The organism is Massilia glaciei, assembly GCF_003011895.2.
Classification (GTDB): domain Bacteria; phylum Pseudomonadota; class Gammaproteobacteria; order Burkholderiales; family Burkholderiaceae_D; genus Telluria_A; species Telluria_A glaciei.
The window spans coordinates 1-55,487 of record NZ_PXWF02000139.1 but is presented as its reverse complement, the minus strand read 5'-3'; the positions used below and the strand labels follow the sequence as shown (position 1 = coordinate 55,487).

General features: G+C 63.9%; 57 protein-coding genes and 1 tRNA gene (1 of these 58 running past the window's edge). 24 read left to right on the top strand and 34 right to left on the bottom strand.

Translation table 11 applies throughout. The features are described from left to right. The 6 genes from trmB to C7C56_RS10090 form a co-directional block, all read right to left on the bottom strand. Positions 1-382, bottom strand: the 5' portion of a protein-coding gene (gene trmB / locus C7C56_RS10105) for a tRNA (guanosine(46)-N7)-methyltransferase TrmB (protein WP_106757301.1). The gene continues 299 nt to the left of window position 1, outside the view; only the first 382 of its 681 coding nucleotides appear in the window; it begins with the start codon at positions 380-382; the stop codon falls past the left edge of the window. Between the two features lie 195 nt (positions 383-577). Beyond that, a complete protein-coding gene (locus tag C7C56_RS10100; protein WP_106757300.1) occupies positions 578-793 on the bottom strand; it encodes a DUF6500 family protein in 216 nt (71 codons plus the stop codon). Positions 794-973: 180 nt separating this feature from the next. Next, the gene (locus tag C7C56_RS28100) at positions 974-1,531 is read right to left on the bottom strand and encodes a nicotinate-nucleotide adenylyltransferase (RefSeq protein ID WP_146204389.1); all 558 of its coding nucleotides are present in this window, start codon (positions 1,529-1,531) and stop codon (positions 974-976) included. Continuing rightward, on the bottom strand, positions 1,528-2,421 hold the full coding sequence (locus C7C56_RS28095) for a DUF5919 domain-containing protein (protein ID WP_146204388.1): 894 nt from the start codon (positions 2,419-2,421) through the stop codon (positions 1,528-1,530). The genes C7C56_RS28100 and C7C56_RS28095 overlap by 4 nt, the downstream gene beginning before the upstream one ends. A 12-nt stretch (positions 2,422-2,433) precedes the next feature. Continuing rightward, on the bottom strand, positions 2,434-3,333 hold the full coding sequence (locus C7C56_RS10095) for an HTH domain-containing protein (protein ID WP_106757299.1): 900 nt from the start codon (positions 3,331-3,333) through the stop codon (positions 2,434-2,436). A gap of 3 nt (positions 3,334-3,336) precedes the next feature. Continuing rightward, positions 3,337-4,170 (bottom strand): DNA adenine methylase, encoded by an 834-nt coding sequence (locus C7C56_RS10090; RefSeq protein WP_106757298.1) that lies wholly within the window; start codon positions 4,168-4,170, stop codon positions 3,337-3,339. 1,221 nt (positions 4,171-5,391) lie between these two features. Between C7C56_RS10090 and C7C56_RS10085 the strand changes: the two genes are divergently transcribed. From C7C56_RS10085 to C7C56_RS29740, 5 genes are read left to right on the top strand one after another with little or no spacing between them, the layout of a single operon-like run. Continuing rightward, positions 5,392-5,883, top strand: a complete 492-nt coding sequence (locus tag C7C56_RS10085) for an Hcp family type VI secretion system effector (RefSeq protein WP_106757297.1) — start codon at positions 5,392-5,394, stop codon at positions 5,881-5,883. Further along, entirely contained in the window at positions 5,883-6,272 is a 390-nt protein-coding gene (locus C7C56_RS10080) for a Rap1a/Tai family immunity protein (RefSeq protein WP_106757296.1), read from the top strand. The genes C7C56_RS10085 and C7C56_RS10080 overlap by 1 nt, the downstream gene beginning before the upstream one ends. Beyond that, on the top strand, positions 6,269-6,733 hold the full coding sequence (locus C7C56_RS10075) for a T6SS effector amidase Tae4 family protein (RefSeq protein ID WP_106757295.1): 465 nt from the start codon (positions 6,269-6,271) through the stop codon (positions 6,731-6,733). The genes C7C56_RS10080 and C7C56_RS10075 overlap by 4 nt, the downstream gene beginning before the upstream one ends. Further along, entirely contained in the window at positions 6,705-7,145 is a 441-nt protein-coding gene (locus tag C7C56_RS29745; protein WP_229458548.1) for a site-specific integrase, read from the top strand. Before C7C56_RS10075 ends, C7C56_RS29745 begins: the two co-directional genes overlap by 29 nt. Positions 7,146-7,183: 38 nt before the next feature. Beyond that, positions 7,184-7,531: a site-specific integrase gene (locus C7C56_RS29740; RefSeq protein ID WP_441295171.1), complete on the top strand. Its 348-nt coding sequence runs from the start codon at positions 7,184-7,186 to the stop codon at positions 7,529-7,531. A gap of 54 nt (positions 7,532-7,585) precedes the next feature. On the opposite strand, the gene C7C56_RS10065 is transcribed toward C7C56_RS29740, so the two are convergent. Together C7C56_RS10065 and C7C56_RS28090 are read right to left on the bottom strand one after the other, a co-directional pair. Then, positions 7,586-7,659, bottom strand: a tRNA-Gly gene (locus tag C7C56_RS10065). Positions 7,660-7,682: 23 nt separating this feature from the next. Further along, complete coding sequence (locus tag C7C56_RS28090) at positions 7,683-8,018, bottom strand: hypothetical protein (protein WP_106757294.1); 336 nt, start codon at positions 8,016-8,018, stop codon at positions 7,683-7,685. A gap of 165 nt (positions 8,019-8,183) precedes the next feature. Between C7C56_RS28090 and C7C56_RS10060 the strand changes: the two genes are divergently transcribed. From C7C56_RS10060 to ahpF, 5 genes are all read left to right on the top strand, one after another. Next, positions 8,184-8,864, top strand: coding sequence for a hypothetical protein (locus C7C56_RS10060; protein ID WP_146204387.1), 681 nt, complete (start codon positions 8,184-8,186; stop codon positions 8,862-8,864). A 655-nt stretch (positions 8,865-9,519) separates the two neighbouring features. Further along, on the top strand, positions 9,520-9,993 hold the full coding sequence (locus C7C56_RS10055) for an IS1096 element passenger TnpR family protein (RefSeq protein WP_106757292.1): 474 nt from the start codon (positions 9,520-9,522) through the stop codon (positions 9,991-9,993). Positions 9,994-10,401: 408 nt separating this feature from the next. Continuing rightward, positions 10,402-11,985 carry a methyl-accepting chemotaxis protein gene (locus tag C7C56_RS10050; protein ID WP_106757291.1) on the top strand — a complete coding sequence of 528 codons (1,584 nt, stop codon included), beginning with the start codon at positions 10,402-10,404 and terminating at the stop codon, positions 11,983-11,985. Between the two features lie 126 nt (positions 11,986-12,111). Further along, positions 12,112-12,675: an alkyl hydroperoxide reductase subunit C gene (gene ahpC, locus C7C56_RS10045; protein ID WP_106757290.1), complete on the top strand. Its 564-nt coding sequence runs from the start codon at positions 12,112-12,114 to the stop codon at positions 12,673-12,675. Positions 12,676-12,778: 103 nt separating this feature from the next. Continuing rightward, positions 12,779-14,374 (top strand): alkyl hydroperoxide reductase subunit F, encoded by a 1,596-nt coding sequence (ahpF, locus tag C7C56_RS10040; RefSeq protein WP_106757289.1) that lies wholly within the window; start codon positions 12,779-12,781, stop codon positions 14,372-14,374. Positions 14,375-14,491: 117 nt separating this feature from the next. On the opposite strand, the gene C7C56_RS10035 is transcribed toward ahpF, so the two are convergent. After that, positions 14,492-14,905: a hypothetical protein gene (locus C7C56_RS10035; protein WP_106757288.1), complete on the bottom strand. Its 414-nt coding sequence runs from the start codon at positions 14,903-14,905 to the stop codon at positions 14,492-14,494. 401 nt (positions 14,906-15,306) lie between these two features. On the opposite strand from C7C56_RS10035, the gene C7C56_RS10030 reads away from it, so the two are divergent. Beyond that, the gene (locus C7C56_RS10030; protein WP_106757287.1) at positions 15,307-15,717 is read left to right on the top strand and encodes a PRC-barrel domain-containing protein; all 411 of its coding nucleotides are present in this window, start codon (positions 15,307-15,309) and stop codon (positions 15,715-15,717) included. A 324-nt stretch (positions 15,718-16,041) separates the two neighbouring features. Continuing rightward, positions 16,042-16,905 carry a hypothetical protein gene (locus C7C56_RS10025; RefSeq protein ID WP_106757286.1) on the top strand — a complete coding sequence of 288 codons (864 nt, stop codon included), beginning with the start codon at positions 16,042-16,044 and terminating at the stop codon, positions 16,903-16,905. 179 nt (positions 16,906-17,084) lie between these two features. Here C7C56_RS10025 and C7C56_RS10020 read toward each other — a convergent pair whose 3' ends face one another. The 9 genes from C7C56_RS10020 to leuS form a co-directional block, all read right to left on the bottom strand. Then, complete coding sequence (locus tag C7C56_RS10020; protein ID WP_106757285.1) at positions 17,085-19,289, bottom strand: EAL domain-containing response regulator; 2,205 nt, start codon at positions 19,287-19,289, stop codon at positions 17,085-17,087. 127 nt (positions 19,290-19,416) lie between these two features. Next, positions 19,417-20,721, bottom strand: a complete 1,305-nt coding sequence (locus tag C7C56_RS10015; protein WP_106757284.1) for a multidrug effflux MFS transporter — start codon at positions 20,719-20,721, stop codon at positions 19,417-19,419. 27 nt (positions 20,722-20,748) lie between these two features. Beyond that, on the bottom strand, positions 20,749-21,951 hold the full coding sequence (locus C7C56_RS10010) for a THUMP domain-containing class I SAM-dependent RNA methyltransferase (RefSeq protein ID WP_441295170.1): 1,203 nt from the start codon (positions 21,949-21,951) through the stop codon (positions 20,749-20,751). A gap of 274 nt (positions 21,952-22,225) precedes the next feature. Beyond that, positions 22,226-22,831 (bottom strand): 2-hydroxychromene-2-carboxylate isomerase, encoded by a 606-nt coding sequence (locus C7C56_RS10005; protein WP_106757282.1) that lies wholly within the window; start codon positions 22,829-22,831, stop codon positions 22,226-22,228. A 10-nt stretch (positions 22,832-22,841) separates the two neighbouring features. Next, positions 22,842-23,252: a CopD family protein gene (locus C7C56_RS10000; protein WP_106757281.1), complete on the bottom strand. Its 411-nt coding sequence runs from the start codon at positions 23,250-23,252 to the stop codon at positions 22,842-22,844. 33 nt (positions 23,253-23,285) lie between these two features. Continuing rightward, positions 23,286-24,548, bottom strand: coding sequence for a glutamate-5-semialdehyde dehydrogenase (locus C7C56_RS09995; RefSeq protein WP_106757280.1), 1,263 nt, complete (start codon positions 24,546-24,548; stop codon positions 23,286-23,288). 14 nt (positions 24,549-24,562) lie between these two features. Further along, entirely contained in the window at positions 24,563-25,582 is a 1,020-nt protein-coding gene (holA, locus tag C7C56_RS09990) for a DNA polymerase III subunit delta (protein ID WP_106757279.1), read from the bottom strand. A gap of 9 nt (positions 25,583-25,591) precedes the next feature. After that, on the bottom strand, positions 25,592-26,104 hold the full coding sequence (locus C7C56_RS09985; RefSeq protein WP_229458545.1) for an LPS-assembly lipoprotein LptE: 513 nt from the start codon (positions 26,102-26,104) through the stop codon (positions 25,592-25,594). Between the two features lie 8 nt (positions 26,105-26,112). Further along, positions 26,113-28,755 carry a leucine--tRNA ligase gene (leuS, locus tag C7C56_RS09980; protein WP_106757278.1) on the bottom strand — a complete coding sequence of 881 codons (2,643 nt, stop codon included), beginning with the start codon at positions 28,753-28,755 and terminating at the stop codon, positions 26,113-26,115. Between the two features lie 97 nt (positions 28,756-28,852). On the opposite strand from leuS, the gene C7C56_RS09975 reads away from it, so the two are divergent. Both C7C56_RS09975 and C7C56_RS09970 read left to right on the top strand, forming a co-directional pair. Next, positions 28,853-29,374, top strand: a complete 522-nt coding sequence (locus C7C56_RS09975) for a DUF1640 domain-containing protein (protein ID WP_106757277.1) — start codon at positions 28,853-28,855, stop codon at positions 29,372-29,374. 57 nt (positions 29,375-29,431) lie between these two features. Further along, the gene (locus tag C7C56_RS09970; RefSeq protein ID WP_106757276.1) at positions 29,432-29,797 is read left to right on the top strand and encodes a VOC family protein; all 366 of its coding nucleotides are present in this window, start codon (positions 29,432-29,434) and stop codon (positions 29,795-29,797) included. Between the two features lie 88 nt (positions 29,798-29,885). On the opposite strand, the gene C7C56_RS09965 is transcribed toward C7C56_RS09970, so the two are convergent. From C7C56_RS09965 to C7C56_RS09955, 3 genes are all read right to left on the bottom strand, one after another. After that, a complete protein-coding gene (locus C7C56_RS09965; protein WP_106757275.1) occupies positions 29,886-30,212 on the bottom strand; it encodes a barstar family protein in 327 nt (108 codons plus the stop codon). 107 nt (positions 30,213-30,319) lie between these two features. Next, positions 30,320-31,129, bottom strand: a complete 810-nt coding sequence (gene dapB, locus C7C56_RS09960; RefSeq protein ID WP_106757274.1) for a 4-hydroxy-tetrahydrodipicolinate reductase — start codon at positions 31,127-31,129, stop codon at positions 30,320-30,322. A 95-nt stretch (positions 31,130-31,224) separates the two neighbouring features. Then, positions 31,225-31,770, bottom strand: a complete 546-nt coding sequence (locus C7C56_RS09955; RefSeq protein ID WP_106757273.1) for an outer membrane protein assembly factor BamE — start codon at positions 31,768-31,770, stop codon at positions 31,225-31,227. Positions 31,771-31,861: 91 nt separating this feature from the next. On the opposite strand from C7C56_RS09955, the gene fur reads away from it, so the two are divergent. Next, positions 31,862-32,290, top strand: coding sequence for a ferric iron uptake transcriptional regulator (gene fur / locus C7C56_RS09950; protein ID WP_106757272.1), 429 nt, complete (start codon positions 31,862-31,864; stop codon positions 32,288-32,290). Between the two features lie 55 nt (positions 32,291-32,345). Here fur and hrcA read toward each other — a convergent pair whose 3' ends face one another. Continuing rightward, positions 32,346-33,362, bottom strand: a complete 1,017-nt coding sequence (gene hrcA, locus C7C56_RS09945; RefSeq protein ID WP_106757271.1) for a heat-inducible transcriptional repressor HrcA — start codon at positions 33,360-33,362, stop codon at positions 32,346-32,348. Between the two features lie 134 nt (positions 33,363-33,496). Continuing rightward, the gene (locus tag C7C56_RS09940) at positions 33,497-34,228 is read right to left on the bottom strand and encodes an HAD family hydrolase (protein ID WP_106757308.1); all 732 of its coding nucleotides are present in this window, start codon (positions 34,226-34,228) and stop codon (positions 33,497-33,499) included. A gap of 125 nt (positions 34,229-34,353) precedes the next feature. Between C7C56_RS09940 and C7C56_RS09935 the strand changes: the two genes are divergently transcribed. From C7C56_RS09935 to C7C56_RS09925, 3 genes are all read left to right on the top strand, one after another. Further along, on the top strand, positions 34,354-35,748 hold the full coding sequence (locus C7C56_RS09935) for a metallophosphoesterase (protein ID WP_181373107.1): 1,395 nt from the start codon (positions 34,354-34,356) through the stop codon (positions 35,746-35,748). A gap of 122 nt (positions 35,749-35,870) precedes the next feature. Beyond that, positions 35,871-36,476, top strand: coding sequence for a hypothetical protein (locus C7C56_RS09930; protein WP_146204386.1), 606 nt, complete (start codon positions 35,871-35,873; stop codon positions 36,474-36,476). A 43-nt stretch (positions 36,477-36,519) separates the two neighbouring features. Then, positions 36,520-37,191 carry a hypothetical protein gene (locus tag C7C56_RS09925; protein WP_106757268.1) on the top strand — a complete coding sequence of 224 codons (672 nt, stop codon included), beginning with the start codon at positions 36,520-36,522 and terminating at the stop codon, positions 37,189-37,191. Positions 37,192-37,538: 347 nt separating this feature from the next. Here the strand turns inward: C7C56_RS09925 and C7C56_RS30300 are convergent, their stop codons facing one another. The 10 genes from C7C56_RS30300 to C7C56_RS09880 form a co-directional block, all read right to left on the bottom strand. Next, on the bottom strand, positions 37,539-37,670 hold the full coding sequence (locus C7C56_RS30300) for a hypothetical protein (protein ID WP_267874681.1): 132 nt from the start codon (positions 37,668-37,670) through the stop codon (positions 37,539-37,541). Positions 37,671-37,688: 18 nt separating this feature from the next. Then, on the bottom strand, positions 37,689-37,943 hold the full coding sequence (locus tag C7C56_RS09920; protein ID WP_106757267.1) for a hypothetical protein: 255 nt from the start codon (positions 37,941-37,943) through the stop codon (positions 37,689-37,691). A gap of 424 nt (positions 37,944-38,367) precedes the next feature. Beyond that, positions 38,368-38,580: a hypothetical protein gene (locus tag C7C56_RS09915; RefSeq protein ID WP_106757266.1), complete on the bottom strand. Its 213-nt coding sequence runs from the start codon at positions 38,578-38,580 to the stop codon at positions 38,368-38,370. Positions 38,581-39,154: 574 nt separating this feature from the next. After that, a complete protein-coding gene (locus C7C56_RS09910; protein ID WP_106757265.1) occupies positions 39,155-39,361 on the bottom strand; it encodes a hypothetical protein in 207 nt (68 codons plus the stop codon). A gap of 526 nt (positions 39,362-39,887) precedes the next feature. Next, entirely contained in the window at positions 39,888-40,667 is a 780-nt protein-coding gene (gene rsmA, locus C7C56_RS09905) for a 16S rRNA (adenine(1518)-N(6)/adenine(1519)-N(6))-dimethyltransferase RsmA (RefSeq protein ID WP_106757264.1), read from the bottom strand. 21 nt (positions 40,668-40,688) lie between these two features. After that, positions 40,689-41,750, bottom strand: coding sequence for a 4-hydroxythreonine-4-phosphate dehydrogenase PdxA (gene pdxA, locus C7C56_RS09900; protein WP_106757263.1), 1,062 nt, complete (start codon positions 41,748-41,750; stop codon positions 40,689-40,691). A 24-nt stretch (positions 41,751-41,774) separates the two neighbouring features. Further along, positions 41,775-43,121 (bottom strand): peptidylprolyl isomerase, encoded by a 1,347-nt coding sequence (locus tag C7C56_RS09895; protein ID WP_229458535.1) that lies wholly within the window; start codon positions 43,119-43,121, stop codon positions 41,775-41,777. A gap of 80 nt (positions 43,122-43,201) precedes the next feature. Beyond that, on the bottom strand, positions 43,202-45,514 hold the full coding sequence (locus C7C56_RS09890; protein WP_106757261.1) for an LPS-assembly protein LptD: 2,313 nt from the start codon (positions 45,512-45,514) through the stop codon (positions 43,202-43,204). A 176-nt stretch (positions 45,515-45,690) separates the two neighbouring features. Further along, the gene (locus C7C56_RS09885; RefSeq protein ID WP_109246568.1) at positions 45,691-46,215 is read right to left on the bottom strand and encodes a lipase secretion chaperone; all 525 of its coding nucleotides are present in this window, start codon (positions 46,213-46,215) and stop codon (positions 45,691-45,693) included. A 94-nt stretch (positions 46,216-46,309) separates the two neighbouring features. Continuing rightward, the gene (locus C7C56_RS09880; protein WP_229458532.1) at positions 46,310-47,668 is read right to left on the bottom strand and encodes an esterase/lipase family protein; all 1,359 of its coding nucleotides are present in this window, start codon (positions 47,666-47,668) and stop codon (positions 46,310-46,312) included. A 163-nt stretch (positions 47,669-47,831) separates the two neighbouring features. On the opposite strand from C7C56_RS09880, the gene C7C56_RS28715 reads away from it, so the two are divergent. The 6 genes from C7C56_RS28715 to C7C56_RS30890 all read left to right on the top strand — a co-directional run bounded on the left by C7C56_RS28715 (position 47,832) and on the right by C7C56_RS30890 (position 53,248). Continuing rightward, positions 47,832-47,990, top strand: coding sequence for a hypothetical protein (locus tag C7C56_RS28715; RefSeq protein WP_181373106.1), 159 nt, complete (start codon positions 47,832-47,834; stop codon positions 47,988-47,990). A gap of 290 nt (positions 47,991-48,280) precedes the next feature. Next, entirely contained in the window at positions 48,281-49,327 is a 1,047-nt protein-coding gene (locus C7C56_RS09875; protein WP_106757258.1) for an aminoglycoside phosphotransferase family protein, read from the top strand. Between the two features lie 19 nt (positions 49,328-49,346). Continuing rightward, complete coding sequence (murU, locus tag C7C56_RS09870; protein ID WP_106757257.1) at positions 49,347-50,069, top strand: N-acetylmuramate alpha-1-phosphate uridylyltransferase MurU; 723 nt, start codon at positions 49,347-49,349, stop codon at positions 50,067-50,069. Then, positions 50,066-51,397 carry an aminopeptidase P N-terminal domain-containing protein gene (locus C7C56_RS09865; protein WP_106757256.1) on the top strand — a complete coding sequence of 444 codons (1,332 nt, stop codon included), beginning with the start codon at positions 50,066-50,068 and terminating at the stop codon, positions 51,395-51,397. Before murU ends, C7C56_RS09865 begins: the two co-directional genes overlap by 4 nt. Beyond that, on the top strand, positions 51,394-52,551 hold the full coding sequence (locus C7C56_RS09860; protein ID WP_106757255.1) for an FAD-dependent monooxygenase: 1,158 nt from the start codon (positions 51,394-51,396) through the stop codon (positions 52,549-52,551). Before C7C56_RS09865 ends, C7C56_RS09860 begins: the two co-directional genes overlap by 4 nt. 373 nt (positions 52,552-52,924) lie before the next feature. After that, positions 52,925-53,248 carry an immunity protein CdiI family protein gene (locus C7C56_RS30890; protein WP_502506470.1) on the top strand — a complete coding sequence of 108 codons (324 nt, stop codon included), beginning with the start codon at positions 52,925-52,927 and terminating at the stop codon, positions 53,246-53,248. 584 nt (positions 53,249-53,832) lie between these two features. Here the strand turns inward: C7C56_RS30890 and C7C56_RS09855 are convergent. Next, positions 53,833-55,338 (bottom strand): M48 family metallopeptidase, encoded by a 1,506-nt coding sequence (locus C7C56_RS09855; protein ID WP_106757254.1) that lies wholly within the window; start codon positions 55,336-55,338, stop codon positions 53,833-53,835. Positions 55,339-55,487: the final 149 nt, after the last annotated feature.

The window sequence follows — 55,487 nt, the reverse complement described above, 5'->3', positions numbered from 1 at the left end:
CGCCGGCCAGCGAAGCAGGCTTGATCATCTGATTGAGCACCTCGACCGCGTCGTGCTGGATCAGGCGCAGATTGGTCAGCCCCTGCTCGCCGATCTGCTTGAGCAGGCTGCCGACGCCGGGCGTGTGCACTTCGACCCCGATGAAGTCCTTGTCCGGCATGGCCGCGGCGATGTGCGAGGTGGTCGCGCCCATCCCGAAGCCGATCTCGAGGATCACCGGCGCCTTGCGTCCGAAGGCCAGCTCGACGTCGAGCGGCGCCTTCACGTAAGGCAGCAGGAACCGCGGCCCGAGCTCCTCGAGCGCGCGCGCCTGGGCGATCGACAGGCGCCCCGCGCGCGTGACGAAACTGCGGATCCGATGTTCGCTCGGGTCGTAAAGCATGGGCCGGCTGGCGCCGTTTGTGGGCGTATCTGAAGACATGTGGGCAAGTATCGGTAAGAGATGGGAAAGCAGATGGGAAAGCGGCCGGTAGGCGGCGCGGACAAGATTCGCGGACGAGATTATATCGCACCGCAGGCCGGCCCGAATCGGGCCACGCCGGCGGCCGTTGCCCGGGCCAGCCCGCGCGCAGCTTGTTTACATCGCGCTGACGAGCTTGCGGATCTTGACGGCCTTCTCGAAATGGTCGAGCCGCTCCTGCTCGATCCACCACGTCGCCACCTCCATCAGCAGCGCCGGATTGTCATTCTTGTTCGCGAAAAAGGCATAGAACGACAGGCCGACGGTTTCGCCCTTCTGCGCTATTTTTTGGTCGCAAACATCGATTATTTTTAGTCGTATGTTTTGATTCATCTGCAGCTCACAATTGTTGCCAGGGCCCGGGCAAGCCCATCTTTGGACGATACATACTGAAACGTCGTAGCGAACATCACGAATGGATCCATCACCTGGCGCGACTCGAGCAGCAACAATCCCCTATCTGCGGCGCGGACGCATCGTAGCGTCCACAAAATGAATCTTTGCCAGGTGATCTCATTTTTTATGAGTCTGCAATCGTCCAAGAATAGAGGAATCGCGAAGGAAAGTTGCTACGGCGTCAGGAACTTCCAGTACCCAAGAGTCATCCCCGTTTTTCATTTTTCGCCGAATTTCAGTACCCCGAATTCCTGGTTCATTTCTACGGTCCCACAAGACTCTCACGTCATACCCTAGCGCGCGCAATCGGTCGACCTTGACAAGATTCCATTCGTCACGAATTGTTGTAAAGCACACAACATCGGTACTAAGGGCGCGGTGCAGATCGTCCGGAACCTCGATTGGGAATCTAACAAATGAGAATTGTTGGGACAGGAGCCCGGCCGCCAATAGCATCTGCGCGATCGCTTCGCAACGTTCACTATAAGTAAGCGGGTTAGCAGAGGGCTCCGCCCTATGCGGATCTTCTGGACAATCCGTGAGGTCATCGGAGTCCGGCTGCGTAATTCCAATTATGAGGTGCTTGGTAAAGATTGAAGCTGCAAGCATGTACTCAAGGTGATCACGATGGGGGGGCTGAAAGCGTCCATGGACGGTGGCAACAGACAGTTTCACTTTACTCCTTCAGCGGGAGTGACGCTAAGGCGAGCGATTTCCTCAAAATCAACGTCCACGATCGGCACAGCCTTCGCCCACTGCTGCGAGAAGAGGCGCTCGAAAGAATGATAAATATTTGGTGTCAAATCAAACGGGATCTTCCCGACCAAATGTAGTTGAGGTAATAAACGTCCTTCCTTTGCAGCCCCAAGGACGGCTGGCGATACCAAGCATATCTCCGAGTTAAGAAACATCATGCGAAATGAAGGCAGCTCTGTTTCATCCACAGGGTTATACATGCGGATCTCAAGTGCGCCCCTGAAACGGCCGCGCAGATGCTGCAATTCGGAAAAAGAATTTTTTACGTTCGTCCTATATCGCCCCATATCGACGCCTGCTTGTCGCTCCAGTGCACCAATCGCCTCAGAACGTGGGTCACAAAGCAATATTCTGACCGTCCGTTGCTGTTGCTTCATACGACCAACCGCTTCTGCGAAGTACGGTCTCTGTTCAGTCAACTTCGATGCACCAACTCCCATGAAATCGAATCCTCCTGACACTTTAGACAGCGCGCTGCGGTAGTCTAAGCCGCTCTCAGATGATGGATCCACACTGGATATCCCCATGACCCGCAAGCGATAGACATATAAGCCACCGAAAATTCCCACCGCCACTCCCAGCGACAGCGAAATTAATAGCGTCAACTGCACGGCATCAGGGCTTATTTTTAAGGAATTTCTTACCACTTCAAAAAACAATGATATCGAAACCAAACCGAGAACTACTGCCGACGTGAACAAGGCGAGTGAAGCAACGAAATCACTAAGCCCCATTTTTCTATAGAGCCAAAAAAGAAAGCGCCCTGCTCGCCAAACAACTTTTGCCAAAAATGATGACTCGACCGCCATAAAATTGCCTCTTTATTTTTTGAGCATTTGGTCTAAATTGTGAAGTAACGTTACGGACCAATTTTCAAATTGCTCCAGTCTTGCCTCGATCTGAATAGGCGTTTCGAATTTCGAATTCATGAGAAATCCGCGCTCGCCGATTTCATATTTTTCCTTCTGTAAGTCTACTAAATATACAAGCCCTAGATGCTGCTTACTTACCTCCCGCACATCGTCGTAAATATATCCGCACGGCAATACATTAGGAACGCTTTGAATTACTAGCTCTTCACTTAACTCACGGAGAATATAGGAGCAATCAGACAAGGAATCTTCTTCAAAAAGATCTAGCGTAAGCTGAGCGAAATCCTCTATAGCCACATGTCCGCCCAACATGATTGAATATTCGCCGTGTAGACGTGACTCCGGTAGCCGCGCACTTCGCATATGCGTTAAAAATTTACCACGGTAATGTACAAGAAATACAGAAACTAGTTGAATTACAGTAAAGTCTTCCTCCGCTACCCCTCGGCTCATACTGAACGCAATTGAATTGAGTTTTCCGCGATTCACACCATAGTGGAAATAGCCTGGCTGAGGTATAAGTAGATGAAGATCGCTAGCTCGAATAACAGCAATATCTTCGTCCATCTTATTCTTCTTAAATCTCGCTGCTATATACTCTGCACTTTCACTGTCCCGTAGAGTAAATAGACCCTGAAAAGCGCGTTGGAAGCGAGAACTCTCACCGTTGTTTAGCACATCCATAGCAAGTTTTGACTTCATTGTTTGCCACGGTGTTTGACCGCTAGTTTTTAACCACCCTCGGCTCATGGCAATTGCAACTATCTCTCGAGCGGATAGTGGCTTTTTGACCTCTGCCAATATTATTTCAGCAAGATCAAGGAATGACTTTTGTTCAATTTGGGACATGTGTCATTTCTTTGGGCGGATTATCAATTCTGTAATTCTATTTCGGCACTCCACGAGACTACCGATGTTGCTGTTACGCGACACTCTATTAATACAAAAATCATGGGAGTACAGGTTGGCGATCGATGGGTGGTCCGCGTTGGTCAATATAAAATCAACTCCACGACCGGAAAGCTCTTGAAGGGAACTGTGCAATCTGATCTGATCGTCCCAGCTAAAAATTTTCTCGTTATACTTTAGGAATCCGTTTGTATTATGTGCGACAGTATAAGGCGGGTCGACAAAGACGAAATCACCAGGAAACGTTGCCTGCAAAATTGACTGGAAATCTGATGCAATAAGCTCCGCGGATTGAAGATGTTTTGAAACTCGCTCAAAATCATCTGTATCAAGCAAAACCGAGGATCTTGTTCCAATTGGAACATTAAACTTACCGCGCTGATTCACCCTATAGATTCCGTTAAAACATGTCCGATTCAAATAAATAAAACGAGCAGCGCGGTTAGTCAGCAAACGTGGGATTGATGCGCGTTGTGCATAATAATAATCCTCAGAATGTTTCCTCGCGTGCTTGGCTAGTTGTGACACAACACTTTGCCAGTCTTCTTTTATCGCTCGGTAAGCATCTATCAAATCGATATTAGTATCGGAAAGCACAGCACTGCTAGCTTCGATTCCGAAAAAAACCGCTCCGCTTCCCAAGAAAGGCTCTACGTATCTGTCGACCTTACTGGGAAAAAGGTCGGCGTAGTAGTATTTCAGCCAACGTTTCCCGCCAGCCCAGCGGAGAAAAGGTAGTGGCGGCGTCCAATCCGGACTTGCGATTTGAGAAAACATTCAGATATTTAACTTGTGCAATAGAATCAGCAATGCAGTCTACGCATTTGAATAACAACTGGCAAGCATGGGCGAATTTCTCAGTAGTCGGCCTGAGTTCAGAACTGGATCTTTACCGGCAGGAGGGCAAGTGTCAGTGCTACCAAACAGACACGGGCTCTGCCACGCAAACTCCAGACCCCATGCCTGCGCTTGCGCAACCGCAAGAGATGGCTCATAAAGGTAGAGTTGTCGGCCCCGCCCCACGCGAGCCGCTGCTGCCCGATCCGATGAAGGCAGGAGGGTCAGTGCTACCAAACAGACACGGGCTCTGCCGCGCAGACTCCAGACCCCATGCCTGCGCTTGCGCAACCGCAAGAGATGGCTCATAAAGGTAGAGTTGTCGGCACCGCCCCACGCGAGCCGCTGCTGCTCGATCCGATGGCCAGCAGAGAACCAGCGCCCAGCTTTTGTTGACGCGCGCCACATCGGGATTTTCGCGGGCGCCCTGCGAAAATTGATCGTTTTTGGGTATAATTGGCCCAACAACTAACCCGCGTTACCGGTGTGGCTTGACCATCTGGTGTGCGGAAAAAAAAGCCGGCGTAAGCCGGTTTTCTCGCGTCTGGGAGGAATGATGGCACTAGCGACAACCGGGCTACCACTCAAAACGCGTATGTATGTCGATGGCTATAACCTCTACTACGGCTGCCTGAAGGGCACACCATATAAGTGGCTCGACCTCCTGAAGCTATTCGGGCAACAAATCCTTCCCTCGATCTTGGTTGCTGGCACGGCACGTTCTAGCGTCCTGCTGCCATCCGGCATCAAATTTTTCACCGCTGATATCCTCGAAAAAGCAGCCAGCGCAAAGGATCGGTCTCATCCAGGCACGCTACCATACCGCGCTCCGTAAGCTTTATGGCTGCCGCATTGAGATCATCAAGGGCTACTATCCATGCGGGTCGATTTTCATTTGTGGTGCAACCGCGAGGGGTGTCGCCCCTGTGCTCGACACCCCGGCCACCAGCCGGACGAAATTCGTACGCTTGCGCACACCGCCCCCGCGCCGCCCTCGGTCATAGGAGGATGAGTCGAAATACAGCCAGCCGCGCGCCGCCCCGACCCGGCCTGTTGGCGGCCACCGTCAGCACCCACACACAGATCCTTGAGTAGTCGCAATTCCCTCCCGGCTTGCACATTCGATACTGAATTGTGCAGGCCCACAACACCGGAGGAAATATGGCAATCGACGTCTATCTGCAAATCGACGGCATCAAAGGGGAATCGACCGACTCGAAACATCAAGGTTGGATTGAGTGCGAGTCTGTGAGTTGGTCCATATCGCAACCACGATCGGCCACGTCCTCGACTGGCGGGGGCCACACGGCCGAGCGCTGCGAGCTCTCCGACATCAGTTTTGTCAAGATGGCCGACCTGACGTCACCCATCCTGGCGCAAACCTGCGCGGCCGGTAAGACAATCCCCAAAGCGAAATTCGAGTTCATGCGCGCCGATGGTGCCGGCGTGCCGGTCAAGTATTACGAGCTCGAGCTTGAAAACGTCCTAATCGGCCACGTCGCCCCGAGCATTGCAGCCGGAAGCATCATGACCGAAGCTCTCGCCCTTAAATTCTCCAAAGTGAAATGGAGGTACACACAGCAGAAGGTCGGGGGCGGCGCGGGCGGCAACACGTCCGGTGGTTGGGATACGGCCGCGAATAGGATCGCGTAATGCGCCGGGCGTTATTCGTGGCCCTGGTGATCGTCCAGACGGCCCAGGCGGCCGAAACGCCGGCCGGCCGGCCCTATCTCGGCACCGTGTCCGGGGAAACGCTCCTACGCGATTATGTGGGACCACCTGGACCGCGTGATGATCCGTTTCTCAAAGGCAGCGATGTTCTCAATTTTCAGATGGCACGGGGGTTCATGGACGGGGTCAAGGACGCGACCGAGGGCGCGGCCTGGTGCTACGTGGGCGGGAAGTCCAACGAACTGAACGAAGACATTGCAGCCGCTCTTACGAAACTCACACCAGAGGAAAGGAAAGGCCGAGCTGGCCCGCTGGTCGTTGACGCGCTGCGCCGACTCTTTCCTTGCCCAGTCCGGAGGACAACGCCATGAAGCCCAGTTTTTCGTTCTTGTTCAAAGGCTACCCGCTCCGGCATGTGATCATGCGGGAAATGCTCTATGACGAGCTCGGATGGCCTGATTTGAAGGCACACAAAGCGTTTGGAGATACGTGCGCAATCCGGATGAGTGTTGCCCTTAACTCGGCCGGCGTGCCCGTGCCGGGGTGGCTCAAAGTTAAGGCCGGCCCGCTGAAGGGAAAAAGCATCGAACCGTCTCAAGCGAAACTCTCCAGGTGGATCAAAGCGAGTTGGGGCCAGCCGGAAATTTTCAAGAGCGAGGACGCGGCAACGCGGGGGATCGGAAACAGAACCGGCGTTGTTTCTTTTTGGGGGGTCGATGGCACGGCCCAGGGGCATATTGACCTGGTGAAGCCGGACGGTAACGGGTTTCATTCCTGCGCCATGTCCTGCTTTTTCAAGTCTCGTGAAATTTGGTTCTGGCCGGTTTTGTAGGAAGCGGCGCCGGATCGCACCCCGACATCGCCGCCTCGAGCCTAACCGCGTAGAGTTTCCAAGCCGAGGCGTCGGCAAGTGCGGCTTTGGCGGGAGTTACCTCATTGACATATCGACCGACCGCGAAGGTCTGCACCGGGCGCACGGGCAGCACGCCGATGCAGCCGACCGCGACCGGGACTTTGATGATGAGCGGCGGCGGGGTCGTGCAGCCGGCCATCGCGAGGGCGGCCAGATAAAGGGCTATTCGCTCGCGAAGCGCACGGTCTACATCACGGATGAGGTGTACGGCGCCGTTTACGCGTGCGCCAGCGCGCCGCCGCGCGATGCGATGGACCTCGCGTACCTAACCGGCCAGCGCCCGGCTGACGCCCTGCGGATGCCGCATTCGACATTGATGACGGCCATCTGATCGTCACCCAGGCGAAAACGAATCAGCCGCTCCGGATCGTGATCAGCGGCCGGCTGGCCGACCTCATCAAAAGAATAGATGCACGCAAGGCAACGCACAATATCGTGACGGCTGCCCTGCTGGTCAATATGCATGGGAAGCGCCTGACGGCGCCGGTGCTGCGCAACCAGTTCGACGATGCACGCAAGAAAGCCGGTGAGAAATATCCGGTCTTGGCAGAAGCGATTAAGGGATTTTGGTTCTATGACCTTCGTGCAAACGCGGCGGATGACACGTCGGACGACTGCGGCGAGCAGGCGGCCAGCGACCTACTCGGGCACGACAACGTCAAGACGACCCAGCGGCATTATCTGCGCCGAGGCAAGATCGTGGACCCGACCAAATAGCCGTTTTGTGGAGCGGCCATCGAATTGTGGGGCGCGCAATATTGAGGTTTTCATTGGAGCGGGTGAAGGGAATCGAACCCTCGTCGTAAGCTTGGGAAGCTTCTGCTCTACCATTGAGCTACACCCGCGACATCCCCATTCTACGCGGGTTTCACGCTGTTTGACAAATTTCGAACATGGCAGGTGTGATGGAAAATGGCATGGCCGCTTCCTCCGAGGTGTGATGGGTTTCCGCTATAACTATGTGCACAATTGCCGGACTGGTGTGCTGTCGATTACTTTGCATATACACACTGAGCACTTCTTCCCAGTGGAAGCCCGTTTGCATGCGAGGCGAGCATCGGCGCATCGAGGGATCAAAATGCGCGAAGTCGACGCCATTTTTCCGCGCTTTTCCGACGCCGCTAACATTCAGCTGGTTGGCGCTGACGAAGGCGGCGAAACCGATGTGAAAAAGGTCCCACCCCGCAAAAAAAATGAGGATCACGCGGGTGCGAACTGCCGGGCGTGATGCCTACACGGATTCAGGTAGATATCAGGCAATGATTTGGGCGCGACAAGGAAGTTCCCCCCCGGTGTCATCCTCGCGATAGAATGTTTTTAATCAAATACTTGAGCAACAGAAATGACCGTGGACCGCAAGAATAGGTTGATGAGCGCGATGACTAATGGCAGCGAGGAAGATGTGCGCGCTGAAATGGGATTTCTCCCCCTTGAAATCATGCTCGACCAGTATAGGAAGTCTAGCTGCGCTCCCTCGATACAGACTGACTTGAAGACTGTGTTTGCATGGCTGGGGCAAGATATTGGCGAGCTCACCGCGCAATCGGAAGTCTTGTACAGGCGCGGCTACTTGGCGTACCTGTCTATCGGGGTGGCGCCGTCGTTTCAATTACAAAAGTCGTTTGACATGGCCTTTGCGCATCCCGAGGCCAGGGCGCGGGCCAAACACAAGCCGCCAGAAGCGGTGATGGATGCCTTTGACCGCATGTTTGCCAGCGATAGCGAGATAGCTTCCAAGCGAAAGCACGACTGGGAAGTCGAGACCGCCCAAATGAGCCAAGCGCTGAACAAGGTGCGAGTAAGTCACTCAGGGACCGGCTGGCTGGTCAATTTCGTCATCGGGACGACGGAGAAGGCCCGGCTGTTCCGAGCCGTCAGCGTGGCTTGGTGCGTGTGGGTTTTGTTGCGTACCGAGATTTATTTCGAGCTAGTTGGCTTTCAATTTCACCAATGGGACGAAGAAATGCTGGTAGCGAACCTGCTCGCGCTTCCGGTGCTCGTGTACCTATCTCACTATCTTTTCAAGGTCTACGCCAAGATGCGGAAATAAGCCTGCCAGCAGTGTGGTGAGTTAGAAATTCGCAGACAAAATTGCTCGATGCTCGCGAGGATACATCAGGAGCTATTTCGGACCAAGGTATGATGGAAAATGTGATGGCTGCTAACTCGTTGATTAGCGTGGAGCTTTTGGTGATGTGCTATCTCTGCGCGGGGAAAGCCCGCATGAACAGTGGTTGTTCTTGATGTGGCGGGGCTTGGGAATCTTCTGCTCTACCATTGAGCTACACCCGCGACACCCGCATTCTACGCGGGTTTCACGCTGTTTGACAATTATTTAAGGCGGCAGGTGTGGTGGAAAATAGGATGGCCGCTTGCTTGAGGCGCGATGGCTTCGCAGCAGCCACTGCGGGCGTGCTCACAGTCGCACCGCAGCCCTTTCCGTGACGTGGCCCGTTTTCGGCACACAACAATTGGCTGCGCTCGCCCCGGAGCGCCCCCGCTTAACGCACAAGGCACAAGGGCTATTCCGGATTGATGATCATTGCGTACAATCTGGCACCAGCGCCTGACATGCACGCTTTCGCCGCCCGCGCGAGAGTGGCTCTCGCGCGCATCGCACACGCCTGTAGACGTCCGCCTCAGATGAGGACTGTTTAAGGGCACTGTTGATGTACACGGTTTTTCCAAATTGAAGAGCAAAGGCTATGAGCGGAATTTTCACCTTGTCCATCGAATGCGTCGGCGGTATGCATCTTAAAGGGCCATATCGGTTCATGATCGAGGCGCCGGTCGAGTTGACGCTGGGCGACTTGGCGTCGCATATCCTTGGGATGGTCGATTTCGACGGCGATCACCTCGCCGTGTTCTATCTTGCAAACGGCCCGCGCGGCAGAAAAACCTGGTTCACGCCAAATGGTGAATGGGACGACGACGATGCCCACGTGATGGACATGCGGCTATCCGCAGTCTTTCCTCTGCCGAAGCACAAGAAGTTGTACTTTTTTTACGACTTCGGCGCGTCTTGGTGTTTTCAGATTACCAAGCGTGGCAAGGAAACAAAGCGGCAGCCGGAAATCGAGTATCCATGCATCGTGTCCGAAACAGGCTTGAAGCCGAAGGAGTTCGGTGATGATGAGGATTGGGACGGCGACGACAAGGAAGAATCAAGCTGCGATTGAACCAATAATTTTCGCCGAAAGTCCGCTTTTCGCAGGACGCCGCCAAGGTTCGACGCCGTGGCTCACCTGCTGGCTCTTATGAAAACATCAAAAACTTTCCAAGACCAAGTTGGGGTCGAATATGTGATGGCTATTAACTCCTTGGTTTGAGCCACACCCGCCACATCCGCATTCCGCCTTCGGGCCTGTTTGACAAATTTCCACGAACGACACAACGGGGCGCTTTTGGTCCCCGCCTCCCCGGCGTTGTCGTGGTTGACGGAAAATCGCAGCCCGCAGATTTCCGAAGGAAAATTGAGTTGTGCTCGCAACGAGCCCGCCCCGCTCTCCGGGAGCCGGACCAGACCAACTTATCCAAACAAGGCTGGGGCGCGCCACAAGCGCGGTGCCTTTATCCGGGAGCACTTCATGAAAAACCTTCACGACGCATCACAGGCAATGTCCGCGCGGGCGGCTCGGTTGATGCTGTGCGTGCTCTGGGCGCTGCAGTTGTTCTCGTTTGCACTCGCCGGCATCAACGATACTTGGATGCTGACGCTGGCGGTGGGGCTGCCCGCCGCCGTGCTGCCAAGCATTCTGTACCGCGGCGCCGCCGGCACGCCCTTGATGCGCTGCCTCGTGGCATTTTGCCTGATGGTGTTCGCGGCGCTGAACATCCACCAGGGCAAGGGTTTGACCGAACTGCACTTCGGCATTTTCGTCTATCTGGCTTTCCTGCTGGCCTACTTCGACTGGCGCCCGATCGTGGTGGCCGCCCTCACCATCGCCCTGCACCACCTGAGCTTCCATTACCTGCAGCAATGGCAGTACGCCCTGTATTGCTTCACGCGGCCGCAGTTGTCGACCGTGTTCATCCATGTCGCCTACGTGGTGGCCGAGGCGGGCGTGTTGATTTTCCTTGCCAACATACTGCGCCGCGCCGCGCGGCAGGCGGCGGAGCTGGAGGGCATCGTCTCGGCGCTGGCGGCGGTCGATGGCCGCATCGACCTGTCGGCCGCCGACGCCGAGCCGCCAAGCCGGCTCGCGCGTTCCCTGCTGGCGATGCTGGCGACGATACGCGATGCCGTCGCCGGCATGCGCGAGGGCGCCACGTCGATCGCCGGCACCTCCGCCGAGATCGCGCACGGCAACGCCGAACTGTCGCGCCGCACCGATCGCCAGGCCGGCAGCATCGAGCAGACCGTCGCCTCGATGGCACGGCTGGCGGCCACCGTCGACCAGCATAACGAGAGCGCGCGCCAGGCCAACGCGCTCGCGCACAACGCATCGGGCGTCGCGCTCAAAGGCGGCGAAGCGGTGCGCGAGGTGGTGGCGACGATGGGCAAGATCAATGCCTCGTCGCGCCAGATCGTCGACATCATCAGCGTCATCGACGGCATCGCGTTCCAGACCAATATCCTCGCGCTGAACGCGGCGGTGGAAGCGGCGCGCGCCGGCGAACAAGGCCGGGGCTTCGCCGTGGTGGCGGCCGAGGTGCGCATTTTGGCGCACCGCTCGGCGGCGGCGGCCAAGGAGATCAAGGAACTGATCGGCAATACGGTGCAGACGGTGGAAAGCGGCAGCCGCCTGGTCGACGAGGCCGGTTCGACCATGTTGCAGGTGGTCGACAGCGTGCAGCGCGTGACCGCGATCATGGCGGAGATGAGCAACGCCAGCCAGCAGCAGAACGACGGCATCGCGCGCATCAACCAGGCGATCGTCGAGTTCGACGAAAACACCCAGCACAACGCGGCGCTGGTGCAGGAGGTCGCGGCGGCGGCCGACGCCCTTGCCGACGAGGCGCAGCACCTGACCTCGCTCGTGGCGGCATTCAAGCTCGAGACCGGGCCCGCCACGCAGTCCCTGCCACAGGCGGCGCCGCTTGCGCCTGCCCGGCGTCAACTAGAAGCCTGTCGCCCGGTACCGGGCGGCATCTCCCCAAAAAACCTTGCACAAGCGTGGCGCGGAGCCGGCCCCGACCGCGTCGCGCCGTCCGCGCCAGCCCGTCAATAGCATTTTCAATCACAGCGATTGAAACAACCAATCAGGCGCCGGGACATCTCGTTGTATCATGATCCCAATGAGTTTTTCTCATTCGATAGTTTTTCTTAACCAGCACACAGCACACGAGAGCCTCCCATGTCACTGATCAATACGCAAGTTCCCGCTTTCAAGACGCAAGCTTTCCACAACGGCAAATTCGTCGAAGTTTCCAACGAAACCCTCAAAGGCAAGTGGTCCGTCATCATTTTCATGCCCGCCGCTTTCACCTTCAACTGCCCGACCGAAGTCGAAGACGCCGCCGACAACTACGCCGAGTTCCAAAAGGCCGGCGCCGAGGTGTACATCGTCACCACCGACACCCACTTCTCGCACAAGGTGTGGCACGAAACCTCGCCGGCGGTCGGCAAGGCCCAGTTCCCGCTGGTGGGCGACCCGACCCACACGCTCACGCGCGGCTTCGGCGTGCACATCGAAGAAGAAGGCCTGGCACTGCGCGGCACCTTCATCGTCAACCCCGACGGCGTCATCAAGACGCTCGAAATCCACGACAACGCCATCGCGCGCGACGTCAAGGAAACCCTGCGCAAGCTCAAGGCCGCCCAGTTCGTCGCCGCGAATCCAGGCCAGGTCTGCCCCGCCAAGTGGAACGAAGGCGCCAAGACGCTGACCCCATCGCTCGATCTGGTCGGCAAGATCTAATCGGCACCTCGCGGCGGCGCGCGCCTTGGCGCGCCGCCGCGCCCCGGGGTCCGTTCGGCGGGCCCCGCGGTGTGAATCAAGGCATTAATTTACGGACACAGACATGCTCGACGCCACCTTGAAAACGCAGTTGCAGGCCTATTTGCAAAACCTGCGCACCCCGATCACGCTCATCGCGGCGCTTGACGACAGCGCCAAGAGCGCCGAAATGCGCGCGCTGTTGGCCGATATCGCAGGCCTGTCCGACAAGGTCAGCGTCGACGAATCCGGCGCCGACCGCCGTACGCCGTCGTTCGTCGTCGCCAAACAGGGCGAAACACGCGGCGTGCGCTTCGCCGCGATTCCCCTGGGGCACGAGTTCACCTCGCTGGTGCTGGCCCTGCTCTGGACCGGCGGCCATCCGCCCAAAGTGTCCGACGAGGTGCTCGCGCAGATCAAGGGCCTCGATGGCGGCGAGTTCGAGGTCTACATGTCCCTGTCCTGCCACAACTGCCCCGACGTGGTGCAGGCGGCCGCCCTCATGGCGATCTACAACCCGAATATCAATACCGTGGTCATCGACGGCGGCATGTACCAGTCCGAAGTCGAAGCGCGCCAGGTCATGGCGGTGCCGATGGTGTTCAAGGACGACGCCCTGTTCGGTTCCGGCCGCATGACGCTCGAGGAAATCGTCGCCCGGCTGGACGTCAATTCCGCCGACCGCGAGGCGACCAGGCTCAACGAAAAAGCGCCCTTCGACGTGCTCATTGTCGGTGGCGGCCCGGCCGGCGCGGCGGCCGCCGTGTACGCGGCGCGCAAGGGCATCCGTGTCGGCGTGGCGGCCGAGCGCTTCGGCGGCCAGACCAACGACACCATGGCGATCGAAAACTACATTTCCGTGCTCGAGACCGACGGCCCCAAATTCGCGCTCGCGCTCGAGGCGCAGGTGCGCCACTACGACGTCGACATCATGAACCTGCAACGGGCCGAGCGCATCGTGCCGGCCGCGACGCCGGGCGGACTGGTCGCGGTGCACATGGAGAACGGCGGCGTGCTCCATTCGCGCAGCGTGATCGTCTCGACCGGCGCCCGGTGGCGCAACGTCAACGTCCCCGGCGAGTCCGAATACAAGAACAAGGGCGTGGCGTATTGCCCGCACTGCGACGGCCCCCTGTTCAAGGGCAAGCGCGTGGCCGTGATCGGCGGCGGCAACTCCGGCATCGAGGCCGCCATCGACCTGGCCGGCCTGGTGCGGCACGTGACGGTGATCGAATTCTCCGACGCGCTCAAGGCCGACGCGGTGCTAGTCAACAAGCTTAAAAGCCTGGGCAACGTCACTATCCATGTCAATGCCCAGACCACCGAAATCACGGGCGACGGCCAAAAGGTCGATGGCATCAGCTACCGCGACCGGCTAAGCGGGCAGGTCCACCATGCGGCGATCGAGGGCGTGTTCGTGCAGATCGGCCTGGTGCCCAATTCCGAGTTCCTCAAAGGGACGCTGGAACTGAGCAAGTTCGGGGAGATCGTGGTCGACGCCAAGTGCCACACCAGCCTGCCCGGGGTGTTCGCGGCCGGCGACGTGACTACGGTGCCGTACAAGCAGATCGTGATCGCCGCGGGAGAAGGCTCCAAGGCCGCGCTGAGCGCGTTCGACTATCTGATCCGCCAGCCCGTGGAGGCGCGCGCCGAACCGGCCGAGGAGGCCGTGGCGGCCTGAGCGTCTGAGTGGGCGCGCCGGGCGCACCTTGGCGGCGGCCACGGGGCCGGCGCCCGCCGGCCGACAGGCGGCGGCGGGCGCCGGGCAACCCGCCGCAAAGCGTCGCCGCCGGTGGCGCTAGCGCCCCACCGCCATCCGCAGGTGGCCGGCGCCGTTGCCGGCCTGGCCCAGCGCCATGCTGGGCTCACGCAGCAACACTTCTCCCTTGACCTCGCCGTCGTCGCGGCGCAGCGCCATTTTGAGGCCTTTGTCTTTCAAGACGAAGACGTTGCGCGAGATGGCGACGAGCTCTTTCTCGGGCCGGTCTCCCACGGTGGCGAACATTTGCCGGCCGTGCTGGCGCAGGCTCAGCACCTCGCCGTTCGACAAATCGTAGGCGCCCTTGTACCGGTCGAAATTGGTCAGGTACACGGGATAGGTTTTGGCGGGCGCGTCATAGCCGCGGATATAGACGGATGTGTCTTGTGCGCTCTGCGCGGTCGCCGTCAGTGACAGCCCTGCCAGCAAAGACAGTAGCAAAATTTGTTTCATATAGCCTCCTGAAGTACCTCATTAACTCAATAAAAAACCCAGTGTTAACTCATCAGCGAGATCTCTCTGTTGGATCGCGCTAGCCTTCAATATAGCCGCTCTTGCGCGATCCTGAAGAGGATATTTTTTATTTCTGATACATACGTTTTTGCGCCTCCCCATGCATACATGCATTGCGAACGGCATCAACACCGGCATGGCGCCGTTTGTTTTCACCAACCGCGCCATGGGCGTCCGCTTCCGGCCACGACGGGCGAAGTGGCCGGCCGGTCAGCACGGCGCGCGGCAAGCCAGGGCGACCGCGTTTGGCGCACCCGGCAAGCCACAACGGCTATGTTCGTCTCCGAACGGACTTTCTGTTTTGCAAGGTCTACTCTGGTGGTTTTACAGGAGAATAAAAAATGAGCTATCTGGACCGTGACACAATGGGCATCTACAAAGCGCACAAGGGCCCAGGCCCGTACCTGATGGGCGCAAACACCCTGACCGGGAATAACGTCATCAATAAAAAAGAAGAAGCGCTCGGCGAGATCAAGGAAATCATGCTCGACATGCGCACCGGCAAAGTGGCCTACGCGGTCATGTCGTTCGGCGGTTTTCTCGGCTTGGGCGACAAATTGTTCGCCGTGCCCTGGACCGCGCTGACACTCGACACCGGCAACCACGGTTTCGTGCTCGACGTCGAGAAAGAGCATCTCGCCAACGCGCCAGGCTTCGACCAGGACGCATGGCCCGACATGACCGATGCCGCATGGGTCAACCAGCTGCACGCGTACTACGGCACCAAGGCGTATCAGGATCCACCGATCTAAATACATAAGATCGGCGCGGTGCCGCGCCGCCGGCACCGCGCCATTTTTTGCAGAATCACGCGCGACTTCAAACCACCAAAAAAAGGAGTTCAATATGTATATCGGAATCGGAACCATCGTCCTCGTGATCATCCTGATCTTTATTTTCAAACGCTGACACCACCTTGTGGCGGATAGCCCCGGTTCACCACAAGGGCACCACCCGGCAGCGCCCGCCAGCCGATGCGCGCCACCAACAATTCCCTTCCGACCGAGCAAGCAATCTGGCAAACTGGACCTACACAGGACAGCAGCCGGCGCCCCACGCCGCGCGGAGGAAGCAGCATGAAAAACGTCGCACTGATCACCTTGCACGGCATGGGTGAGACACCCCCAGACTACGCCGGAGAAATCCTCAAGCCGCTGCGCAAGAAAATGGGCAGCCTGCTCGACGCGGTCGACGTGCGCCCCGTCTACTACCAAGAAGAAATGCAGGCCAACCAGCGCGAGATCTGGACCCGGATCGACGAGCACAGCAAGGTGCATTACGACGCATTGCGCAAGTTCCTGCTGTTCGGCTTTGGCGACGCGGCCGGCCTCGAGAGCCGCAAGGACGATGACGCCTCGGTCTACGAGCTCGCGCAGGTGGACATCGCGCGCGCCCTGCTCCAGGCGCGGCGGGCCAACCACAAGGACACCCAGGTCGTCTTTCTGACCCACTCGCTGGGCGGGCAGGTGCTGTCGAATTATCTGTACGACGCGCAAAAGAAACGGCGCGGCGGCACCGTCTCGGCCGGCGTGTGGAAGGACCCCGACCACACCCTGAGAAACATCTCCGGGCCGGGCGGGCTCACCCCCGATGAAAAAAACTTCCTGCGCGGCGACAATTGCATCGGCTGGATCAGCACCGGCTGCAACATCCCGATCTTCGTGGCCGCCTGCAAGGAAATGCATATCAGGCCGATCGATCCGCCGCGCAACGGTTTCAAGTGGCTCAACCTGTACGATCCCGACGACGTGCTCGGCTGGCCCTTGCAGCCGCTCTCGGCCGGCTACCGCGCGCTGGTCGAGGACCGCGCCATCAACTCGGGCAACGGCGCCATCAACTTCATCCTCAAAAGCTGGAATCCAAGCGCGCACTCGTCCTATTGGACCGATGACGACGTGGTCGATCCGCTGGCCCGCATGCTGGGGCAATTGCTCGGCTAGCAGGCCAGCACCGCGCCGGCAGGCGGGGCGTGCCGAATAAACGCATTTCACAGCCGCGAGCCGGCCTGCGCCACATGGCCGGCGCGCCGCCGGTGGCGCATTCCGAGCCACGGCGGACGAGGGGGCGTGGGTTGGGGGCGCGCGAAAAAAACCGCGCCTGGGCGCGCCGGCGTCAGTGCCTAGGCGCGCGCGGCCGCCGGCGCGGCGCCGGCATCGCGCTCGATCACGCCGATGAATTCGGCCAGCGAGACCGGATGGTGGTACAGATATCCCTGCATGGTCAGGCAGCCATTCGCCTCCAGGTAGCGCGCCTGGGCCTCGGTCTCGACGCCCTCGGCGATCAGGTTGAGCCCCAGGCCGCGCGCGATCGAAATGATCGCCAAAATGACCGGATAGTGGCCCTCGCTGTCGCTGACCTCGCGCACGAACGACTGGTCGATCTTGATCGTGTTGATCGGGAAGCGGTGCAGGTATGACAGGGACGAATACCCGGTGCCGAAATCGTCGATCGCGACCGAGACCCCGAGCTGGCACAATTTGTTGAGCTGCTCGATCGCGACCTGCGGATTGCGGATGCAGATGTTCTCGGTGATCTCGACCTCGATCTGGGCAGGCGCGATCGCGTGGAGCGCCAGCGCGGCGCGCATCTTCTCGAAAAAATCGCCGCGGTCGAGGCACTGGGGCGACAGGTTGAGCGACAGCCGCATCGCCTCGCCGCCGGCCGCGTTCCAGCGCTGCAGGTCGCGGCACAGCACGCCGAGCATCCAGTCGGTGATCGGCAGCATCAGGCCGTTGTCCTCGGCGAATGGCAGGAACTCGCCGGCGGCGAGCATGCCGCGCTGCGGATGGTTCCAGCGCATCAGGCCCTCGGCGCCCGTGACGCGCCCGGTGACGATGTCGACCTGCGGCTGGTAATACATCTCGAGCTCGTTCTGCTCGAGCGCCTTGCGCAGGCTCTGTTCGAGCGCGATCTTCTGGTGCGACACGTCGAGCATCGAGCTGTGATAGAAACCGTGGCCGTTCTTGCCGAACGACTTGACCTGGTACATCGCGATGTCGGCGTGGTGCAGCAGTTCGTCGACCGACTCGCCGTCCTCGGGATAGACCGCGATGCCGATGCTCGCGGAGACGTGCAGCTGGTGGCCCTCGAGGTCGAAAGGCTGCTGCAGGCAGGCCAGAAAGCCGTCGGCGATCGACCTGGCGGCCGCGCGGTCGGCCAGCTCGGGCAGCACGATCGCGAATTCGTCGCCGCCCTGGCGCGCCAGCGTGTCGCCCTGGCGCAGGCCGTGCCTGAGGCGCAGCGCGACCTGCTGCAGCAGCTCGTCGCCCTTGACGTGGCCGAGCGTGTCGTTGACCAGCTTGAAGCGGTCGAGGTTGATGAACATGACCGCCAGCGGCGCGGCCCGGCGCTTGGCCTGAATGATCGCCAGTCCGAGCCGGTCCTTGAACAGCACGCGGTTGGGCAGGTCGGTCAGGATGTCGTGGTAGGCCTGGTAGGAGATGACCTCCTCGGCCCGTTTGCGTTCGCTGATGTCGCGCGCCACGCCGTAGGTGCCGAAGAACGCGAGCTTGTTGAGCGCGTGGTCGGGCACGTGCATGCCGATCGCGTTGAGCGAGATCGTCACCAGGGTGGTGTTGAAGGTGCGCTCGTCGGCGCCCTCCTGCTGGCACTTGAGGCGCAGTTCGACATTGCGCGAGGCGCGTTCGTCGACGCGGCGCTCGTTGAACACATAACGCGCGCGTTCGAGGTCGGCCTCGTGCACCAGGATCGAATAGTGCTTGCCGAGCAGCTCGCCGCGCGCGAACCCGAGCAGCTGGCAGGCGCGGTCGTTGACGAAGGTGAAGCGGCCCTCGTTGTTGAGCGTGTAGATGATGTCGGGCGAGCTGTCGACCAGGTAGCGGTAAAGCTTTTCCGATTTTTCGAGCTGCGAGGCGATGCGCGCGTTGGCCTGGGCCAGGCGCCGCTTTTGCAGCGCGTTGCCGACCGTGCGCAGGATCTGCTCGCGGCTGCACGGCTTGCGCAGGAAGTCGTAGGCGCCGCGCCGCAGCGCGCCGATGGCCGCGTCGATGCCGACCCCGCCGCTCATGACGATCACGTCGGCGTCGATCCAGCGCTCGCTGATGAAGTCCATGATCTGGTGCCCGCTCATGTCGGGCAGCTCGAGTTCGAGCAGGACCAGGTCGAAGTGCAGCTTGCTCAGTTCGGCCAGCGCCTGCTCGCCGCGGGTGGCGGTGACGATCTGGTAGTTTTTTTGCCCGAGCAGGGCCAGCACGGACGACAGCAGGCTAGGCTCGCCATCGACCAGCAAAATGCGCGGCAGCGATTCGCGCTCGAACAGTGAAATCGGCTGGCCGGGCGCGGCGGCGCTGAGCGCGTGCTTCAAAGGGGGGCCCCGTGCGCGCTTGCGGTCAGCGGGCGACGGCTGGCATGGTCAGGTTGGTGCATCGTGCGGGAAAGGCGCGCCGGCATGGCGGGCGGATTCAAAAAAAAGTCATATTAGCATAAAGGCATCACAGCTCCGCCGTTTCGCGGGGGGCGTCGCCGGCCCTGCCAGTGAGCCGCCGGCGCAGGTGGCGCGAGCCGATCCAGCACAACAGCGAGGCCAGTCCGAAGCCGAGCTGGCCGGCCGCAAGCCACAACACCGAATGCGACAGGAACGGCGCGATCACGCCGGCCACGATCGCCCCCAACATGGTCACCGCGAACGACTGGCACGAGGCGACGGTGCCGCGGATGTGCGGGAACAGGTCGAGCGCGAGCAGGGTCGCGCTCGGGGCGATGATCGAACTGCCGAAGGTGAAGAAGAACATCGGCGCCACGGTCCACGGCAGCGCCGGCGGCAGGAACACGTGGTAGAGCACATTGAACAGCGCGGCGGCCAGCAGGAAGCCGAAACCGATCCCGATCTGGCGCCCGAAGCTGAGCCTGCCGGCAAGCCGGTTGGCCACCAGCGCGCCGAGGAAGATGCCGGCCACCGAGGGGATGAACAGCCATGCGAACTGGTGCGGCCCGAGGCCGAGGTGCACGGGCAGCATGACCGGCGCGGCCGCGATGAACAGGAACAGGCCGGCGAAATTGAAGGCGATGATGCCGGCCTTCAGGTGGAACAGGGGCGAGCCGAGGATCTCGCCGTAATTGCGCGCCAGGTAGCGCGGGTTGAACGGCTGGCGCTTTGAAGGCGCGATGGTCTCGGGCAGGTGCTTGTAGCAAAACACGAACAGCAGCACGGTGTAGGCCAGGATCGCCAGGAAGATCGCGCGCCAGTCGAACCAGGTCACGATCCAGCCGCCGAACACGGGCGCTATGGCGGGCGCGATCGAAAAGATCATCGTCACCATCGACAGCAGGCGCGCCGCCGGGGCGCCGGCGTACAGGTCGCGGATGATCGCGCGCCCGACCACCACCCCGGCCCCGGCCGAGACGCCCTGCATGATCCGGAAGATCCACAGGTAGTGCACCGAATGGGCCGACGCGCAGCCGAAGGTGCCGACCGCGAACACGAGCAGCGCGACCAGCACCACGTTGCGGCGCCCGAACGAATCGGACAGCGCGCCGTGCCACAGCACCATGGCCGCGAACGCGAGCATGAAGGCGGTCAGCGTCTGCTGGACCTCGATCGGGGTCGCGCCGAGCGAGGCGATGATGTTCGGGAAGGCCGGCAGGTAGGCGTCGATCGAAAACGGCCCCAGCATCGCCAGCGCGGCCAGCAGGGTCGCCAGCCCGCCCATGCTCAGCATCACCACCTTGTGCTCGGGGGGCTGCGGAATCGGAACGACCGGGTCCGGCGGCAGGTCGGGCGGCGGTGATGGGAGCATGTCGGCTGCTTCTCCTATTCTCTACTCTTATTGTGGTTTCGGCTTGGCTTCTTCGCGCCGGTTGTAGCCGGCCACCATGTCGAACCTGAACAGGCGGCACTCGAGGGCGCCGTTGAAGAACGGGGTCTTGCGCGCCTCCTTCAGGCGCAGCAGCTTGGGCAGGCTCAGGTCGGCCGTGAACAGGAACACGGTCCAGCCGGCGAAGCGCTGCTTGAGTGTGGTGCCGAGCGAGGCGTAGAAGACCACCGACATCTCGTCGGCGGCGATGGTGCTGTCGCCGCGCACGCCGATGCGCTCGCCGTACGGCGGGTTGGTCAGCAAAATGCCGGGCTGCTCGGTCGGCGGCTTGACCTCCTGCGCCTCGATCTGCTTGAGCGGGACCTCGAAGCTGATGCCGGCGATTCTCAGGTTATGGCGCGTCATGGCGACCATGTCGCCGGAGATGTCGCTGCCGAAGATGGTCGGCTCGGCCGGCAGCGGATTCGGCTTGATCGCCGCCTTGAGCTCGCGCCAGGGGGCCGGCGTGAAGTCGTTGAATTTTTCGAAGGCGAAGGCGCGGGTGGCGCCGGGCGGGATGCCCTGCACCATTTGCGCCGCCTCGATCAGGATCGTGCCCGAGCCGCACATCGGGTCGAACAGCACGGTGCCGGGCTTCCAGCCGGCCACGCGCAGCATGCCGGCGGCGAGGTTCTCGCGCAGGGGGGCGTCGCCGGTCTCCTCGCGCCAGCCGCGCTTGAACAGGGCCTCGCCCGAGGTGTCGAGGTAGACCGTGAAGTTGTGCGAGTCGAGGAAGCCGACGATGCGCATGTCGGGTTCGCGCGTGTTGACCGAGGGGCGCTTGTCGAACTGGTCGCGGAAGCGGTCGCAGATCGCGTCCTTGATCTTAAGGGTGGTGAACTCGAGGCTGCGCAAGGGCGACTTGACGGCGGTGACATCGACCCGGATCGTATGGTCGACGCCGAACCAGTCCTCCCAGGGCTGGGCCAGGGTCAGGTCGTAGATGTCGTTCTCGTTCTTGTAGCTGGCGTGGGCCATGCGCATGAGCACGCGCGAGGCGATGCGCGAATGCAGGTTGATGCGGTAGGCGTCGGTCAGGTGGCCCGAGCAGTGGACCCCGCCGGGCACCTGGTTGTGGACCTTCATGGTGGTGCTTTGCAGGGCGATCTCGCCGAGCTCTTCGGCCAAAGCCGCTTCCATGCCGCGCGGGCAAGGACAGAAATATGATGCCATGGTGTACCCTTTATCCGTTAAAAATCTTCAACACTACGACACAAAATTTCTTAACTGGGGTCAGACCCCACTTACGAAAAAGTAAAGTATTTCATAATCGGGGTCTGACCCCACTTACGAAATATTGCCTATCCAAAATTCACTTTGTCTATGCGGGCGAGGGTCGCCAACAAAGAATTCCACAACTGGGGTCTGACCCCGGTTTTAAACTGAAGAAATTGTTTCATAAGTGGGGTCAGACCCCGATTGTGAAATTTTGCGTAAAACAGCTGCGTTATTTCTGGGCCAGCGCCCGCTCCACGAAGTCGAGCCGGTCCTGGCCCCAGAACGGCTCGCCGTCGACCACGTACCACGGCGCGCCGAAAACGTTGGCCGCCATCGCCGCCTCGGTGTTGCGTTCGTACTGCTCCTGCACCCCCGCCGTCTCCGACGACTTGACCAGCATCCGCCCGTCGAAACCCGCCCCCGTCGCGATCTGCGCCAGCGCGTCCGCGTCCGCGATGTTGCGCTCGTCGGCCCACATCGCCTGCATCAGCGCGCCCGCCAGCTCCAGCGAGGCGCCCACCCCGAGGCTGGTGCGCGTGGCGATGATCAGGCGCGCCGCCGCGTCGGGCGGCACCGGGAAAAACTTGGGCTGCACGTTGAGCGGGATCGCCAGAAACTGCGCCCAGCGCGCCATCTCCCGCAGCCGGTACGCCTGGCGCTGCGGCGCGCGCTCCGACAGCGGCAGCCCGCCCGAGACGCTGAGCACCCTGCCCAGGGCGATCGGCTTCGGTTCGATGTGCGCGCCGTGCCGCTTCGCCATCTCCACCAGCCGCGCGTGCCCCAGGTAGGCCCAGGGCGAGCTCGGTGAGAAAAAATAATCGATCGTCTTGCTCATGCCGGCTCCTTTAAAAAGGTTTGACCACCACCAGGATCACGATCGCCACCAACAGCAGCACCGGCACTTCGTTGAAATAGCGGTACCAGGTGTGCGCGCGCTTGTTGACGCCATTCTCAAATTTTTTGAGCAGCGAGCCGCATGCGTGGTGGTAGCCGATCACCAAAATCACCAGCGTTAGTTTCGCGTGCATCCATTTGCCGCCAATGCCGTATCCGAGCCACAGCCACAACCCGGTCACCAGCGCCGGCACCGCCAGCAGCGTGGTGAAGCGGTACAGCTTGCGCGCCATCAGCAGCAGGCGCGCCGTGGCCACCGTCTCGGTCTCGAGCGCCAGGTTGACGAAGATGCGCGGCAGGTAGAACAGGCCAGCGAACCAGGACGCGATGAATACTATGTGAAACGCTTTAAGCCACAGCATGGATGCCTTTTCGGTGAAAATTGGTGCGCGGCCTCAGCGGATTTCGCCGTGGCCGAAGACGACGTACTTGAGCGAGGTCAGCCCCTCGAGCCCGACCGGGCCGCGCGCGTGCAGCTTGTCGTTCGAGATGCCGATCTCGGCGCCCAGCCCGTACTCGAAGCCGTCCGCGAAGCGGGTCGAGGCGTTGACCATGACCGAGGCCGAATCGACCTCGCGCAAAAAACGCAGCGCGTCGCTGTAGTCCTCGGTCACGATGGCGTCGGTGTGCTTCGACGAATACTGGTTGATGTGCCCGATCGCCTCGTCGAGGTCGCCGACGACCTTGATCGACAGCACCGGCGCCAGGTATTCGGTGCTCCAGTCCTCCTCGGTGGCTGCCACCAGGTGCGGGTAGCCGGCCAGCAGCCCAAACGCCTCCGGGTCGGCGCGCAGCTCGACCTCTTTGGTCGAATACAGCTCGGCCAATTCGGGCAGCACCCGCGGCGCGATCGCGCGCGCGACCAGTAGCGTCTCCATCGTGTTGCAGGTGCCGTAGCGGTGGCACTTGGCGTTGAAGGCGATCGGCAGCGCCTTGGCCAGATCGGCCTTGGCGTCGATGAAGACGTGGCAGATGCCGTCGAGGTGTTTGATCATCGGCACGGTCGCCTCGGCCATCAGGCGCGCGATCAGGCCCTTGCCGCCGCGCGGCACGATCACGTCGACGTACTGCGGCATGGTGATCAGCGCGCCCACCGCGGCGCGGTCGATGGTGTCGACGACCTGCACCCCGTGCGCCGGCAGGCCGGCACCGGACAGGCCCTCGGCCACGATTTTGGCCAGCACCCGGTTGCAGTTGATCGCCTCGGAGCCGCCGCGCAAAATGGTGGCGTTGCCGCTCTTGATGCACAGCGCGGCCGCGTCTACCGTCACGTTGGGGCGCGCCTCGTAGATTATGCCGATCACGCCCAGCGGCACCCGCATCTGGCCGACCTGGATCCCGCTCGGGCGGAACTTCATGTTGGAGATCTCGCCGATCGGGTCGGCCAATGCCACCACCTGGCGCAGCCCTTCGACCATGGTGTCGATCGCCGCGTCCGACAGCGTCAGGCGGTCGAGCATGGCGCTGGCCAGTCCGGCCGCGCGCGCCGCGTCGAGGTCGAGCTGGTTGGCCGCGCGCAGCAGCGCGCCGTCGCGCACGATGGCGTCGGCGATCAAGAGCAGGGCGCGGTTGCGCGTGGCGCTGTCGGCGCGCGCCATCGCGCGCGAGGCGGCGCGCGCCTGTTGGCCCAGCTGTTGCATGTACTCGTTGATATCCATGTTCACCCGTCAGTTCAGTTGTTGCGCGCCACTTTGAGCGCCAGTTGCAGCATCGCGTCCCAGGCGTCGCCCGCGAACGCCCTGGCCCGCAGGCCCTTGATCATCTTGTCGACCTGGGCCGCGTCGCGCAGCGCCGCCTCGAGCACCGGCAGCGAGATGCGCCGCAGCGCCGGTTCCATCATGCGTTCGCGCGGGCCCCAGATGCGGTATTCCTTGAGCAGCATGCCGAGCGGGCGCCCCTGCGCCATCTGCGACTTGAGCTTGAGCAGGGTGCGGATCTCCTCGGCCACGGCCCACAGCACCAGCGGCAGCGCCTCGCCCTCGCCTTTGAGCCCTTCGAGCATGCGCACCAGGCGCGCCACGTCGCCCACCAGCATCGCCTCGCTCAGCTTGAACACGTCGTAGCGCGCCACGTTGAGCACGGCGTCGTGGATCTGCTCGAAGCTCAGCTTGCCCGGCTCGTGCAGCAGCCCCAGTTTCTGGATCTCCTGGTGCGCCGCCAGCAGGTTGCCCTCGACCCGGTCGGCGATGAAGTCGAGCCCCTGGCGGTCGGCGCCCTGCCCCTGCGCGGCGAGCCGGTTGCCGATCCAGGCGGGCAGCTGCGCGCGCTCGATGGTGGGGATCTCGATGTAGACCGCCGCCTGCTGCAGGCTCGAGACCCAGGCCGCCTTGGCGGTCTGCCAGTCGAGCTTGGGCAGCGTGATCAGGGTCAGGTTGTCGGGGCTGAGGTCCTTGGTGTAGCTTTGCAGCGCGGCGCCGCCGTCCTTGCCCGGCTTGCCGGTCGGGATGCGCAGCTCGATCAGTTTTTTGTCGCCGAACAGCGACAGCGCCTGGTTGGCCGCGAGCAGTTCGCCCCACTTGAAGCTGCGTTCAACCGTGAGCACGTCGCGCTCGGAGTAGCCGTTGGCGCGGGCCGCGCGCCGGATCTTGTCGGCCGCCTCGAGCGCCAGCAGGTGCTCGTCGCTGGTGATCACGTACAGCTGCGCGAGCGACCTGCCGAGGTGCGCTTCGAGGGCGTCAGGGCGCAGTTGCATCGCGCGCTCTCAAACGGGTTTGATCGCGGCCAGGCGCCGCAGGATCTGCTGCACCAGGTCGGTCTGCATGTCGCGGTACAGCAGCGCCTCTTCGGATTCGTTGGCCAGCACCTGGCGCTCGTTGAAGGTGATGCTGCGTTTGAGGCTGATGTCGGTCGGCGGCAGCAGCTCGGCGCCGCTGCGGTCGCGCACGCGGAACACCAGCGTGTAGGTCAGCAGATATTCGCGCACCCGGCCCTGGGCGTTGAGCGAGAGGATCGATTTGCCGCGCGTCTCGCCGAGCACCTCGAACAAGGCCTCGGCCTTGGCCGGATCGTCGACCACCTCGGTGCCGACCGCGCGCAGGTTGCGCTTCAGTTCGGTGCCCAGCGGCGAAGTCAGGGCGAAGCCGAGCGCGATGCTCTTGAACGGCATGTTGAACTGGCCGTCGGAGCCGCGCAGCTTGAAGCCGCAGCCCGACACCATCGCCGCCAGCAGCAGCAGGGCGAAGGCGCGCAGCATGGTCGAACGGATCGTTGTCATCGCCTGCCTCACACCACTATGCTGATTAATTTGCCGGGAACGACGATCACCTTTTTCGGCGGCGTCTCGAGGTACTTCTGCACCGCCTCGCAGGCCAGCGCCTGCGCTTCGATGGATGCCTTGTCGGCGTCCTTGGCGACCTTGATCGAGCCGCGCAGCTTGCCGTTCACCTGGATCATCATCTCGATCTCGGCCTGCTCGAGCGCGGCCGGGTCGACCTGCGGCCACGGCGCGTTGAGGAGGTCGCCGTGCGCGCCGGCGAAGCCGAGCTCCTCCCACAGCACGTGGGTGATGTGCGGCGCGACCGGGTTGAGCACGCGCAGGAAGATCGACAGCCCTTCGGCCATCAGCGCGTCTGTGGCGGCGCCGTCCCCGAGCTTGGCCGACTCCATCATGTTGAGCATCTTCATGCAGGCCGAGACCACGGTGTTGTACTGGATGCGTTTGAGGTCGTAGTCGGCCTGCTGCAGTATCTTGTGCAGTTCGCGGCGCAGCGTCTTGTGGGCCTCGCTGCCGGCGTCGGCGGACGGCCGGGCCAGCGCGGCGGCCACGCTCGGCGACTGCGCGTAGGCGAACGCCCACACGCGGCGCAGGAAGCGGCTCGCGCCCTCGACGCCGGTGTCGGACCACTCGAGCGTCTGCTCGGGCGGCGAGGCGAACATCGTGAACAGGCGCGCGGTGTCGGCGCCGTACTGGCCGATCTGGGCGGCCGGATCGATGCCGTTGTTTTTCGACTTCGACATCTTCTCGGTGCCGCCGATGTGGACCGGCGCCTGGTCGGACTTGGCCACGGCGCCTTGCGGGCGGCCCTTGTCGTCGAGCGTGAGGTCGACGTCGGCCGGGTTGAACCAGGTTTTTTTGCCGGCCGCGTCCTCGCGGTAGTAGGTCTCGTTGAGCACCATGCCCTGGGTGAGCAGGTTGACGAACGGCTCGTCGAACTTGACCAGCCCGAAGTCGCGCATGATCTTGGTCCAGAAGCGCGCGTACAGCAGGTGCATGACGGCGTGTTCGATGCCGCCGATGTACTGGTCCATCGGCATCCAGTAGTCGTTGCGCGCGTCGACCATCGACTCGCCCGCGCCCGGCGAGGTGTAGCGCATGTAGTACCACGACGAATCGACGAAGGTGTCCATGGTGTCGGTCTCGCGGCGCGCCGGCTTGCCGCACACCGGGCAGTCGCACTTGAGGAAGGCCTCGTGTTTGTTGAGCGGGTTGCCGCTGCCGTCCGGCACGCAGTCTTCGGGCAGCACCACCGGCAGGTCCTTCTCGGGCACCGGCACCACGCCGCAGTCGGCGCAATGGATCATCGGGATCGGCGTGCCCCAGTAGCGCTGGCGCGAGATGCCCCAGTCGCGCAGGCGGAACGTGACTTTTTTGTCGCCCAGGTTTTGCGCGGCCAGGTCGCCGGCGATCGCGTTGACGGCGGCGATGTGGTCGAGCCCATCGTATTTGTCGGAGTTGACGCAGACGCCGCGCTCCTTGTCGCCGTACCATTCCTGCCAGGCCGCGGTCGAGAACTCCTTGCCTTCTACGGCGACGACCTGCCTGATCGGCAGATTGTATTTTTTGGCGAACGCGAAATCGCGCTCGTCGTGCGCGGGCACGCCCATGACGGCGCCGTCGCCGTAGGTGATCAGCACGTAATTGCCGATCCAGACCTCGACCTGCGCGCCGCTGACCGGATGGGTGACGAACAGGCCGGTCGGCATGCCCTTCTTTTCCATGGTCGCCATGTCGGCTTCGATCACGCTGCCCAGTTTGCACTCGGCGATGAAGGCGGCCAGCGCGGGGTTGGTTTGCGCCGCATGCGCGGCCAGCGCGTGCTCGGGCGCGACGGCGCAGAAGGTCACGCCCATGATGGTGTCGGCGCGGGTGGTAAAGACGAACAGCTTGCCGTCGTTGATCGGCTCACCCTTGGCGTCGGCGATGGTGTGCGGGAAGGCGAAGCGCACGCCGACCGATTTGCCGATCCAGTTCGCCTGCATCACGCGCACGCGCTCGGGCCAGCCCGGCAGCTTGTTGTCGACGTAGTCGAGCAGCTCGTCGGCGTAGTCGGTGATGCGCGCGTAGTACATCGGGATCTCGCGCTTTTCGATCAGCGCGCCCGAACGCCAGCCGCGGCCGTCGACGACCTGCTCGTTGGCCAGCACGGTCTGGTCGACCGGGTCCCAGTTCACGGTGCCGGTTTTTTTGTAGATGATGCCCTTTTCGAGCATCTTGAGGAACATCCACTGGTTCCATTTGTAGTATTCGGGCTTGCAGGCGGTCATCTCGCGCGACCAGTCGATGGCCAGGCCCATCGATTCCATCTGCTCGCGCATGTGGGCGATGTTGGAGTAGGTCCATTGCGCCGGCGGCACATTGTTTTGCATCGCCGCGTTCTCGGCCGGCATGCCGAACGCGTCCCAGCCCATCGGCATGAGCACGTTGTAGCCGCTCATGCGCAGGTAGCGGTACATCACGTCGTTGATCGTATAGTTGCGCACGTGGCCCATGTGCAGCTTGCCCGAGGGGTAGGGCAGCATCGAGCAGGCGTAGTACTTGCCTTTTGGGAAACGCGGGTCGTTTTCAACGGCCTTGTAGGCGTCGATGGCCTTCCAGTGGGCTTGGGCGGCTTGTTCGACGTCGGCGGGACTATATTTTTCTTGCATGATGTTCTGCTGCCAAAAGAGAAGTTGAACCGAACATTATACTGGTTTGGGGCAGCTTGGGCTGTGAACGATGCCGTTGCGGGATTGTCTAATTTCTATGACAAACCAATTCGATCCTCGGCAGTACGCATCCACGCTGGAGGCGGCCGGTGTACCTTCGACCCAAGCGGAAGCGCATGCAAAAGCGCTGGCATATGTGCTTGAATCGCCCGGATTTTTCCTACCGGGGTTCGACCGCCTCCGAAGCGAATTCAATGGCCATGTGGATAAGATCAACCTCAGGCTCGACAGGTTGGACAGCCGCCTCGAAAATGCGGAGGCATTGCACAAGGCGCGAAGCGAGCATATCGAAATAGTGATCAATGCCCGAATAGATAAACTCGAGAGCAGATTGGACGCCCGAATAGAAAAGCTGGATGCCCGAATCGACCAACTCGACGCCCGAATCGACAAGCTCGACGCCCGAATCGACAAACTCGACGCGCGCTTCGAACGCCTGGAAGCAACGGTGCATGCCGACATCGCCGGAATCCGCAGCGACGCCAAGCTTCACAGATGGATGACGGCCACGCTGGTCGCATTCAATGCCGCAGTCCTTGTGAAAATTTTGTTTCCCTGACCACTAAACGGCCGCCGGCGATGGCATCATGCCTGTTTCATCACACTGGAGACAAACATGATCAATGGATTGCGCACCACGGTCTACCCGGTACCCGACCTGGCCATGGCAAAAACCTGGTTCACCGAAGTGTTCGGGCGCGCGCCCTACTTCGACCAGCCGTTTTACGTGGGCTTCGAGATCGGCGGCTTCGAACTCGGTCTGGTGCCGGACGGCACCCCGGGCACCCACGGCAGCATCGCCTACTGGGGCGTCGACGACATCGAGGCGGAGACGGCCCGCATCGTCGCGCTCGGCGCGCAGGTGCACACCGCGATCCAGGAGGTGGGCGAGTCGATCAAGGTGGTCGAGCTGCTCGACCCGTTCGGCAATCTGCTCGGGCTGATCTACAACCCGCACTTCGACCCGCGCGCCGTCATCTGATACGGCTTGCTGCAACCGCCGGGTTGCTGAAACTGCCTGCTTGCCGCAACCGCCGGTTTGCTGAAACTGCCTGCTTTCCGCAACCGGCCTACTGCAGCACCAGCTTGAGGGCCGGCTTTTCGCCGTAGTCCTCGTAGCGCTCGTTGATGCCGGCGACGCAAAAGGTGATCTCCTCGAGCAGATCGGGGGCGCGCTCGCGCAGCACGGCGGCGTCCTTGATGACGATTTGCAGCACCTCGTTGGCGAACAGGCGGAAGCGCGTCATGCCGTCCTCGTCGCGCAGGTAGCTGAGGCAATCGACCCAGGCGTCCATGGTGTTGCCGTAGAACTCGGGGAAACCGAAGGCCTTGCGGCTTTCGGCGTGGAAGGTGTCCCAATCGACGATCGCGGCACCGTTAAGTTCTGCGCTGGCCATACTCATTCTCCGGTGGCGGTCCGCCCGAACGGGCGAACCTGGTTGAACCCTTGGACCGGCCAGCCGGCGCGCCGCCTGGGAGGCTGTCGTTAGCGCTTAAGAGGCTGTCATCCTCTGAGCGCGAGCACGTCCTGCATGTCGTACAGGCCGCTGGGCTTGTCGGCCAAAAAGCGCGCCGCGCGCAGGGCGCCTTGCGCGTACGTGGCGCGGCTGCTCGACTTGTGGCTGATCTCGATGCGCTCGCCTATGCCAGCGAACAGGACGGTGTGGTCGCCCACGATGTCGCCGCCGCGGATGGTGGCGAAACCGATGGTCGACGGGTCGCGCGCGCCGGTGACGCCCTCGCGCCCGTAGATGGCGCATTGCTTGAGGTCGCGCCCCAGGGCGTCGGCGATGACCTCCCCCATTTGCAGCGCGGTGCCCGACGGCGCGTCGACCTTGTGGCGGTGGTGCGCCTCGACGATTTCGATGTCATACCCTTCCGATAAGCTTTTGGCTGCCAGTTCGAGCAGCTTGAGCGTCACATTCACGCCCACGCTCATGTTGGGGGCGAACATGATCGCGGTTTTTTCGGCCGCCGCGCGGATCGCGGCCTTGCCGGCCTCGTCGAATCCGGTGGTGCCGATGATCATCTTGATGCCGTGCTCGGCGCAATAGGCCAGGTGCCTGAGGGTGCCTTCGGGGCGCGTGAAGTCGATCAAAAAGCGCGCCGTCGCAAGGCCGTCGGCCAGCTTGGAGGCGATCGTCACGCCCGTCGGCTGGCCCGAAAACGCCCCCGCATCGGTGCCCACGCCGGGCGAGCCGGCGACGTCGAGCGCGCCGGCGAGCACCGTGTCGGGCGCCTCGGCGATCGCTTCGACCAAGATCCTGCCCATGCGCCCGCTGGCGCCCGCCACTGCAATACTTAATTGGTTCATTGTCAACATCCGAACGGGGGTTTGATCGGCGGCGGGGCGACCGGCGCCCCACCGAGCCAGTGCGGCGCCGTCTGCCGCGCGCCGCCTGCTGCGCTTTACTTGTTGATCTTGATGCTGGCCGAGCCGGCTTCTTCCTTCTTCGGCTTTTCCTTGGCGGCCACCACGGTCTTGCCGGCGATGCGGTCGATGTACTCGCGCTCGGTCGGCAAGTTGCCGCCCTCGATATTCTCGAGCACGTCGCCCTTGAAGTGGACCGTCACCAGGCTCGTCGTGAGCTCGCCGTTGCCGCGCTGCAGGCGGAAAGGAAAGTCCCAGCGGTCCGCGTGGAAGATGTCGGTCAACAGGGGGGTGCCCAGGATGAACTGGACCTGCTCGCGCGTCTGGCCGACCTTGAGCTGTTCGAGCATCTCCTTGGAGATGAAGTTGCCCTGCTGGATGTCGGGACGGTAGGGCGTGAAGATCCACAGGAATTTTTCAAGCTTGGTCGCCGCCACGGTCTGCGTGCCCTCACCGGCCTGGGCCGCCTGCTTGTCCGTGCTCCACGAGGCGCAACCCGACAGGGTCAGCGCGGCGCATGCCAGGCCCGCGAGCAAGGGTGCCCGGACATTAAAACGGTGCAAGAAAACAAGATTGACGCGCATAGGTGACCCCGAAATCGTTGGACGGAAGGCTAGGCGCTTCCGCTTAAAACGCTATATGATAAAGCACTACGCCAATATACGAGTAACAAACATGAGTAACAACCCAAGCGACCTCAAGGCAAGCGGCCTGAAAGCCACGCTGCCCCGCCTGAAAATCCTCGAAATCTTCCAGAACAGCGAGGTCCGGCATCTGACGGCCGAAGACGTCTACAAGATCCTGCTGACCGAAAACATGGATGTCGGATTGGCCACCGTGTACCGCGTGTTGACCCAGTTCGAGCAGGCGGGCTTGCTACACCGCAACCATTTCGAGACCGGCAAGGCGATCTTCGAACTCAACGCCGGCTCGCACCACGACCACCTCGTGTGCCTCGATTGCGGCCGGGTCGAGGAGTTCTACGACGAGCAGATCGAATCGCGCCAGCACAAGATCGCCGACGAGCGCGGCTTCAACATCGCCGACCACGCGCTTGCCATCTACGGCAATTGCATCAAGCCGGCCTGCCCGCACCGGGCCTGACCGCGTCCGCCGCCCGCCGGGCCGCATCCGCCCGGCGGGCGGCGCGGGCGCGCTCTCAGGTGTGGCTCAGCGCGTTCGAGAGCAGCTTGGCCGTGATGTCGACGATCGGGATCACGCGCTCGTAGGCCATGCGGGTCGGCCCTATCACCCCCAGCGTGCCGACGATCTTCCCGTTGACCTCGTAGGGCGCGGTGACCACGCTCATCTCGTCCATCGGCACCAGGTTCGACTCGCCGCCGATGAAAATCTGCACGCCGGTCGCCTTGCTCGAGACGTCGAGCAATTGCATCAGCCCCGTCTTTTGCTCGAACATGTCGAACAACTGGCGCAGCGAGGACATGTTCGACGACAGGTCGGACACGCTGAGCAGGTTGCGCTCGCCCGAGATGACCATGTCGTCGGAGCTGTCGGCCATCGCCTCGCTGCCGGCCTCGACGGCCGCCTGCATCAGGCGCCCCATGTCGTCGCGCAGTTGGCGCAACTCGCCCGTCAGGCGCACGCGCACGTCGTCGAACGAGAGCCCGCCGTAGTTCTGGTTGATGTAGTTGGCCGACTGCACCAGTTGCGACGGCGTGTAGTCGACATCGGTGAGCAGCAGCCGGTTCTGCACGTCGCCGCGCGGGTCGACGATCACGAGCAGGATGCGGCGCTCGGACAGGCGCAGGAAGTCGATCTGCTGGAACACCGATTCGCGCCGCGGGCTGAGCACCACGCCGGCGAACTGCGACAGCGACGACAGCATCTGGGCCGCGTTGGCGATCATTTTTTGCGGCTGCTGCGACTGCAGGCGCATGCGGCCCTCGACCGATTGCTCGTCGATGTGCTGCACCGTGAGCAGGGTGTCGACGAAGATGCGGTAGCCGCGCGGGGTCGGGACCCGGCCGGCCGAGGTGTGCGGGCTGGCCACGTAGCCCATTTCCTCGAGGTCGGCCATGATGTTGCGGACGGTCGCCGGCGACAGCTCGAGCCCGGAGATCTTCGAGAGCGCGCGCGAGCCGACCGGCTGGCCGTCGGCGATGTAACGCTCGACCAGGGCCTTTAGCAATGTTTGTGCGCGGGTATCGAGTTGCATGGTTTATTCAGTGGGGACGGTTGCAAGTCAGGCCGGCGGCAAGGATCCCGAAGTGCGCCGGCAAGGATCCCATTATGCACGTTCGGGGAGGCGCTGTGCAGTTGCTTGGCACGGCAGCGGCAAATGCCGGCCCTTCAGGGCTTCCGAACGCCGGCGCCGTCTAGCTCGAGCCACGCCAGCAGTTGATGGAAGTCGCCGCAGATGGCGTCGGGCAGCACCCCGTGCCCGGGATGGGCGGCGCCGCCGTTGCGGTTGAGCCAGACGGCGCGCAGGCCCGCGCGCTGGGCGCCTTGCACATCGAGCAACAAATCGTCGCCGACGTAGACGGCCTCGGCGGGCGTTACGCCGAGCCCGGCGCAGGCGGCGTGGAAGATGGCCGGGTCCGGCTTGGCGCGGCCGAACTCGCTGGCCGCGACCGACACCCCGAAATGGTGCGCCAGGCCGATCGCGTGCAGGTCGGCGTTGCCGTTCGTGACCGAACCGAGCAGGTGGCGCCGCCCCATCGCCCGCAGCGCCGGCAACACATCCTCGTACAGCGCAACGGCGTTGCGCGCTGCGAAAAAATGCGACATCGCATGCTCGACCTTGGCGCCGTCCTCGCCGGCCTCGGCGAAGGCCGCATGCAGGCCGGCCCGGCGCAGGGCGCCGAGGTCGAGCCCGTAGCCGGGCTCGCGCGCGAGCATGGCCAGCCTTGCCTGGCGCAGCGCGTCGATCGAAAACGCCCGCGCCACGCGCGGCGCGTGCAGGCCCAGCCAGTCGTGCAGCGACTGCTCGGCGCGCGCGATGACGGGCCCGATCGGCCACAAGGTGTCGTCGAGGTCGAACAGGATGGCTTTCGGGCGGGCGTAGGCGGGAGGCGGGGTCATGGTCGCTGGCGCGGTGGTGGGACGGGTGACCAGCATAGCGAGGACGGGGCCGAAAATCAAATCGCCGCCGCGCGGCGCCTGCGTCCGCCATGTTAAATTGCCTGATTCGCGTAACAGGCATTCCCATGACAAAAATTACCCTGCCGCCCCTGCTGGCCGGCGCCCTGCTGGCGGGCTGCGCCGCGACCCACACGCCCGGCGCGCCGGATTTCTCATCCTTCGTCGTGCTCGGCGAGCAGGGCGCGGCCACGGCCCGCGTGATAGGCGCGCTGGCGTCCTGCCCGCAGATCAGCATCGACGGCCTGCCCCGCGCCATGGCGACGCGCGCGCGCGCCGCGACCATCGCCGCGCAGCGCCCGGTTGCCGAGCCGCGCGACGCCAAGCCGGCCGCGTTTCCCGTGCTCACCTGCGAGGCGGCGCTGCCGGCCGGCACCCGCAGCGCGGCGGTGCTGGGGCGCGCGCTGCCCGTGCCCGCGTCGCGCTTGCGCCGCATCGTCGTCATCGGCGACACCGGCTGCCGCATGGTCAGGCGCGACAACCAATTCCAGGCATGCAACGACCCGGCCGCGTTCCCGTTCGCCGCCATCGCGGCCGCCGCCGCCGCGTGGGAGCCCGAGCTGGTGGTGCACGTGGGCGACTACCATTACCGCGAACAGGCCTGCCCGGCCGGCAACGCCGGCTGCGCCGGCAGCCCGTGGGGGTATGGCTGGGACACCTGGCGCGACGATTTCTTCGGCCCGGCCCGGGCGCTGCTCGGGGCCGCGCCGTGGGTGATGGCGCGCGGCAACCACGAGAGCTGCAAACGCGCCGGCCAGGGCTATTGGCGCTTCCTCGATCCGCGCCCGCTGCTGCCCCGACGCGACTGCAACGCCCCGGCCGACGACGCGCTCGGCGACTACAGCGACGCCTACGCGGTGCCGCTCGGCGGCGACGCCCAGTTGATCGTGTTCGACACCGCCAACACGCACTGGCGCGGCTTCGACCGGCGCGACGTCCGGATGCGGAAATACGGCGCCACCTACCGCCAGGTCGAGGCCCTGACGCACGGGGCGGCCCACAACATCGGCGTCAACCACCATCCGATCCTGAGCCTGGCCAACTTCGGAACCGCCGCCGCGCCCAGGCTGAGCGGCGGCGACCAGGGTTTGATCGACGCCTTCGGCGCCGTCTCGCCGGGCCTGCTGCCCCCAAAGATGAGCGCCATCCTGTCCGGCCATATCCACCAGTGGGAACAGATCAGTTTTTCGAGCGGGCACCCGAGCCAGTTCGTTTCGGGCATTTCGGGCAGCGCCCAGGGCGGCGCGCCGTTGCCGTCGCCGCTGCCGCCGGACGCCTCGCCAGCGCCCGGCGCGCGCACCGAAAACGTCAGCTCCTGGGTCAACGGCTTCGGCTACATGACCATGGAGCGCGACGGCGCCGACAGCTGGGACGTGCGGGTCTGGGACCGCGACGGCAAGCTGCGCAATACGTGCTCGCTGAAGGGCAAAAAATCACTTTGCGAACAGGCAAAGATCGAATAATTGTTACAAGGAGATACAGGAGTTTGGGCCGCACCCCCTGCAAATGCACTAGAATGGCGGCCAAACCCAGCAATCCCGGCGCCGGCGCCAGCCCTGCCCACCTTCCCGAATTTGGAGAAATCATGAAAAAACTGTATCTGCGTTCCTGCGTCGCCTTGGCGTGCGCGCTCAGCCTGGGCGCCTGCGGCGGCGGCGACGGCAACCTCTCGATCAGCGGCAGCGTCAGCGGCCTGACCAAAACCGGCCTGGTCCTTCAAAACAACGGCGGCCAGGATTTCGTCGTGCTGGTCGGCGCGACCAGCTTCATTTTCCCGGAACGCGTGGCCGGCGACACCGGCTACAACGTCACCGTCAAGACCCAGCCGACCGGGGCGTTTTGCACACCGATCAACAACACGGGCACGACCGGTTCGTACTCGATCACCAATATCCTGATCTCGTGCGTCACCGAAAAACGGGTGCTGGGCGGGCAGATCCGCGGCCTCAAGGTGAACAGCCAGATGGTTATCGTCAACGGCGCCGACAAGCTCAACATCGCCGGCACCGAGGGCGCCACCGCGCCGGCGATCGTGCCCACGTTCGTCATGCCGATGCTGGTGCCGGACGGCGAACCCTACGGCGTGACCATCCTCACCCAGCCGGCGAACCAGACCTGCACCATTTCCGAAAACATTGGCACGATGGGCGCGGTGGACCTGCCGACCGTCGTGCGGATCAACTGCATCTGATGCCGCCGCGTCACGCTCACCCAATACATCCAGGAGAATTTTGATGACCTTATCTTTCGTACGCACCAGCATCGCCGTGGCGTTGGTGGCCTTGCTGGCCGCATGCGGCGGCAAAGCGAGTTTTGAAGTGCGCGGCACCGTCACCGGCCTGGCCTACCCGGGCCTCAAACTGGTCAACGGCGACCAGACCATCGAACCGGTACCCGCCGCCGGCAACATCGGCAGCATCAGCGACGTCACTTTCGCATTTCCAAAAAGCATAGATTACGGCACGACCTACGATGTCAAAATCGCGGAAAAGCCGTTGCAGGTCGGACAGACTGTCGCCGAGAAGTACTTCCCCCAGCACCAGACATGCGAGCTGATCAACGGCACCGACACCGCTGGCCGGCTCGCCGAGATCAACGTCATCGTGCAGTGCGTCATCAATACCTTCGCGGTCGGCGGCAAGGTCAAGGGGCTGACCAAGGAAGGCCTGGTGCTGATCAACGGCAGCAGTGGCCAGAACCCGGTCACCCCTGTCGCGCCAACGCCGCCGGCGACCGCCACGCCGGACGTGGTCTACGCCTTTGCCAATGTCAGGTACAACACGACCTATGGCGTGAGCATCTTCAAGCAGCCGACGGGCCAGATCTGCTCCATCGACAGCGGGGTAATGCCCAGCGGCACCATGGGCGACGCCGCCGTGTCGAACATCGACATCACCTGCATCTAGGAGGCTGTCGGCGAAGGGAGTCGGGGGAGATATAAGCATCAGGAATATCAGGCATTCCAAAGATAAATTGGAGTTATATTCCGCACAGCAGCATAATGCATCCGTCTCCTCCAGCTCTCCTCAGAAAAGAATTGGATTTAAGCCCGCTAAACAGCGGGCTTTTTTTTCGCCCGGAAGGCACGCCCCATAACTGTGGGCGCGGCTATCGCAATCGGCAGCCTTTTGACAAGCGGCAAAAGGCCGGGGCGATCAGTGTGGGGAGTTCGGTGGAAAATGGCGCGGGGCCGGCGAAACGGGAGGTAGTGCCTTGGACGGATTTCCGGAAGCGGCGATCAGCGCGCGGGGCGCTATCGGGCTGATGGGGCGACCGCGGTGGCGACAGCGTGCGCCGGCTTGCCGGCGGCATTTGCGAGGCCGCTGACGCCTGCCAGGACCACTGCCGCCAGAAAGATCGCTTCCATGTTTTTGAGGATGTTCATGCCGGGCTCCTGGCGGGATCAGCGGCTTGCGATCTTGATTGCGGCGGGACGCTTGGCGGTGATTCTGACGACAGCGATTTTGGCTTCGCCGGCGACCGAAACCATGTTGCTGCTCGCGTTGCTGGGATTGCTCGCGGCGCTGGCGGCGTTGAAGGCGCTGACGGCGCCCTTGGCGGCCGGGGCGGCTGCGACGGCGTCGCTGGCGATGGCGCTCAGGCCGATCACGACAACCGCTGCCAAGAAGATCGCTTCCATGTGTTTGAGGGCGTTCATGATGTTTCCTTTATTTGGTTTCGCTGGCCGGGGTGGCTTGTCGATGGTGCTACTTTAGCCCTCCACACCACCAGGTTCCAGCGCACTGCGACAGAATGCGCGAATCGCGGGACAGACCACGCATATTCAAGCATGAACGGAAGCGAGCCATATGGAATATGGCTTTGCTCGAAGAAGAACAAAGCGGAGCGGAGATATGCGTGGGCGGCGGCGCGGAAAAGAAGCGCGCGCGATGCGAAGGTGGAGGTTTGCTGCGGAAGGGGATCGGAAACAGCGGAGGGTACGGCGCGGATCGATTGAGACTGGATTTGGTGCGGTTCGGGCGAAGGTGTTGTTGCGCGCCCTAGCTGGCTTGCCGTCGGCGGACCTGTGGTCGCCTTCGGCAAGCGCGTTTGCGAACGTTCATGTGATGCTCCCGCGGCGATCAACCGGCTTTGGCAACGGCCACCGGGCGTTTGGCGCTGATCGTCACGACCGCCATCTTGCCGTCGCCGGCGACTGACACCATGCTGCTGTTGGCGCCGTTGGCATTTTTGGCCGCTGGTGCCGATGCGATGACGTCGCTGGCGATGGCGCTCATGCCGATCACCACAACTGCTGCCAAGAAGATTGCTTCCATGTGTTTGAGGGCGTTCATGATGGTTCCTTTATTTAGTTTCGCTTGCCAGGATGGCTTGTCGATGGTTGTACTTTAGTCCTTGGTGCGGCACCGGGCCAGCGCGCTGCGACAGACTGCGAAAAACGCGGGACAGACCACGATTTTTCGAGAGCGAACGGAAGAAGGCCATATGGAATAAGTCACCGTTCAGACTGCCGACACGCGCACCATGTACCTGGCGAGCTGTGAGATCGATGAGCACGCGCAATGGTACGCGGATGGATGACCGACGGACGGGAGTGGAACAAGCGACGCAGACCACGATCTTTTTTCAGATCGAACGAAAGTGGTCCATATGGAATAAGCCGCGCCTCAAATTCAACCCGCGCGCATCAAGGGCGCGGCGAGGCGACTGCGCAATCAATGCGCGGGGCAGAACAAGGATGGAAGCTAAAAGGCGGGGACGGGAAACGGCAGGTGGTGCAGCGGCTTGACTAAGACAGGTTCGACTGAAAACGATACTGGGGCGCGCCTTGGCTGGCTTGCCCGCGGCGGACCCTGGGTCGCCGCGGGCACGCGCGTTCGCGTGCTTTCATGGGGTGCTCCGTTGGCATTATCGGGCCTGCGCCTTGGCGGCGACGGAAAGACGCTTTGCGGTGATCGTCACGACCGCCATCTTGCTTTCGCCGGCGACCGACACCTGGCTGTTGTTGGCGCTGCGTGCTGCGGCCGTCGCTGCGCCGGCGTCGCTTGCGACCGCGCCCATTGCCAGGACCACTGCTGCCAAGAAGATTGCTTCCATGTGTTTGAGGGCGTTCATGATGGTTTCCTTTATTTGGTTTCGCTTGCCGGGTTGGCTTGTCGATGGTTGTACTTTAGCGATCGCACCCGGCACATGCCAGCGCGCTGCGACGGAATGCGCAAAACGCGGGACAGACGACGATTTTTCAGACACCAGCGGCACCGGCCCCGTACGTAAGGGCGCCGTTGCGATGGGGTGGAAAACCCGAATGGAAGGGTTGCCTGGGGCCGGGCGGGAACGACGCCGGCAAGGGTGTCAAAAAGAAGGCAAAACGAAGGCGGAACGAAGGCGAAACGAAGGAGAGAAAATCGCACGCAAGAGCGCGCACAAAAGAGCACACGGGAGCGCCCCCAGCCGGCGCGGTGCCGGCCGGCCAGGGCGCTCGCCTGGTGCGATGATGTGACTTTAACGCCGGCCCCGCGGCGGCGCCACCGGTGTGCGACGAACGGCGCGGATCGGGCGACAGGACGGCGGTTTTGGGAGGCAGGACGCGGGCCGGCGCGCGCGGCGCGGCCCGTTCAGGCGGCCCGCTCAGGCGGCCCGTTCAAGCGGCCGGCTTGAGCAGGTTGGCCAGCGCCACGTACTGGGCCAGCCCGACCGTTTCTGGGCGCATGGTCGGGTCGATGCCGGCCTCGACCAGCTGCGCCTCGGTGAACATGCCGGCCAGGCAGTTGCGGATCACCTTGCGGCGCTGCGAGAACGCCTTGAGCACGACCGCCTCGAGCGTGGGGCCGTCGCAGCGCAGCGGCGCCGCGATCGGCACCATGCGCACGATGGCCGACTCCACGCGCGGCGGCGGGTCGAACGCGGTTGGGGGCACGATGAACATCAGGTCCATCCGGTAGCGCCACTGCAGCATCACCGACAGGCGCCCGTAGACCTTGCTGCCGGGCGGCGCGACCATGCGCTCGACGACTTCCTTCTGCAGCATGAAATGCTGGTCCTCGACCAGATGGGCGAATTCGGCGAAATGGAACAGCAGCGGCGTCGAAATGTTGTACGGCAGGTTGCCGACAATGCGCAATTTTTGCCCTTCCGGGACCGGGATGGCCGCGAAATCGAATTTGAGCGCGTCGCCCGAGTGCACGCTGAGCTGCTCGCGCGGGAAGGTCTTTTCGAGGCGCACCACGAGGTCGCGGTCGAGCTCGACGACATGCATGTGCGGCAGGTGCTTGAGCAGCAGCGCCGTCATGGCCGCCAGCCCGGGGCCGACCTCGACCATCGTCTGCCCCGGCCGCGGCGCGATCGCCTCGATGATGTCGCTGAGGACCATTTTATCGGTCAGGAAGTTCTGGCCGAAGCGTTTGCGGGCGACGTGTTTCATGTTCTTGTTGTCAATCTAAAGTCAATGCTTGATGGTTGAGGCCCGGGCGGCGACCATGCGCGCGGCGCTGCGCAGCGCCTCCTCCATGCTGGCGCAGTCGGCCAGGCCTAGCCCTTTGGCTGCCAGGTCGAGCGCGGTGCCGTGGTCGACCGAGGTGCGGATCAGGGGCAGGCCGAGCGTGATGTTGACGCCGCGCCCGAAGGTGGCGTACTTGAGCACCGGCAGCCCCTGGTCGTGGTACATCGCCAGCACGCAGTCGGCCCCGGCCAGGTATTTTGGCTGGAACAGGGTGTCGGCCGGGTACGGCCCGCGCGCGTCGATGCCGCGCGCGCGCGCCGCCGCGATGGCCGGCGCGATGGTGTCGATCTCCTCGCGCCCCAGGTAGCCGTTCTCGCCCGCGTGCGGGTTCAGGCCGGCCACCAGGATGCGCGGCGCGGCCAGCCCGAACTTGGTGCGCAGGTCGTGCGCGATGATGTCGAGGATGGCCGCGAGGCGCTCGCCCGTGATCGCGGCGGCGACGTCCTTGAGCGGCAGGTGGGTGCTCGCCAGCGCCACCCGCAGCGGCGGCTGGCCGGCTCCCGGCTCGCCGGCGAGCATCATCACGACCTGGGCGGTGCCGGTTTTTTCGGCGAGGTATTCGGTGTGGCCCGAGAACGCGACCCCGGCGTCGTTGATGGTGCTCTTTTGCAGCGGCGCGGTGACGATGGCGTCGAACCAGCCGGCCGCCACGCCCTCGAGCGCGAGGTCGAGCGTGGCGAGCACGGCGCGCCCGTTCTCGGGGTCGAGCCGGCCCGGCACCACGTGGGCGGCCAACGGCACGTCGACCACGGCGATGCGGTCGGGGCCGAAGCGCGGCAGGCCGCCGTTGCGCAGCGCCTGGACCGACAGCGCGGCCAGCCGGATGGCGGGGTCGGCCAGGCTGGCGGTCAGCGCCAGGAAGGCGGCGTCGCCGATCAGCACGCAGTTGGCCTCGGCCCGCAGGGCCCAGGCCGCGCGCAGCGCGATCTCGGGGCCGATGCCGGCCGGTTCGCCCGTGGTCACGGCCAGCGCCGGGCGCGCGGCGGCGCGCGGCGCGTCAGTCATGGGCACAGGGGCGCCGGCGCACGCCTACCTTTCCTCGCGGAACTCGACGTAGGCGCGGTCGCGCACCTGGCGCGCCCAGTCCTCGGTCGCCTCCTGCAGCTTGCGCTCGCGCAGGGCGTTGCGCGCGACGTCGCGCGCGCGCGCGCCGGTGACGTCGTCGGTCTTGCGCTCGAGTACCTCGATCAGGTGGAAGCCAAGCGGGGATTCGACCACGCCGCTGACCTCGCCCGGCTTGAGCGCGGCCACGGCCGCCTCGAACTCGGGCACCGCGTCGCCCGGGCTGAGCCAACCGAGGTCGCCGCCCTTGGTGGCCGAGGAATCGTTCGAGTGCAGGCGCGCGAGGTCTTCGAACTTGGCGCTCTTGGCGTCGATCTGGGCCTTGAGTTCGCCCAGCTTTTTCTTGGCGTCCGCAGCCGACATGGCCGGCGTGACCCTGACCATGATGTGGCGCACGCGGCTTTGCTGCACGGTCGCCTTTTCGGGCCCGGCGCTGGCGGCGCTGCGCTTGTTGGTCAGTTTGAGGATGTAGAAGCCGGCCGAGGTCTTGATCACCGGCGTGATCTGGCCCGGGGCCAGCTTGAGCAGCTCGGTGGCGAAGATCGGCGGCAGCAGCTCCGGGGAGCGCCAGCCGATCATGCCGCCCTGGAGGGCGTCGCTGGCGTCCGAATAGGTGCCGGCCATTTTGGCGTAATCGGCGCCGGCGCCGATCTGGCGCACCACCTCGTCGGCGCGCGCCCTGCGCGCGGCGATCTGCTCGGGCGAGGAGTTTTCGGGGATGCGCACCAGGATCTGGGCGATCTCGACCTGGACCTTGTCGGCCGAGGCGGCCTTTTCGGCGGCCATGAAGGTGTCGATCTCGGCGTCGGAGACCTGGATCTTGGAGTCGACCTCGTGCTCGCGCAGGCGCTGCATCATGATCTCGCCGCGGATCTCCTCGCGGAAGACGGCGTACTTGGTGCCCTCCTTCTCCATCGTGTCGCGCATGGCCTGCACGGTCATGTTCTGCTGTTCGGCGATGCGGCCGATGGCGCGGTCGAGCATGGCGTCGTCGACGCGCACGCCCATCTCCTTGGCCAGTTGCATCTGGGCGCGCTCGACGATCATGCGCTCGACCACCTGGCGCTCGAGGTCGGCCGCCTCGGGCAGCGGCGCGTTTTGCGCCTTCATGCGCGCGGTGATGTCGCGCACGCGGGCGCCGACCTCGTTGCGGGTGATGACCTCGTCGTTGACGACGACGTAGATCGAATCGATCACGTTGGCCGACGACGAGGCCGGCGGCAGGAAGCCGCCGGTGCCTGGCTTGGTCTGGGCGGCGGCGTTGCCGGCCGAAATGGCGCACAGCAGGACCGCTGCGAGTTTGAGTTGGTGCATACTGACTTTACGCATAATCTGGGAAGCACTCATGTTCGGGTGAATGAAAAAATCGCCTGTGCTGCTGGTGTCCGCGCCTTTCAACGGCCCTGGTTGAGCCGTTGGTAGCCCGGGATGCTCTTGTAAAACGCTTCGAGCGGACTGCCGAAGCCGAGCTTGGACAGGCCGTTGAGCTCGAGCTGGAAAAACACGTCGGTCGAGGTGTTGCGGATGGTCGTCACGAAGCGCTGCGCGCCCGTGCGGAATACCCAGCAGTCGGCCTTGTACTCGAGCCCGACCAGGCTCTCGAGGATCTTATTATCGCGCAGCGAGTAGCTCACCCGCGCCACGCCGTACCAGCGCGCCGACAACGGCCACTGCGACGACAGCAGCGCGTTCTGGAAGCTGTCGCGCAGGTAGCGGTACTCGGCGTTGATGACCTTTTTCGGGCCCGGCTGCCACTGCACCGAGTAGTTCGAGCTGAACGTGCTGCGCGCGCTCGCGTTGTATTGTACTGCGCTGTCGAAGCTCCAGTCCTCGGCGATGCGCCCGGCCGCGGCCAGCAGCAGGTCGGAGCGGCTCTCCGACAGCGGCGTGGTCGGGTCGAGCAGCACGCGCTGCTGGCGGAAATAGAAGCGCTGGCCCAGCGCCAGGCGCAGGCGCTCGGCGCCGCCCGGCTCCATGAAGCGCGACACCAGCGCCGCGGTCAGCTGGTTGGCGTCCGAGATCCGGTCCGAGCCGATGTAGCGGTTCTCGGTGAACAGCTGGGCGAAATTGAAGCCGGCCTGGGCGGTGTCGAAATTGGGGAAGTCGCTCTGGTCCTTGTACGGGGTGCGCACATAGAACAGGCGCGGCTCGAGCGTCTGGGTCACGGCGCGCCCGAACAGCTTGGTCTCGCGCTCGTACACCAGGCCGCTGTCGATCGAGAAAGTCGGCAGCACGCGCGTGAGCGAACGCGCATCGTCCGGCGCGCCCTCGCCGAGCTGGTACGAACTGGCGTGCAGCGACAGCTTGGGCGTGACGAAGTAGCCCGGGCGCACGAACGGATAGCTGATCTGCGGCGCCACCACCAAGCGGTCGCCGCGCACCAGGTCGGGGTGCCAGAAGCGGGTGGCCTCGGCGTCGAGCGCCCAGTCGAAGCCCTTGACGTCGTACCTGCGCGCGTGCAGGCGCACCTGCGGCAGCAGGTCGTACGGGCGCGGCACCGTCAGGCTCGGGTCGGTCGCGGCGGCCGGGTCCTGCAGCACCTGGTAGTTCTGGACCCGCGCCGTCAGGCTCAGGTACTGGTTCTGGTAGTCGCTGCGCAGCTCGCGCAGCAGCTGGCGCTCGGCGCTGGCGGCGACCGACTTCGAAAAATCGCTCGGGTAGTCGTCGTCGGAGGCGCCGCGGATGTTCCAGCCGTACGACCAGCCCGGCGCGAGCGCCTGGGCGTGGGTCGAGTTGATCAGCCAGCGGTCGGCGTTGGCCTCGCGGTCGTTGAACAGCACCTCGGCGTGGGTCTGGCCGGCGTAGCTGCCGGCGCCGGTCTGGCCGATGTAGCGCGCGGTGGCGCCCATCTGCAGGCCGCGGTCGAGGATCAGGCGCGGGTACAGCGTCAGGTCGCGGTTGGGCGCGATGTTGAAATAGTACGGCACCGAGATCTCGCCGGCGCCCTTGGAGCGGAAGCTCACGTTCGGCGGCAGCCAGCCGGAGCGGCGCGCGCCCGACAGCGAGAACGACAGCGCCGGCGCGCCCAGGATCGGCACGCCCTTGAAATAGACCACGCTCTTGCCGGCCACGCCGACGTCGCGCCCGGCGTCGAGCCGCAGGGTGCCCGATTTGAGGTACCAGTCGGGGTTGGGCCCCTCGCAGGTGCTGTAGGTGCCGTCGGTGACGACCGCCACGTCCTGGTTGACGAAGTCGATCCGGCTGGCCCGGCCCTGGGCGTTGTTGAGCTTCATCTTGTATTCGGGATGCAACACCCAGCCCTTGCCCGAATCGAGGTTCAGCTGCAGCGCGTCGCCCTGGTAGCGGTCGCCGAAGCGCCACATGTTGACGTCGCCCTTGGCGCTGACCTCCTGCTCGACCAGCTTGTAGCAGGCGGTGTCGGCGGAGAGGCGGGTTTCGCCGCGGATGACCTCGACGTCGCGCTCGAGCACGATCTCGCGGTCGGGCCGGCCGGTGATTTCTTCGGCGCGCGCGGTGATCGGGGCGTCCGGGTCGTCGACCCTGGCGCGCGGGTCGCCGGCTTGGGCGGACGGCTGGGTGGACGACTGCAGCGGCCGGACGGACGGCTGGACGGACGGCTGGCCCGGCTGGGCCAGCGCCTGGGCGCGCGCGGCAGGCGCGTGCAGCGTCCCCGCGACGGCGGCGGCGATGGCGGTCAGGGCAAAAACCCAGCGCTGCGAGGGGGGAGCTGCCGGAAACCAGCTCATGAAACGACGGGACCAAGCACCATGACAGGCGATTTTTCTGATTTTAATCCCTCATTATAGGGGAATCCGTGCCCGGCGGGTCGGCGATGCCGTCCCGCAAGCCGATTCCCGCCCAAACAGCGGCGCCCTAACTTTCTGAATTTAAAGGCATATTCCTGCCCCCCCCCGGCAGGCTCCTAGTGCGACAGCAGTTGCGGCGCCGCCGGTTCGGCCGCGTCAAGCAGGGACTGCTCTGCGGCGCTGAAGGAGGCCTCGCGCAGGCGCCGGAGTTGCGCCGTGTCGGACGCGGCGATCGCGGCGCGCGCGGCGCGGTACGCCAACAGGCGTTGCGCCCATGCGCTTTCGGCCTGCTCGCGTTCGGTGAGCATCGCGATCGTGCGCGCCGGCAGCGCCGCCGCGCGCAGGCGGTAGACGGCGTCCTCGCCGGCGCCGCCCGCGCGCAGGGCGCCGACGCCGGACTCGACGCTGAACAGCGACGCGGCCGCCGCCGGCTTGGGCGCCAACGGCGCCGCCGCGGCAGCAGCAGCGGCCGTGGTGGTGGTGGTGGTGGCGGCGCCGGCGGCCCTGGCGCCCGCAGCCGGCGGTTCGGCCTGCGCGCGTGGCGGCGACGCCCCGGCCGGGTCCGCTCCCCCCCCGAGCGCCGTCAGCGCCGCCGCGACCAGCAGCAGGAAGGCGATCGCATATCCCGATGCAAGTTTCATTGTCTTTCCCATGGTTTGCTCCTCCAGTGCGCCTGCAAGAATGCAGGCGCGCGGCCCCGTTTGCCTCCCGGGCGCGCGCCCGCGCGAAACGCCTTTACAAACCGTACACCAGTTTGCTCAGGTTATCGTAGATCGGATACACCGCGCTGCCCGGCTGCAGCCAGCCGAGCACGTCGAAGTGGTCGTAGCGGGCGTAGTAGCCGAGGTATTGCCAACTGCCCCGCACCGGCACGCCGTTGTAGTTGCGCGCCGGCTGGCCGGCCGGCCACTTCATGCTCACGGTGTTGACCACGCCGTCGTTCGGGAACCAACTGCTGTCGACCGCGACCCGGCCCGCCGCGCTTTGCGTGTACGAGCCGATGCCGCGCATCAGGATCGACGGCACCACCCATTCGCCGGCGGTGTTCTTCAGGAAGAACATCATGTCGTTGCGCGCGTACTGGTAGGCGCCGCTCTGGAATGGCGCGATGATGCGGTCGGTGTCGTTGCAGCAGGAGCTGCCCTGCTCGGTGGCGACGTTGGCGATCGCGTGGTAGTACACGTTGGGCGAGGTCTTGACCCAGTTGTTGAGCTCGCGCGCGCCGTCCGGCCCGAGGTCCCACTGGGCCGAGTTGCGGTGGTTCAGGGACCAGAACGGCGCGCCCTTGACGCGCGCGAGGAAGTCGCGGAAATTCTCGGCCGCCACCTGCGCCAGCCCGTATTGCTCGAGCTTGAAGTTGTAACCCGGGTTCGCGCTGCCGCCCAGCCCGGCCACCTCGACCACCTGGCCGGCGAGTTCGGAGATCTTGGGCACGTAGTCGACGATGACATCGCGCAGGGTGGTGCCGTTGTGCGGGGTCGAGATCGTGGTGGCGCTCTTGATCCAGCCGGTCTTGCCGCCGGTGAACAGGGCGCCGCCGCCCTCGTCGCCGTTGGGCGAGCCGTTCTCGAGCAGTTGGATCAGCACGCGGATGGTCTGCCCGCCCTGGCTGTGCGCGACCAGGTGCAGCGGGTGCGCCGCGTCCCAGGCCGGATACAGGGCCAGCGGATAGTTGTTCGGATTGTTGGACGCACTGGCGGCCCAGCATTTGCCGGCCGGCTGGCGCCGCGCGCCGTAGGCGGAAAATTTGGCCGTGTGCTTGGCGCCGTAGTCGGCGCAGCCGCCCTTGATCTGGTAGTACAGCTCGACCGCGCGGTCCCAGTTCGAGCTGACCGGCCCGACCGAGGCGGCCATGACCTTGCGCGTGACCCCGTTATAGCCGCGCATGTGCGCGGCGACATCGTTGAAGCCGCCCCAATAGCGGAAGCCCGTCCCGCTCAACTCGTTCGGCCCGAACCCGAGGAAGCCGTGCACCAGCACGATCGGATCGTTGTTGGCCGCGCTGGCCGGCAGCGCCGCCGCGGCCGCCACGGCGAACGCCGCCGCCCTGAAGAATTTTCCCATCTGCTTTACTGCTGACGCTTTTGTACGCATGTTGCAATCTCCGTTTATGTGGTTTTTATGAAGGTGCTCCGATACAGCGAAACAATTCACCCTGGATGGCGCGGCTCAGTCCGCGCGATCCGGGGTATAGCGGCGCAACACCGGCCGGCCGGGACGCGCAAAGGCGCACGCAGGCGCACAGGGCGGCATTCCGGTGTTCGACAAGGCAAGTGTTGGGCTGCTGGTGCTGATGCTGGTGCTGGTGCTGGTGCTGATGCTGTGCTGGTGCTGGCAAGCGAATCCGCGGATGCGGAGGCGCCGCAATGGCTTCGCGCATGGCCGTCTGGGCCGTGGCTTTCCACAGGGCATTTGAGACAATATTTGTTATTTAATATTTAGAGCGAGCGCTCGATTTAATCACGGGGCGGGATGGCGTGGAGTAGAGGCACGCCTCGAAAAATTCGCTTGACTTCGGCCCGGTTTGCACGGCCGGCACGGCGACCGGTGCGGCGCCGCCAAGCGTGCTCCGGGTTCCTGCCCCAAGCGAAATCGCGTATTATTGCAAGCGATTTGCCATGCCCGATTGCATGGCCAGCCCCGACAGCACCAGCGGCGGCGCCCGCCACGGCCCCGCCCAACATCAACCGCATCCACAGGCCCCCCATGTCCACCTCCCTCCCCGTTAGCGCCCCCGACACGCGCCTGGCCGCCCTCACCGCATGGCTGGGCACGCTCGGCCTGGTCGACACCGCCAGCTGCCGCCCGGCCTCGTCCGACGCCAGCTTCCGCCGCTACTACCGGCTCGACGTGCTGCCGGCGCTGCAGGGCAAGCTCGGAGCGACGCTGGTGGCGATGGACGCGCCACCCGAGCGCGAGAACGTGCCCGCCTTCCTGCACGTGGCCGGCCTGCTGCGCGAAGCCGGCGTGAGCGTGCCGGCGGTGGTGGCAGAGGACGTCCCGAACGGCTACCTGCTGCTGTCGGACCTGGGCAACACCACCTACCTGTCGCGCCTGACGGTCGACAACGCGCCCTTCATGTATTCGGACGCGCTCGACACGCTGATCAAATTCCAGCTGCACAGCACGCCCGGGGTGCTGCCCGACTACGACCGCGCCTTCATCGAGCGCGAGCTCAACCTGTTCCCCGAATGGTTCGTCGGCAAGCACCTCGGCGTGACGATGACGCCGGCCCAGCAGGGCCAGCTCGATCAGGTGTTCGAGGCGATCATCGCCAACAACCTGGCGCAGCAGCAGGTGTTCATGCACCGCGACTTCCATTCGCGCAACCTGATGTTCCTCGACCAGGGCAACCCGGGCGTGCTCGACTTCCAGGACGCCGTGTTCGGCCCCGTCACCTACGACCTCGGCTCGCTCCTGCGCGACGCCTACATCCAGTGGGACGAGGAGATGGTGCTCGACTGGGTGGTGCGCTACTGGCAAAAGGCGAAATCGGTCGGGTTGCCGGTCAACCCCGACATCGACGCCTTCTATCGCGACTTCGAGTTCATGGCGCTGCAGCGCCACCTCAAGATCCTGGGCATCTTCTGCCGCCTGAACTACCGCGACGGCAAGAGCATCTACATGGGCGATCTGCCGACCGTGGCCGACTATGTGCGCAAGACGGCAAACCGCTACACTGTGCTCAAACCGCTGGTGCGCCTGCTCGACGCGTTCGAGGACAAGGCGCCGCAGGTCGGCTACACCTTCTGATTCTGATACTGGAACAAGCATGAAAGCCATGATTTTTGCCGCCGGCCGCGGCGAGCGGATGCGTCCGCTGACCGACGACTGCCCCAAGCCCCTGCTCAAGGTGCGCGGGCGGCCCCTGATCACCTGGCACGTGCTCAACCTGGTGCGCGCCGGCATCACCGAGATCGTCATCAACCACGCCCACCTGGGCGCGCAGATCGAACAGGCGCTCGGCGATGGCAGCGCGCTCGGCGCGCGCATCGCCTACTCGCACGAGGACACCGCGCTCGAGACCGCCGGCGGCATCGCCAAGGCCCTGCACCTGCTCGGCGACGAACCGTTCCTGGCGATCTCGGGCGACATCTACTGCCCCTACTTCGACTTCGAGCAGGTCAAGGACGTGCTGCACGACAAGGACATGTGGGGCAACCCGTACGCCGCCGACCAGCGCGACATGTGCTGGATCTACCTCGTCAAAAATCCAGATCACAACCCCGACGGCGACTTCGGCCTGTCGTCGCTGTACTCGGTGTCCAACGAGGGTGACCCCAAATGGACCTTCGCCAACATCGGGGTCTACCGGACCGAGATGTTCGCCGGCATCGAGCCGGGCAGCCACGCCAAGCTCGGGCCCCTGATCCGCCAGCACGCCGACGCCGGCCACGTGGGCGGCGAGATCTACGAGGGCGACTGGGTCAACGTCGGCACCATCGATCAGTTGAATGAGCTCAACGCGCCGCTCGCGGCCAGGGCCAAGGCATGAACTTCGCCGCGCGCCGCGCCCGCCTGTGCGCCCAGATGCAGCCCGGCGGCGTGGCGATCGTGCCGACCGCGCCTACGGCGGCGCGCAACAGCGACACCGACTACCCCTACCGCCACGACAGCTATTTTTACTACCTGACCGGCTTCACCGAGCCAGACAGCGTGCTCGCGCTGGTCGCGGCCGGCCCCGCCGGGCCGGCGCAGGCGGTGCTGTTCTGCCGCCCCAAAAACCTCGAGCGCGAAATCTGGGACGGCTTCCGCCACGGCCCCGACGGCGCGCGCGCCGCGTTCGGCTTCGACGCCGCGCACCCGATCGAGGAGCTCGACGCCGAAATGGTGCGCCTGCTGACAGACGCGCCGGCGGCCTACTACGCGCTCGGCCACAGCGCCGCGCTCGACACCCAGATGCGCGCATGGCTTAGCGGCGTGCGAGCGCTCGGGCGCAGCGGCGCGCGAGCGCCCGCCGAGGCGCACGACCTGCTGCCGCTGCTCGACGAGATGCGCCTTTTCAAGGACGACGGCGAGCAGGCGCTGATGCTGCGCGCGGCCGCCATTTCGGCGCAGGCGCACGAGCGCGCCATGCGCGCCACCCGCGCCGGCATGTTCGAGTACCAGCTCGAGGCCGAACTGCTGCACGAATTCCGCAGCAACGGCGCCCAGTTCCCCGCCTACACGCCGATCGTCGCCGCCGGCGCGAACGCCTGCGTGCTGCACTACAACGCCAACAACGCGCAACTGCGCGACGGCGATCTGGTGTTGATCGACGCCGGCTGCGAATTCGACAGCTACGCGGCCGACATCACGCGCACCTATCCCGTGAGCGGGCGCTTCAGCGCGCCGCAGCGCCAACTCTACGAACTGGTGCTGGCGGCGCAGGCCGCGGCGCTGGCGGCGGTGGCGCCGGGCCGGCCCTACAGCGACATCCACGACGCCGCCACCGGCGTGCTGGCGCAGGGCATGCTCGACCTCGGGCTGCTCGACAAGGCGCATTTCGGCACTGCCGAAAACGCCATCGCCGAGCGCGCGCACCAGCAGTTCTACATGCACGGCACCGGCCACTGGCTCGGGCTTGACGTGCACGACACCGGCGCCTACCGCGACGGCGCCGCGCCCGGCAAGCCCTCGCGCGCGCTTGCGCCGGGCATGGTGCTCACGGTCGAACCGGGCATCTACGTGCGCCCGGGGCCGGGCATCCCCGAACAATTCTGGCACACCGGCATCCGGATCGAGGACGACGTGCTCGTCACCCCGGGCGGGCACCGCGTGCTCAGCGACGGCGCCGCCAAAACCGTGGCCGGGATCGAGCAACTGATGCGGGGTGCGCGATGAACGGCGCGGTGAGCGGCGCCGCGAGCGACTTCGAGGTCGCCATCTGCGGCGCCGGCCCGGTCGGCATGATGCTCGCCGCGCTGCTGGCCAAGCGCGGCATGGATCCGGCGCGCATCGGCCTGATCGACGCGCGCACGCTGGAACAGGCGGCGGCCGACCCGCGCTCGCTCGCGCTCTCGTACGGCAGCGCCCAGCTGCTCGCGCAGGTCGGCGCCTGGCCGCTGCCGGCCACCGCGATCCACCAGATCCACGTGTCGCGCCGCGGCCGGCTCGGGCGCAGCATGATCGACCGCGCCGAGCAGCAAGTGCCGGCGCTTGGCTACGTGACGCGCTACGGCGAACTGGTCGGCGCTCTGGCCGGCGCCTGCGCGCAACTGGGGGTGGCCATCATGCGCCCGGCGCGCGTGGCCGGCCATGTCGAACACGCCGACGGCGTGCATCTGCGGCTCGACGACGGGCGCGAGCTATCGGCGGCGATCGTGGTGCAGGCCGAAGGCGGCGTGTTCGGCGCCCAGGAGCACCAGGGCGTGCAGCGCGACTACCTGCAAACGGCGGTCATCGCGCGGGTGGCCGCGAGCGCGCCGATTCCGTACCGCGCCTACGAGCGCTTCACCGACGAGGGCCCGCTCGCGCTGCTGCCGCAGGACGGCGCCGACGGCCTGCAGTACGCGCTCGTGTGGTGCGCCGCCCCCGAGCGCGCCGAGGCGCTGCTCGCGCTGGACGACGCCGCGTTTTTGACCGAACTCGGGCTCGCCTTCGGCAGCCGGCTGGGGCGCTTCACGCGGGTGGGAGCGCGCGGCGCCTACAAGCTCGGACTCAACGCGGCGGCGCGCGCGACACGCCGCACGGTGGCCATCGGCAACGCCGCGCAGACCCTGCATCCGGTCGCCGGCCAGGGCCTCAATCTGGGCCTGCGCGACGCCGCAGTGCTGGCGCGCCAGCTCGACCAGGCCACGCCCGAGCGGCTGGCCGGCTTCGGCGACGCGCGCCAGGCTGACCGCAAGCTGACCATGGGCCTGACCGACGCCATGGCGCGCGCGTTCGCCGGCTCGGGGCCGGCGCAGTCGCTGCTCGGATTGTCGCTGGGGATGCTCGACGCGGTCGGCCCGGCGCGCACGGTGCTGGCCGAGCTGATGATGTTCGGGCGCCGCTAGGGGCGCGCCGATCTTCATCAACAAAATACCCATCGTCATTCCTGCCATTGGCAGAAATGACTCCCCGCGAAAGCGGGGACCCATGCTGAGCTTGCCTATACGCGGAGTTCAAACCTTCAGGCCTGGAACTGCACGACAACAGGGGACAGACCCCTGTTCCTTGGAAACGTTGGAGTCGTGAAAGCGCGGCGCGTAACACGTACGTTTCCGCGAAACAGCGCGAAACAGGGGGCTGTCCCCGGTTTCCGCCGGTTTCCGGTTTCCGGTTTCCGGTTTCCGCGATGCTAAAGTCGGGCAGTACGTTGATTTTCAGATCATAATTTTGTGCATTTTGTCGAAAAAACTGTGGCCCTTCGGGGGCCTACTTAACGTTATGCAAAAAGGCGCGATGAGACTTCGGTACATGTTTGATCCCGGTTCTGGTGTTTGTCTTTGGTCAGCGGACGAGGAAGCGCGAGTTCGATTCGGATATCCTGTTCCATTGGAAAACTTACCATTGTCACGCGACACTGTTGACCTCGGCCACGAGCTCATTTCGAGATTCGATGGAAGTATCGATTGGAATGACCCAACAGGTGAGTCGCCTTGGTCCGCGGCGGCGCGATGTCAGTTCCAAGTTGAAAGCGTGGCGTTTCACATCCGGCTCGCTTCCGAACTGGGAATGTCATATCAAATTCAAAACGAAGTTAAGGCATAACCATGCGGTCAACCTCGCTCACTTCGTTCGCTGGACACGTCAAAGCTGTGCTTTGCCGCGCCGGTTACCTTTTTCTTTCGCGCTCACGGGAATTGACCCACTTCCGCTCATGGAAATTGACCCACGACCTTGACTGAGCGGATGCGGCATAGGCGGTTGGGGAAGTTCGCTTGGGGTATCGATGGTCCCGCAAGCAGGCACCGCTGAACTCGCCGATGTGGTTGCTTTTTGGCTACAGTGCGCACAGGCGCCACTTGAACCAAGGGTGCTTAAGCAACGAGTTGCATAACGACACTCGCGTCGGACGGGCCGGAAACGGCTCTGTTCATCATTTAAATCACGGGCGGCCCGCCGTTCGCCTTTTGGCGTGACCTTGAACGCGCTGCGAAAACGCTTGGCTTGACGACGGAAACCCATATCGTTTCTGGCTTCGTTTCAAGAGGCAGTTCGAAATGTGTCCTAACAATTTATCCAAGCCGACGCCGCTTTGCTCGTAGCTCAGGTGTTACCCTATGCTACGTCCCTCCATCGATGAAGTTCAATACCTGGCATTGCCCTACGCTGAATTCTTGGCATCTTCACGACTAACCCGCGACCACGCGGTCACACCACTGCTGCGCCTGCCGCTCATCCCCGTACTTGGCCAGGTACGAAAACCCCACCCGCGCGGCCTTGTCGCGCAGGCGGGCGTCGGCCGCGCCCGCGTTGGCCAGATGGCCGAGCCCCTTGTCGTCGCGCCCGGCCAGCAGCAGGCAGCCATACTCGTACTCGGCGCGCGGGAACGGGCCGCCCGGCTGGGCCAGCAAGTGGGCCAGCACCACCTTGTCGGGCTGCTCGAACTCGGCGCTCAACACCGCCAGCTCCTGCAGCTCCTGCAGTTTGAGCGCGTCCAGCGGCGCGCGCCGCAGTTCCAGCAGGCGCGCCTGCGCGCGCGAGGCGTACTGGAAGCGCGCGCGCCACTCCTTTTTCTCGCGCTGCCACCAGCGCTGGTCGAATTCGTCGACCAGCATCCTGGTGCGCCCGCCCAGCAGCGCCTCGGCCGCGCTGACATCGATGCAGGCCGGCAGCTTGCAGCGCTCACCGGTCGCCTCGACCCGCTCGCGCAGCGCCGGATGGGTGTCGTACAGGTCCGATTTTTCGCCCCAGGCGCGCGCCAGCGTCTCGGACGTGGCCCACTGGCCGTAGCCGGCCTTGAACGCGGTGCCCATCGCGCTGAACGGCAAAAAGGCCGGCTTGTCGCGCGTGTCGGCCTGGCGCAGCAGCGTCGGCCAGAACTCCTCGTCGATCCAGCGCCCCAGCAGCTCGCCACGGATCAGCCCGGCCGCGTTGGGCTTGGCGCCGACCAGCTCGGTGGCGGTGAGGTCGGCGTCGTATTCGTTCTGGCGCGACAGCACGAAGGTGTGCGCGCTGTAGTAGGGCATGAACTTGCCCAGCAGGCCGGCGAGCAGGCCGTACACGAGGTTGTCGCCGGCGCCGTCGCCGATCTGCTGGTACAACGCGGTAAAGGTCTGGCGCTGGCGGTAGATCCAGGCGCTGACCTTGCCGTGGTTGCCGCACACATGTCCGTACTCGTGCGCCACGGTCGCGGCCATCTCCTGCGGCGACATGCTCAGCATGTAGGGCAGGCCCAAAATCAGGTAGTTGGTGTGCCCGCCGAACAGGCCGAGGCGCGGGCGCTGGAAAATGGCGGCGTTGAACTCGTCGTCGAGCAGCACGTGGTGGATCGGCGGACCCTTGAGCTGCTTGCGCATCTTGTCGATCAGGCCGAACAGCTTGGGCGCGTCGGCGCGCAGGAGCACGCGCCCCTCTGGCACCGGCAGGCGCATGAAGAACATCCGCAGCACCACCACGAACACGGGCGCCATGAACAGGGCGAACAGGCCGAGACGGATCAGGCTGCCCGCGCGGTCGGCCGCCCGCGCCGCCTCGAACGCGAACCAGAACAGCAGCGCGAGCGCCGCCAGCAGGCCGAACAGCACGAGGTAGGCCATGCTGCCGAGCAGGATCACCTTGCCGCGGAAGCGCCCCGGGTGGATGGTCGCGTCGACCTCGAGCGAATGGACGAGGGATGTGTAGGTTTGCTGGTCCACGCCGTCACCTTGTGCTTGTGTTTGCAAATGAGCCACTTCGGCGCGCGCTGCGCCGGATCGGGCCGGCCGAGCATTCCAGTATCGCTGGCGCGGCGGGCGCGGTCAACCGATACCCGGCCGCCGCCCAGCAGTTCTCAATTCAAAAGCGA

Excerpts from the sequence above, each read along its gene's own strand:
- C7C56_RS10100 (WP_106757300.1), bottom strand. The coding sequence starts at position 793 with ATGAATCAAAACATACGACTAAAAATAATCGATGTTTGCGACCAAAAA.
- C7C56_RS28095 (WP_146204388.1), bottom strand. The coding sequence starts at position 2,421 with ATGGCGGTCGAGTCATCATTTTTGGCAAAAGTTGTTTGGCGAGCAGGG.
- C7C56_RS10095 (WP_106757299.1), bottom strand. The coding sequence starts at position 3,333 with ATGTCCCAAATTGAACAAAAGTCATTCCTTGATCTTGCTGAAATAATA.
- C7C56_RS10090 (WP_106757298.1), bottom strand. The coding sequence starts at position 4,170 with ATGTTTTCTCAAATCGCAAGTCCGGATTGGACGCCGCCACTACCTTTT.
- C7C56_RS10085 (WP_106757297.1), top strand. The coding sequence starts at position 5,392 with ATGGCAATCGACGTCTATCTGCAAATCGACGGCATCAAAGGGGAATCG.
- C7C56_RS10080 (WP_106757296.1), top strand. The coding sequence starts at position 5,883 with ATGCGCCGGGCGTTATTCGTGGCCCTGGTGATCGTCCAGACGGCCCAG.
- C7C56_RS10075 (WP_106757295.1), top strand. The coding sequence starts at position 6,269 with ATGAAGCCCAGTTTTTCGTTCTTGTTCAAAGGCTACCCGCTCCGGCAT.
- C7C56_RS10060 (WP_146204387.1), top strand. The coding sequence starts at position 8,184 with ATGAGCGCGATGACTAATGGCAGCGAGGAAGATGTGCGCGCTGAAATG.
- C7C56_RS10055 (WP_106757292.1), top strand. The coding sequence starts at position 9,520 with ATGAGCGGAATTTTCACCTTGTCCATCGAATGCGTCGGCGGTATGCAT.
- C7C56_RS10050 (WP_106757291.1), top strand. The coding sequence starts at position 10,402 with ATGAAAAACCTTCACGACGCATCACAGGCAATGTCCGCGCGGGCGGCT.
- ahpC (WP_106757290.1), top strand. The coding sequence starts at position 12,112 with ATGTCACTGATCAATACGCAAGTTCCCGCTTTCAAGACGCAAGCTTTC.
- ahpF (WP_106757289.1), top strand. The coding sequence starts at position 12,779 with ATGCTCGACGCCACCTTGAAAACGCAGTTGCAGGCCTATTTGCAAAAC.
- C7C56_RS10035 (WP_106757288.1), bottom strand. The coding sequence starts at position 14,905 with ATGAAACAAATTTTGCTACTGTCTTTGCTGGCAGGGCTGTCACTGACG.
- C7C56_RS10030 (WP_106757287.1), top strand. The coding sequence starts at position 15,307 with ATGAGCTATCTGGACCGTGACACAATGGGCATCTACAAAGCGCACAAG.
- C7C56_RS10025 (WP_106757286.1), top strand. The coding sequence starts at position 16,042 with ATGAAAAACGTCGCACTGATCACCTTGCACGGCATGGGTGAGACACCC.
- C7C56_RS10015 (WP_106757284.1), bottom strand. The coding sequence starts at position 20,721 with ATGCTCCCATCACCGCCGCCCGACCTGCCGCCGGACCCGGTCGTTCCG.
- C7C56_RS10010 (WP_441295170.1), bottom strand. The coding sequence starts at position 21,951 with ATGGCATCATATTTCTGTCCTTGCCCGCGCGGCATGGAAGCGGCTTTG.
- C7C56_RS10005 (WP_106757282.1), bottom strand. The coding sequence starts at position 22,831 with ATGAGCAAGACGATCGATTATTTTTTCTCACCGAGCTCGCCCTGGGCC.
- C7C56_RS10000 (WP_106757281.1), bottom strand. The coding sequence starts at position 23,252 with ATGCTGTGGCTTAAAGCGTTTCACATAGTATTCATCGCGTCCTGGTTC.
- C7C56_RS09995 (WP_106757280.1), bottom strand. The coding sequence starts at position 24,548 with ATGGATATCAACGAGTACATGCAACAGCTGGGCCAACAGGCGCGCGCC.
- holA (WP_106757279.1), bottom strand. The coding sequence starts at position 25,582 with ATGCAACTGCGCCCTGACGCCCTCGAAGCGCACCTCGGCAGGTCGCTC.
- C7C56_RS09985 (WP_229458545.1), bottom strand. The coding sequence starts at position 26,104 with ATGACAACGATCCGTTCGACCATGCTGCGCGCCTTCGCCCTGCTGCTG.
- leuS (WP_106757278.1), bottom strand. The coding sequence starts at position 28,755 with ATGCAAGAAAAATATAGTCCCGCCGACGTCGAACAAGCCGCCCAAGCC.
- C7C56_RS09975 (WP_106757277.1), top strand. The coding sequence starts at position 28,853 with ATGACAAACCAATTCGATCCTCGGCAGTACGCATCCACGCTGGAGGCG.
- C7C56_RS09970 (WP_106757276.1), top strand. The coding sequence starts at position 29,432 with ATGATCAATGGATTGCGCACCACGGTCTACCCGGTACCCGACCTGGCC.
- C7C56_RS09965 (WP_106757275.1), bottom strand. The coding sequence starts at position 30,212 with ATGGCCAGCGCAGAACTTAACGGTGCCGCGATCGTCGATTGGGACACC.
- dapB (WP_106757274.1), bottom strand. The coding sequence starts at position 31,129 with ATGAACCAATTAAGTATTGCAGTGGCGGGCGCCAGCGGGCGCATGGGC.
- C7C56_RS09955 (WP_106757273.1), bottom strand. The coding sequence starts at position 31,770 with ATGCGCGTCAATCTTGTTTTCTTGCACCGTTTTAATGTCCGGGCACCC.
- fur (WP_106757272.1), top strand. The coding sequence starts at position 31,862 with ATGAGTAACAACCCAAGCGACCTCAAGGCAAGCGGCCTGAAAGCCACG.
- hrcA (WP_106757271.1), bottom strand. The coding sequence starts at position 33,362 with ATGCAACTCGATACCCGCGCACAAACATTGCTAAAGGCCCTGGTCGAG.
- C7C56_RS09940 (WP_106757308.1), bottom strand. The coding sequence starts at position 34,228 with ATGACCCCGCCTCCCGCCTACGCCCGCCCGAAAGCCATCCTGTTCGAC.
- C7C56_RS09935 (WP_181373107.1), top strand. The coding sequence starts at position 34,354 with ATGACAAAAATTACCCTGCCGCCCCTGCTGGCCGGCGCCCTGCTGGCG.
- C7C56_RS09930 (WP_146204386.1), top strand. The coding sequence starts at position 35,871 with ATGAAAAAACTGTATCTGCGTTCCTGCGTCGCCTTGGCGTGCGCGCTC.
- C7C56_RS09925 (WP_106757268.1), top strand. The coding sequence starts at position 36,520 with ATGACCTTATCTTTCGTACGCACCAGCATCGCCGTGGCGTTGGTGGCC.
- C7C56_RS30300 (WP_267874681.1), bottom strand. The coding sequence starts at position 37,670 with ATGAACATCCTCAAAAACATGGAAGCGATCTTTCTGGCGGCAGTGGTC.
- C7C56_RS09920 (WP_106757267.1), bottom strand. The coding sequence starts at position 37,943 with ATGAACGCCCTCAAACACATGGAAGCGATCTTCTTGGCAGCGGTTGTC.
- C7C56_RS09915 (WP_106757266.1), bottom strand. The coding sequence starts at position 38,580 with ATGAACGCCCTCAAACACATGGAAGCAATCTTCTTGGCAGCAGTTGTG.
- C7C56_RS09910 (WP_106757265.1), bottom strand. The coding sequence starts at position 39,361 with ATGAACGCCCTCAAACACATGGAAGCAATCTTCTTGGCAGCAGTGGTC.
- rsmA (WP_106757264.1), bottom strand. The coding sequence starts at position 40,667 with ATGAAACACGTCGCCCGCAAACGCTTCGGCCAGAACTTCCTGACCGAT.
- pdxA (WP_106757263.1), bottom strand. The coding sequence starts at position 41,750 with ATGACTGACGCGCCGCGCGCCGCCGCGCGCCCGGCGCTGGCCGTGACC.
- C7C56_RS09895 (WP_229458535.1), bottom strand. The coding sequence starts at position 43,121 with ATGCACCAACTCAAACTCGCAGCGGTCCTGCTGTGCGCCATTTCGGCC.
- C7C56_RS09890 (WP_106757261.1), bottom strand. The coding sequence starts at position 45,514 with ATGAGCTGGTTTCCGGCAGCTCCCCCCTCGCAGCGCTGGGTTTTTGCC.
- C7C56_RS09885 (WP_109246568.1), bottom strand. The coding sequence starts at position 46,215 with ATGAAACTTGCATCGGGATATGCGATCGCCTTCCTGCTGCTGGTCGCG.
- C7C56_RS09880 (WP_229458532.1), bottom strand. The coding sequence starts at position 47,668 with ATGCGTACAAAAGCGTCAGCAGTAAAGCAGATGGGAAAATTCTTCAGG.
- C7C56_RS09875 (WP_106757258.1), top strand. The coding sequence starts at position 48,281 with ATGTCCACCTCCCTCCCCGTTAGCGCCCCCGACACGCGCCTGGCCGCC.
- murU (WP_106757257.1), top strand. The coding sequence starts at position 49,347 with ATGAAAGCCATGATTTTTGCCGCCGGCCGCGGCGAGCGGATGCGTCCG.
- C7C56_RS09865 (WP_106757256.1), top strand. The coding sequence starts at position 50,066 with ATGAACTTCGCCGCGCGCCGCGCCCGCCTGTGCGCCCAGATGCAGCCC.
- C7C56_RS09860 (WP_106757255.1), top strand. The coding sequence starts at position 51,394 with ATGAACGGCGCGGTGAGCGGCGCCGCGAGCGACTTCGAGGTCGCCATC.
- C7C56_RS30890 (WP_502506470.1), top strand. The coding sequence starts at position 52,925 with ATGCAAAAAGGCGCGATGAGACTTCGGTACATGTTTGATCCCGGTTCT.